General features: G+C 69.5%; 50 protein-coding genes (1 of these 50 running past the window's edge). 47 read left to right on the forward strand and 3 right to left on the reverse strand.

Annotated elements, in window-relative coordinates; genetic code table 11:
* Positions 1-395 precede the first annotated feature (395 nt).
* The 20 genes from fliD to fliP all read left to right on the forward strand — a co-directional run bounded on the left by fliD (position 396) and on the right by fliP (position 17,783).
* The gene (fliD, locus tag OK345_RS08870; RefSeq protein WP_265127607.1) at positions 396-1,745 is read left to right on the forward strand and encodes a flagellar filament capping protein FliD; all 1,350 of its coding nucleotides are present in this window, start codon (positions 396-398) and stop codon (positions 1,743-1,745) included.
* Positions 1,746-1,898: 153 nt separating this feature from the next.
* A complete protein-coding gene (fliS, locus tag OK345_RS08875; RefSeq protein WP_265127608.1) occupies positions 1,899-2,318 on the forward strand; it encodes a flagellar export chaperone FliS in 420 nt (139 codons plus the stop codon).
* A gap of 7 nt (positions 2,319-2,325) precedes the next feature.
* Positions 2,326-2,631: a hypothetical protein gene (locus tag OK345_RS08880; RefSeq protein ID WP_265127609.1), complete on the forward strand. Its 306-nt coding sequence runs from the start codon at positions 2,326-2,328 to the stop codon at positions 2,629-2,631.
* The gene (locus OK345_RS08885) at positions 2,628-3,212 is read left to right on the forward strand and encodes a PilZ domain-containing protein (RefSeq protein WP_265127610.1); all 585 of its coding nucleotides are present in this window, start codon (positions 2,628-2,630) and stop codon (positions 3,210-3,212) included. The genes OK345_RS08880 and OK345_RS08885 overlap by 4 nt, the downstream gene beginning before the upstream one ends.
* A gap of 91 nt (positions 3,213-3,303) precedes the next feature.
* A complete protein-coding gene (locus OK345_RS08890) occupies positions 3,304-3,936 on the forward strand; it encodes a response regulator (RefSeq protein ID WP_265127611.1) in 633 nt (210 codons plus the stop codon).
* 273 nt (positions 3,937-4,209) lie between these two features.
* On the forward strand, positions 4,210-5,616 hold the full coding sequence (rpoN, locus tag OK345_RS08895) for an RNA polymerase factor sigma-54 (RefSeq protein WP_265127612.1): 1,407 nt from the start codon (positions 4,210-4,212) through the stop codon (positions 5,614-5,616).
* 14 nt (positions 5,617-5,630) lie between these two features.
* Complete coding sequence (locus OK345_RS08900; RefSeq protein WP_265127613.1) at positions 5,631-6,014, forward strand: response regulator; 384 nt, start codon at positions 5,631-5,633, stop codon at positions 6,012-6,014.
* Positions 6,007-7,491 (forward strand): sigma-54 dependent transcriptional regulator, encoded by a 1,485-nt coding sequence (locus OK345_RS08905; protein WP_265127614.1) that lies wholly within the window; start codon positions 6,007-6,009, stop codon positions 7,489-7,491. The genes OK345_RS08900 and OK345_RS08905 overlap by 8 nt, the downstream gene beginning before the upstream one ends.
* A gap of 430 nt (positions 7,492-7,921) precedes the next feature.
* Positions 7,922-8,287 (forward strand): flagellar hook-basal body complex protein FliE, encoded by a 366-nt coding sequence (gene fliE, locus OK345_RS08910; protein ID WP_265127615.1) that lies wholly within the window; start codon positions 7,922-7,924, stop codon positions 8,285-8,287.
* 12 nt (positions 8,288-8,299) lie between these two features.
* Complete coding sequence (gene fliF, locus OK345_RS08915; protein WP_265127616.1) at positions 8,300-9,943, forward strand: flagellar basal-body MS-ring/collar protein FliF; 1,644 nt, start codon at positions 8,300-8,302, stop codon at positions 9,941-9,943.
* A 28-nt stretch (positions 9,944-9,971) separates the two neighbouring features.
* Positions 9,972-10,958 carry a flagellar motor switch protein FliG gene (gene fliG, locus OK345_RS08920; RefSeq protein WP_265127805.1) on the forward strand — a complete coding sequence of 329 codons (987 nt, stop codon included), beginning with the start codon at positions 9,972-9,974 and terminating at the stop codon, positions 10,956-10,958.
* The gene (locus OK345_RS08925; protein ID WP_265127617.1) at positions 10,955-11,590 is read left to right on the forward strand and encodes a FliH/SctL family protein; all 636 of its coding nucleotides are present in this window, start codon (positions 10,955-10,957) and stop codon (positions 11,588-11,590) included. The genes fliG and OK345_RS08925 overlap by 4 nt, the downstream gene beginning before the upstream one ends.
* Entirely contained in the window at positions 11,587-12,966 is a 1,380-nt protein-coding gene (locus tag OK345_RS08930; protein WP_265127618.1) for a FliI/YscN family ATPase, read from the forward strand. Before OK345_RS08925 ends, OK345_RS08930 begins: the two co-directional genes overlap by 4 nt.
* A 3-nt stretch (positions 12,967-12,969) precedes the next feature.
* Entirely contained in the window at positions 12,970-13,431 is a 462-nt protein-coding gene (fliJ, locus tag OK345_RS08935; protein WP_265127619.1) for a flagellar export protein FliJ, read from the forward strand.
* The gene (locus OK345_RS08940; protein ID WP_265127620.1) at positions 13,428-14,543 is read left to right on the forward strand and encodes a flagellar hook-length control protein FliK; all 1,116 of its coding nucleotides are present in this window, start codon (positions 13,428-13,430) and stop codon (positions 14,541-14,543) included. The genes fliJ and OK345_RS08940 overlap by 4 nt, the downstream gene beginning before the upstream one ends.
* A gap of 177 nt (positions 14,544-14,720) precedes the next feature.
* The gene (locus tag OK345_RS08945; RefSeq protein WP_265127621.1) at positions 14,721-15,242 is read left to right on the forward strand and encodes a flagellar basal body-associated FliL family protein; all 522 of its coding nucleotides are present in this window, start codon (positions 14,721-14,723) and stop codon (positions 15,240-15,242) included.
* Between the two features lie 9 nt (positions 15,243-15,251).
* Positions 15,252-16,265 (forward strand): flagellar motor switch protein FliM, encoded by a 1,014-nt coding sequence (fliM, locus tag OK345_RS08950; protein WP_265127622.1) that lies wholly within the window; start codon positions 15,252-15,254, stop codon positions 16,263-16,265.
* Positions 16,262-16,597, forward strand: a complete 336-nt coding sequence (gene fliN, locus OK345_RS08955; protein ID WP_265127623.1) for a flagellar motor switch protein FliN — start codon at positions 16,262-16,264, stop codon at positions 16,595-16,597. Before fliM ends, fliN begins: the two co-directional genes overlap by 4 nt.
* Positions 16,598-16,602: 5 nt before the next feature.
* Positions 16,603-16,998 (forward strand): flagellar biosynthetic protein FliO, encoded by a 396-nt coding sequence (gene fliO / locus OK345_RS08960; RefSeq protein ID WP_265127806.1) that lies wholly within the window; start codon positions 16,603-16,605, stop codon positions 16,996-16,998.
* A gap of 2 nt (positions 16,999-17,000) precedes the next feature.
* Positions 17,001-17,783, forward strand: coding sequence for a flagellar type III secretion system pore protein FliP (gene fliP, locus OK345_RS08965; RefSeq protein WP_265127624.1), 783 nt, complete (start codon positions 17,001-17,003; stop codon positions 17,781-17,783).
* A 414-nt stretch (positions 17,784-18,197) separates the two neighbouring features.
* Here the strand turns inward: fliP and OK345_RS08970 are convergent, their stop codons facing one another.
* Entirely contained in the window at positions 18,198-20,417 is a 2,220-nt protein-coding gene (locus OK345_RS08970) for a CocE/NonD family hydrolase (RefSeq protein WP_265127625.1), read from the reverse strand.
* 338 nt (positions 20,418-20,755) lie between these two features.
* Here OK345_RS08970 and OK345_RS08975 point away from each other — a divergent pair, with 338 nt between their 5' ends.
* The 14 genes from OK345_RS08975 to OK345_RS09040 all read left to right on the forward strand — a co-directional run bounded on the left by OK345_RS08975 (position 20,756) and on the right by OK345_RS09040 (position 35,323).
* Positions 20,756-21,025 (forward strand): flagellar biosynthetic protein FliQ, encoded by a 270-nt coding sequence (locus tag OK345_RS08975; RefSeq protein ID WP_265127626.1) that lies wholly within the window; start codon positions 20,756-20,758, stop codon positions 21,023-21,025.
* 7 nt (positions 21,026-21,032) lie between these two features.
* Positions 21,033-21,824: a flagellar biosynthetic protein FliR gene (gene fliR, locus OK345_RS08980; RefSeq protein WP_265127627.1), complete on the forward strand. Its 792-nt coding sequence runs from the start codon at positions 21,033-21,035 to the stop codon at positions 21,822-21,824.
* 265 nt (positions 21,825-22,089) lie between these two features.
* Positions 22,090-23,220, forward strand: coding sequence for a flagellar biosynthesis protein FlhB (flhB, locus tag OK345_RS08985; protein WP_265127628.1), 1,131 nt, complete (start codon positions 22,090-22,092; stop codon positions 23,218-23,220).
* A complete protein-coding gene (gene flhA / locus OK345_RS08990; RefSeq protein ID WP_265155019.1) occupies positions 23,217-25,319 on the forward strand; it encodes a flagellar biosynthesis protein FlhA in 2,103 nt (700 codons plus the stop codon). Before flhB ends, flhA begins: the two co-directional genes overlap by 4 nt.
* A gap of 157 nt (positions 25,320-25,476) precedes the next feature.
* Positions 25,477-27,231, forward strand: coding sequence for a flagellar biosynthesis GTPase FlhF (gene flhF, locus OK345_RS08995; RefSeq protein WP_265127629.1), 1,755 nt, complete (start codon positions 25,477-25,479; stop codon positions 27,229-27,231).
* Entirely contained in the window at positions 27,218-28,102 is an 885-nt protein-coding gene (locus OK345_RS09000) for a MinD/ParA family protein (RefSeq protein WP_265127630.1), read from the forward strand. The genes flhF and OK345_RS09000 overlap by 14 nt, the downstream gene beginning before the upstream one ends.
* The gene (locus tag OK345_RS09005) at positions 28,099-28,845 is read left to right on the forward strand and encodes an RNA polymerase sigma factor FliA (RefSeq protein ID WP_265127631.1); all 747 of its coding nucleotides are present in this window, start codon (positions 28,099-28,101) and stop codon (positions 28,843-28,845) included. The genes OK345_RS09000 and OK345_RS09005 overlap by 4 nt, the downstream gene beginning before the upstream one ends.
* A gap of 15 nt (positions 28,846-28,860) precedes the next feature.
* Positions 28,861-29,253 (forward strand): chemotaxis response regulator CheY, encoded by a 393-nt coding sequence (gene cheY / locus OK345_RS09010; protein ID WP_265127632.1) that lies wholly within the window; start codon positions 28,861-28,863, stop codon positions 29,251-29,253.
* Positions 29,253-29,876, forward strand: a complete 624-nt coding sequence (locus tag OK345_RS09015; RefSeq protein WP_265127633.1) for a protein phosphatase CheZ — start codon at positions 29,253-29,255, stop codon at positions 29,874-29,876. The genes cheY and OK345_RS09015 overlap by 1 nt, the downstream gene beginning before the upstream one ends.
* Before the next feature lie 4 nt (positions 29,877-29,880).
* A complete protein-coding gene (locus tag OK345_RS09020) occupies positions 29,881-31,758 on the forward strand; it encodes a chemotaxis protein CheA (RefSeq protein ID WP_265127634.1) in 1,878 nt (625 codons plus the stop codon).
* Between the two features lie 85 nt (positions 31,759-31,843).
* Positions 31,844-32,584 carry a flagellar motor protein gene (locus OK345_RS09025; protein ID WP_265127635.1) on the forward strand — a complete coding sequence of 247 codons (741 nt, stop codon included), beginning with the start codon at positions 31,844-31,846 and terminating at the stop codon, positions 32,582-32,584.
* An 8-nt stretch (positions 32,585-32,592) separates the two neighbouring features.
* The gene (gene motD / locus OK345_RS09030; protein ID WP_265127636.1) at positions 32,593-33,573 is read left to right on the forward strand and encodes a flagellar motor protein MotD; all 981 of its coding nucleotides are present in this window, start codon (positions 32,593-32,595) and stop codon (positions 33,571-33,573) included.
* Positions 33,573-34,355 (forward strand): ParA family protein, encoded by a 783-nt coding sequence (locus OK345_RS09035; protein ID WP_265127637.1) that lies wholly within the window; start codon positions 33,573-33,575, stop codon positions 34,353-34,355. The genes motD and OK345_RS09035 overlap by 1 nt, the downstream gene beginning before the upstream one ends.
* Entirely contained in the window at positions 34,352-35,323 is a 972-nt protein-coding gene (locus OK345_RS09040) for a chemotaxis protein CheW (RefSeq protein ID WP_265127638.1), read from the forward strand. Before OK345_RS09035 ends, OK345_RS09040 begins: the two co-directional genes overlap by 4 nt.
* Before the next feature lie 251 nt (positions 35,324-35,574).
* On the opposite strand, the gene OK345_RS09045 is transcribed toward OK345_RS09040, so the two are convergent.
* On the reverse strand, positions 35,575-36,135 hold the full coding sequence (locus OK345_RS09045; RefSeq protein ID WP_265127639.1) for a hypothetical protein: 561 nt from the start codon (positions 36,133-36,135) through the stop codon (positions 35,575-35,577).
* 60 nt (positions 36,136-36,195) lie between these two features.
* Positions 36,196-36,474, reverse strand: coding sequence for a hypothetical protein (locus OK345_RS09050; protein WP_265127640.1), 279 nt, complete (start codon positions 36,472-36,474; stop codon positions 36,196-36,198).
* Between the two features lie 359 nt (positions 36,475-36,833).
* On the opposite strand from OK345_RS09050, the gene OK345_RS09055 reads away from it, so the two are divergent.
* The 13 genes from OK345_RS09055 to OK345_RS09115 all read left to right on the forward strand — a co-directional run.
* The gene (locus OK345_RS09055) at positions 36,834-37,142 is read left to right on the forward strand and encodes an STAS domain-containing protein (protein ID WP_265127641.1); all 309 of its coding nucleotides are present in this window, start codon (positions 36,834-36,836) and stop codon (positions 37,140-37,142) included.
* Positions 37,139-37,504, forward strand: a complete 366-nt coding sequence (locus OK345_RS09060) for a response regulator (RefSeq protein WP_265127642.1) — start codon at positions 37,139-37,141, stop codon at positions 37,502-37,504. The genes OK345_RS09055 and OK345_RS09060 overlap by 4 nt, the downstream gene beginning before the upstream one ends.
* 39 nt (positions 37,505-37,543) lie before the next feature.
* Positions 37,544-39,520, forward strand: coding sequence for a chemotaxis protein CheA (locus OK345_RS09065; protein ID WP_265127643.1), 1,977 nt, complete (start codon positions 37,544-37,546; stop codon positions 39,518-39,520).
* Between the two features lie 90 nt (positions 39,521-39,610).
* On the forward strand, positions 39,611-40,783 hold the full coding sequence (locus OK345_RS09070) for an OprO/OprP family phosphate-selective porin (protein ID WP_265127644.1): 1,173 nt from the start codon (positions 39,611-39,613) through the stop codon (positions 40,781-40,783).
* A gap of 408 nt (positions 40,784-41,191) precedes the next feature.
* Entirely contained in the window at positions 41,192-43,432 is a 2,241-nt protein-coding gene (locus tag OK345_RS09075) for a methyl-accepting chemotaxis protein (protein ID WP_265127645.1), read from the forward strand.
* A gap of 170 nt (positions 43,433-43,602) precedes the next feature.
* Positions 43,603-46,242, forward strand: coding sequence for a methyl-accepting chemotaxis protein (locus tag OK345_RS09080; RefSeq protein WP_265127646.1), 2,640 nt, complete (start codon positions 43,603-43,605; stop codon positions 46,240-46,242).
* A 365-nt stretch (positions 46,243-46,607) separates the two neighbouring features.
* Positions 46,608-48,905, forward strand: a complete 2,298-nt coding sequence (locus OK345_RS09085; RefSeq protein ID WP_265127647.1) for a methyl-accepting chemotaxis protein — start codon at positions 46,608-46,610, stop codon at positions 48,903-48,905.
* Between the two features lie 320 nt (positions 48,906-49,225).
* A complete protein-coding gene (locus tag OK345_RS09090; RefSeq protein WP_265127648.1) occupies positions 49,226-51,883 on the forward strand; it encodes a Cache 3/Cache 2 fusion domain-containing protein in 2,658 nt (885 codons plus the stop codon).
* 175 nt (positions 51,884-52,058) lie between these two features.
* Complete coding sequence (locus OK345_RS09095; RefSeq protein WP_265127649.1) at positions 52,059-52,841, forward strand: flagellar brake protein; 783 nt, start codon at positions 52,059-52,061, stop codon at positions 52,839-52,841.
* A gap of 85 nt (positions 52,842-52,926) precedes the next feature.
* Positions 52,927-53,418, forward strand: coding sequence for a chemotaxis protein CheW (locus OK345_RS09100; protein ID WP_265127650.1), 492 nt, complete (start codon positions 52,927-52,929; stop codon positions 53,416-53,418).
* A 143-nt stretch (positions 53,419-53,561) separates the two neighbouring features.
* Complete coding sequence (locus OK345_RS09105) at positions 53,562-53,945, forward strand: hypothetical protein (RefSeq protein WP_265127651.1); 384 nt, start codon at positions 53,562-53,564, stop codon at positions 53,943-53,945.
* A gap of 88 nt (positions 53,946-54,033) precedes the next feature.
* Positions 54,034-56,412: a methyl-accepting chemotaxis protein gene (locus OK345_RS09110; RefSeq protein WP_265127652.1), complete on the forward strand. Its 2,379-nt coding sequence runs from the start codon at positions 54,034-54,036 to the stop codon at positions 56,410-56,412.
* Positions 56,413-56,741: 329 nt separating this feature from the next.
* Positions 56,742-57,671: the beginning of a methyl-accepting chemotaxis protein gene (locus tag OK345_RS09115; protein WP_306332092.1), read on the forward strand. The gene runs 1,221 nt beyond the window's last position; only the first 930 of its 2,151 coding nucleotides appear in the window; the start codon lies at positions 56,742-56,744; the stop codon falls past the right edge of the window.

The following is a 57,671-nucleotide window of genomic DNA, read 5'->3' on the forward strand; positions in this document are numbered from 1 at the left end:
CAGGCCAACAGCTCCACCCAGAACGTGCTGAGCCTGCTGGGCTGATCCCGGTAGCAACACCCCGTCAGGTGTGATCGAGGCCCCTCCGCAAGGAGGGGCCTTCTTCTTTTGGGGGCTTCATGCCGCCCTTGTCGCGACTGACGTCGCTCCTACAAGGTCCCTGCGGTTGTAGGAGCGACGCCGGGTGGCCTCGGGCCATCAGTCGCGCGCTTTGCCTGCGCAAGCCCCCCGGGCCGATCCTCCCTACCGGCTCCGGCATGGGACTTGCTTCCCATCCGGCGACACCCCGCCCGGCCGTGCACGCCGGCGGACTAAAGCGGACGCGTACCTGGCCGATAACGACGAGAGGCCAGCCACGGCCACACGACGGGCAACCGGCCCTGCAAGGAAAACCAATGGCATTGAACACAATCGGCTCCGGCCTCGATATTCCCAGCATCGTTTCGGATCTGGTCGCGGCGGAGCGCAAGCCCACCGAGAACCGGATCAACAGTGCCGGTTCGGCCGCTACCGCCAAATTGTCGGCGCTGGGCAACATCAAGAGCGCGCTGAGCAACCTGCAGACGGCGCTGGAAACGCTGGGAAAGAGCGCGACCACGCCGGCGTTCAAGGCAAGCGTGCCCGATGGTTCCGGATTTTCCGCGAGCACCGGCACCGGCGCGGTCGCCGGCCAGTACAACGTGGAAGTGGTGAGCCTGTCGCAGGCGCAGAAGCTGACCTCCGGCGCGTTCGCCAAGGACGCGGCGGTAGGCGACGGCACCCTGTCCATCGCCTGGGGCGATACCTCCCTGGACGTGGAGATCGCCGAGGGCAGCACCCTTGAAGACATCGCCAAGGCCATCAACCAGGCCGCCGGCGGCAAGGGCGTCAACGCCAGCGTGATCACCGCCGATGACGGCCAGCACCTGGTGCTCAATGCCGTCGACTCCGGAACCGAAGGCGCGCTGACCCTCTCCGCCAGCGGTGGCAACGGCGGCCTGTCCGCGCTGACCTGGGACGGTGCCGCCGGTGGCCTGGCCCAGACCGTGGCCGCCTCCGACGCCGTGGTGCGGGTCGACGGTTTCGAGCGCACCTCCAGCAGCAACACCATCGCCGACATCGTTCCCGGGGTGACGCTCACCCTGTCCAAGGCCGACCCGGGCACCACCCAGACCCTTACCGTCAGCCAGGACAACACCCCGCTGAAGACCAACCTGCAGGCGTTCGTGTCCGCCTACAACGCGGCCGTGAGCATGCTGAAGTCGTCCAGCAGCTACAACGCCACCACCAACACCGCCGCGGCCCTCACCGGCGACGCCATGGTGCGCGGCCTGCAGCAACAGCTGCGCAGCCAGCTCAGCGGCAACGTCAACGAACTCAAGGCCCTCGGCGTCACCATCAGCAAGGAAGGCACGCTGAGCCTCAGCGGTAGCGACTTCGACAAGGCCATGGCCAGCGACCCCGCGGCGGCCAATGCCCTGTTCGGCGAGAACGGCAAGCTGAGCAGCAGCCTGAAGTCGATGATGAAGAGCCATCTGGACAGCTCGACCGGCACCCTGAGCCTGCGCACCGATGGCCTGAACAAGCAGATCAAGAAGCTGGAAAAGGATCTGGACGACCTGGACGCCCGCATGGAGAAGGTGGCGGCCCGCTACACCGCCCAGTTCACCGCCATGGACCAGCTGGTGGCGCAGATGCAGACCACCAGCGACTACCTGACCCAGCAGATGGCCTCGCTCGCCTCGCTCACCTCGAAGAACAAGTGAGGACAACGTCCCCCTCAAGTTTCCGCGATCGCGGGCCGATAGAGACAGCAACGAACATCGCACCCTGGCCGGGCCGGACGCCGACATGCGCCGGCAAGCGCCAATCGACCGCCCGCAGCGCCTGATCGACGGGAACAGAGGAGACTTCGACACATGTATGGTTCCAGCCACCAGTATGCCGAGCAGTACCGCAAGGTCGGCGTCTCGACCAGCGTGACCGACGCCGATCCGCACAAGCTCGTGGCCCTGCTGCTGGCCGGCGCCTGCGAGCGCATCCGCCTGGCCGAAGCCTGCCTGGAGCGTGGCGACCAGGCCCGCAAGGGCAAGGCGATCGGCGAGGTCTGCGCCATCGTCGGCCACCTGAACGGCTCGCTGGACCACGAGGCCGGCGGCGAGATCGCCGGCAATCTTTCCGCGCTGTACGACTACGTGCTGCACCGGTTGACCGAGGCCAACCTGCACAACGACCCGGTCGCGCTGCGCGACGCCCTGGCATTGCTCGGCGAAATCGAGTCGGCGTGGAATGCCATCCCCAACCAGCAGCGACCGCAACCCGTCGCTGCCACCGTTTGAGGCAAGAATGGCTCACGATACCGAACTCGACGACCTCTACTCCGACCTGGAAGCGCTGCGCGGCGCGCTCGAGGACGAGGACCATGCGCTGGCCGAACAGCTGGTGGCCAGCCATGACCTGCATCTGCGCCGCTATGTCGAGACCCGCGGGTCGCAGGCGCCGCTGAGCGCCCTGCAGGGGTTGCTGAAGCTGCAGCAGACGCTGATGGCCGACATGCTGGCCCGTCGCGACCTGGCCGCTGCGCGCCTGCGTGCCGGCCGCCGCTCGGTGCGCGCCGCCAACGCCTATCACCAGGCAGAATCGCTGGCATGACCGACGCCCGCGCCGCCGCCATCCACCACCCCGCCGAGAGCGAGCTGTTCGACGACGCCCTCAGCTGCGATCTCGCCCTGCCGGCGGAATTCCGGCTGGGCAGCGCCGCCATCCGTCCCGGTGCGGCGGAAACGCTGCTGCGCGGCGTGGCGCTGGTCGAGGATGCACGCGGCGGCGGCGACGACGGCGACGAACGCGGCGAGTCCTCGCAGCAGTTGCTGCGGCTGGAAGCCAAGCTGGACCTGACCCTGGTGCTGCTGGGGCGGCTGGTGCGCCAGTCCAGCGACGCCCTGCCGCTGCGTCCGGTGCGCTGGTCGCGCCGCGGCCTGCGGCTGGAGCTGGGCATGCGCAGCGGCGCTTCCGCCGGCAGCCAGGGCATCGTCCGCCTGCAACCCTCCGAATGGCTGCCCGACCACATCGAGCTGCCGGTGACGGTGCTGGCCGAAGTGGCCAATGGCGCCGGCGGTTTCTTCCTGTGGCTGCGCCTGCAGGGCGCCGGCGACGCGCTGGAAATGGCGCTGGAACGCCACCTGTTCCGCCTGCACCGCCGCCAGGTCGCGGAATCCCGGCGTTCGCGCTGAACCTGCCCGGCCTCCGCGGCCGATTAATCGGTTGGCGCCGCTGCCCACCTCGGCTATGGTGAACGCCTCCCACGCCGCGTTCACATTTCCAGTGCGAATCCTCATTGTCGACGACCATACCCTGGTCCGTGCCGGGCTCAGCCGGCTGCTGCAGGCATTCGACAATGTCGAGGTGGTGGCCGAAGCCAGCAATGCCGAGCAGGCGCTGGAAATGGCGGTGCGGCACACCCCCGACCTGATCCTGATGGACCTGTCGCTGCCCGGCCGCAACGGCCTGGACGCCCTCAGCGACGTGCGCCAGAAGGCGCCGCTGACCAAGGTGGTGATGATGTCCATGTACGACGACGCGGTGCACGTGCGCGATGCGCTCGACCGCGGCGCCGCCGGCTTCGTGGTCAAGGATGCCGCCCCGCAGGAACTGGAGCTGGCGCTGCGCGCGGCCCACGCCGGGCAGGTGTTCCTGAGCCCGCAGATCTCGGCCAAGATGCTGGCGCCCATGCTCGGTCGCGAACGCCCGGTCGGGATCGCCGCGCTTTCCCCGCGCCAGCGCCAGATCCTGCGCCAGATCGGCAGCGGCCTGAGCACCAAGGAAATCGCCGCCGATCTCGGCATCAGCGTCAAGACGGTGGAGACCCACCGCGCGCGGATGATGGAATCGCTGGGCTGCCGTCGCGCCAACGACCTGGTGCTGTTGGCCGCCCGCCACCAGCAGGAGCTGGGCTGAGCGCGTCGGAACCCTGGCGGATCGCCCCAACCCGAACGCCCGTCACAGAATGGAATTCTGGCGCACGCCGTGGCGCCCAGTCCCCGGAACCCGGAAATCCATGCCGCACAGGCACTTGCCGCGTCGAAACTCCGGCGTATGTAGGGGCCGCCCCGACGCGACGTCGGAAATCCGACTACCCCACTAGGGAAGCCCCCGATTCAAACCCCGACACCCCGAACGCAAGATACGTTCCACAACGCGCCGGGGACTTGGCGCAGCCGGGGAATACCGATGAAGACCTCCATTTCCGCCCAGCTCGGGCAACAGCTCCACCTCACGCCTGCCCTGCTGCAATCGATCCGCCTGCTGCAGCTCAACGGCATGCAGCTGGAACAGGAAATCCGCGCCGCGCTGGAAAACAACCCGCTGCTCGACCTGGAACAGGAAGCCGAAGCAACCCCCGTGCCGGAAGCCGCCGCCGACCCGGCACTGGATACCGCCGCGTTCGACGAACTGCCGGAAAGCTCGATGTGGGACATCCCCGGCGCCAGCTGGCGCGACGGCGACGACGACCGCATGGCCCAGGTCGCCGCCGGCGAGTCCAGCGATCCGCAGCTGCGCGTGCTGCAGCAGCTGGCGCTGGAACTGGACGACGGCGATCTGGCCATCGCCGCCTTCTGGCTGGAGCACTGCGACGAAGCCGGCTATCTGGACGCACCGCTGCCGCAGCTGATCCTGCTGGCCAGCGCCCACTTCGATCGCGATGCCGCCCATGTCGAAGCCCTGCGCCAACGCCTGCTGCACGGCGATCCGGCCGGCATGGCCGCCAGCGACCTGCGCGAATGCCTGCAGGCGCAGCTGCGGTCGCTGCCGGGCCTGGTCGCCGGCCGCCCGCTGGCCACGCGCATCCTCGCCGGCGATCTGGCGCTGCTGGCCGCGCACGACTACCCCGCTCTCGCCGACGCCCTCTCGGTGGAGGAAGCCGACGTGCACGAGGCGGTGCGGCTGATCCTGTCGCTGCAGCCGCGCCCCGGCGAACAGCTGCTGCCGCAGGCCAACGCCGTGGTGGTCCCCGACGTGCTGGCCTGGCATGCCGACGGCCAGTGGCGGGTGGCGCTGAACCCGTCCACCACCCACCGCGTCGCCATCAACCCCACCTACGAGCGCGCGCTCAGCGAAGCCGGCGAGAGCGCCCAGCCGCTGCGCGAGATGCTGCAGGAAGCCCGCTGGCTCACCCGTGGCCTGTCGATGCGCTACGAGACCCTGCTGCGCACCAGCCGGGTGATCGTCGAACGCCAGGCCGCGTTCCTGGTCAACGGCGACGAGGCGATGGCGCCGCTGACCCTGAAGGAAGTAGCCGATGCGATCGGCATGCACGAGTCCACCGTCTCGCGCATCACCAGCGGCAAGTACCTGCAGACCCCGCGCGGCACCTTCGAGCTGAAGCACTTCTTCGCCGTGCGCCTGGAAGGCGCCAGCATCTCCGGAGCCGCGGTCAAGGCCATGGTCCGGCGCCTGATCGAATCCGAACCGGCCGGCAAGCCGCTGGCCGACGAAGCCATCGCCGGGCTGCTTTCACGCCAGGGAGTGAACATCGCACGCCGGACCGTCGCAAAATACCGCGAACAGCTTGATATCGCCCCGGCCCGCGAACGTCGCCGCCGGGACGCCAAGCCCCAGCTGGCCCGGGTGGGCTGAGGAGAATGGAAACCATGAGCAAGCTCACCGTCCTGCTGGTCGACGACCACGAGGGCTTCATCAACGCCGCGATGCGCCACTTCCGCAAGATCGAGTGGCTGCAGATCGTCGGCAGCGCCGCCAACGGCCTGGAAGCGATCGAGCGTTCCGAGGCGCTGCGCCCGCAGGTGGTGCTGATGGACCTGGCCATGCCGGAAATGGGCGGCCTGCAGGCCACCCGCCTGATCAAGACCCAGGACGAAGCGCCCTACATCGTCATCGCCAGCCATTTCGACGACGCCGAGCACCGCGAACACGCGCTGCGCGCCGGCGCCGACAATTTCGTCAGCAAGTTGTCCTACATCCAGGAAGTCATGCCGATCCTGGAACGCATCTCGAAGGAAAACAGCCATGAGTGAGTCCCGCATCCTGGTCCTGGACAGCGATGGCGTCCGCGCCGAACGTACCGTCGCGCTGCTCGAATTCATGGACTTCACCCCACGCTGGGTGGCCGACGCCGGCGACATCGACACCGCACGCCACCGCCAGAACGACTGGATGGCGCTGGTGGTCGGCGCGCAGGAGGACGCGGCCAAGGCCGAAGCCTTCTTCGCCTGGCTGGCGCGCACCTCGCTGCCGCCGCCGGTGCTGCTGATGGAGGGCGACGCAGTCGAGTTCGCGCGCCGCCACGGCCTGCACGAGGCCAACGTCTGGCCGCTGGAAACCCCGCTGCGCCATGCGCAGATGGAGGCGCTGCTGCGCCGCGCCAGCCTCAAGCGGCTGGATACCGAACACCAGGCCGGCGCCGCCCAGGACAACGGCCCCACCGGCCACAGCCCGGCGGTGACCGACCTGCGCCGGCTGATCGACCAGGTCGCCGCGTTCGACACCACCGTGCTGGTGCTGGGCGAATCGGGCACCGGCAAGGAGGTGGTCTCGCGCGCCATCCACCAGCGCTCGCCGCGGCGCGACGGCCCGTTCGTGGCCATCAACTGCGGCGCGATCCCGCCGGACCTGCTGGAAAGCGAGCTGTTCGGCCACGAGAAAGGCGCCTTCACCGGTGCCCTGAGCGCGCGCAAGGGCCGCTTCGAGATGGCCGAGGGCGGCACCCTGCTGCTCGACGAGATCGGCGACATGAGCCTGCCGATGCAGGTCAAGCTGCTGCGCGTGCTGCAGGAGCGCAGCTTCGAGCGCGTCGGCGGCAACCAGACCATCCGCTGCAACGTGCGGGTGATCGCCGCCACCCACCGCGACCTGGAAGAGCGCATCGCCGACGGCAAGTTCCGCGAGGACCTGTTCTACCGCCTCAACGTGTTCCCGATCGAAGTGCCGGCGCTGCGCGACCGCACCGCCGACCTGCCGGCACTGGTGGAGACCATCGCCGGCCAGCTGGCCCGTACCGGCCGCGGCGAAGTGCGCTTCGCCGCCGAGGCGCTGCAGGCCCTGGCCTGCTACCCGTGGCCGGGCAACGTGCGCGAACTGACCAACCTGGTCGAGCGCCTGGCGGTGCTGCATCCGGCCGGCCTGGTGCGGGTGCAGGACCTGCCGGCGCGCTACCGCGGCGACTACCAGCCGGCGCCGCAGCCGGAGGCTTCGGAAACGGAAGAACGCTCGGCGTTGCTGGCGCAACCGGCGCCGGCGCCGGCCGTGGCCGGCGTGGCCGTGCCGGTCGCGGTGGCCGCGTCCGCCGCCGCCCAGCCGCACCTGCCCGACGACGGCATGGACCTGCGCGACCACATGGCCGGCATCGAGCTGTCGCTGATCAACGAGGCGCTCGAACGCACCCAGGGCGTGGTGGCGCATGCCGCCCAGCTGCTGGGCCTGCGCCGCACCACCCTGGTCGAGAAGCTGCGCAAGTACGGCATCGAACGCGAGCAGATGGAAATGGCCAGCTGATCCCGTCTTTCCGTTTCCCCGGCAACCGCGGGCGCGATCGCCCGTGGCGGCTTCGAAGGCCACCCGCTGCAGCGCCAGCCGGTGGCCTTCTTCGTTCACGGCGCCCGGTGGCCGATCCGCCGCCGGATCGCCGACGCCATGATTCCGGCGCGCCGGCGACAGGCACGACCGGGTTCCTGCCGCGACCGGGCCACGGCGCCGCCCTTGCAGGAGGGGTTGCCGCGATGACCGGGGAAGGCCGGGAATCCGGCGCGCGCGGCCCGGACCAGGCGTGCCGGCCCGGCGTCGCCATCGCCTGGATCCGCCCGCTGCGACAGGCGCGGCCGGCAACGACGGGGGATGGCCCGCCCCGCCGGAAACCCGCCACCGTTTCGGCACGCGGCTTGCAACTGAACAGGCAGTAGCCACCCCATTGCCCGGATGTATGCCGATGTCCCATTCCGTCAATTCGATCCTTTCCCAGATCCGCAGCTTCCAGACCCAGGTGGGCCAGCCCTCGATCCGGCCGCTGGCCGACGCGCCGCGCAGCAACGCGATCGAAGGGCTCGTCTCCGGACAGCCGCTACAGCAGGTTCCCAGCTTCACCGAAACCCTCCGCAGCGCCATCAACGGCGTCAACGATGCGCAACAGAAGTCCGGCGCGCTGGCCCGGGCGTTCGAGCTGGGCGAACCCGGCGCCGATCTGGCCAAGGTCATGGTCGCCGCGCAACAGTCCCAGGTGGCGTTCCGCGCCACCGTGGAAGTCCGCAACCGTCTCGTCCAGGCTTACCAGGACGTGATGAACATGCCGCTGTAAGGATAGGTCCGCATGGCACTCGCGCTTTCCAAGGAAACGTTCAACTCTGAAAAGGCCGGAGCGTGGTTCGACCGGCTGCAGAGCCTGCAGATCACCCGCCGGCTGGGGTTGATGGCGATGATTTCCGTCGCCGTCGCCGCCGGCCTCGGTGTGTTCTTCTGGTCGCAGAAGCCGCAGCAGGTACCGCTGTACACAGGGCTGGACCAGAAGGCCACCGCCGAGGCCACCGACCTGCTGCGCGCGGCGCAGATTCCGTTCAAGCTGGACCCGGCCACCGGCGCCATCACCGTGCCGGAAAAGCACCTGCACGATGCCCGCCTGAAGCTGGCCAGCTCCGGCCTGACCGACAGCGGCCGCCTCGGTTTCGAACTGATGGAGCGCGACCCCGGCTTCGGCGTCAGCCAGTTCGTCGAGAACGCGCGCTACCAGCACGCGCTGGAAACCGAACTGGTGCGCACCATCACCACCCTGCGCCCGGTCCGCGACGCCCGCGTGCACCTGGCCATCCCCAAGCCCAGCGCCTTCACCCGCCGGCGCGAGGTCGCCAGCGCCTCGGTGGTGCTGGAACTGCGCGGCGGCGCCACGCTGGAGCGCAACCAGGTCGACGCCATCGTGCACATGGTCGCCTCCAGCATTCCCGACCTGGCCCCCGAGCGCGTCACCGTGGTGGACCAGAGCGGACGCATGCTCACCATCTCCGACCCGAACAGCGAAGCGGCGATGAACGCCGCGCAGTTCGAGCAGGTGCGGCGCCAGGAAACCTCGTTCAACCAGCGCATCCGCGAGCTGCTCGAGCCGATGACCGGCGTCGGCCGGGTCAACCCGGAAGTCAGCGTGGACATGGATTTCTCGGTCACCGAGGAAGCGCGCGAGCTGTACAACGGCGAACCGCAGAAGGTCCGCAGCGAACAGATCAGCGAAAACAGCAGCGCCGTCGCCGGCCCGCAGGGCGTGCCCGGCGCGGCCAGCAACACCCCGCCCGGCCCCGCCGCCGAGCCGGTGACCGCGGCCACCCCGACCGAAATATCCAAGAACGCCACCCGCAACTACGAGCTGGACCGCACCCTGCAGCACACCCGGCAGCCGCCGGGCCGGATCAAGCGGGTCTCGGTGGCGGTCCTGGTCGACCACGTGCCGCGCGCCGGTACCGACGGCAAGGTCAGCGACCAGCCGTTGAGCGCGGCCGAGCTGACCCGGGTCGAGGCGCTGGTCAAGCAGGCCGTCGGCTTCAACGCCGAGCGTGGCGACACCGTGTCGGTCATGAACGCGCCGTTCGTGCGCGAGAACGTGGTGGTCGAAGGCCCCAAGTGGTGGGAAACCCCGCAGGCCCGCGACGGGCTGCGCCTGCTGCTCGGCGCATTGCTGGTGCTGGCGCTGGTGTTCGGCGTGCTGCGCCCGGCGCTGCGCCAGCTCACCGGCCAGGCCTCGCCCAAGGACGATGCCGAGATCGACCCGCTCGATGCCGACGTGCAGCTGCTCGACGACGGCGAACGCGTGCCGCAGCTGTCCAGCGAGAGCCTGCAGCTGGCCGGCGGGCAGCCGCTGGCGCTGCCGGTCGATGCCTACGAGGAACGCCTGCGCATGGCGCGCGAGGCCGTGAAAACCGACTCCAAGCGCGTGGCGCAGGTCGTGAAGGGATGGGTGGCAAATGATTGACAAGACGCAGGCTTCCGAACGACCGCCGATGAACGGCGTGCAGCGCGCCGCGGTGCTGCTGCTGTCGCTGGGCGAAGTGGATGCGGCCGAAGTGCTGCGCCACATGGAGCCCAAGGAGGTGCAGAAGATCGGCATCGCCATGGCCACCCTGAACGACGTCACCCGCGAGCAGGTGCAGCAGGTGATGGACGAGTTCAGCGCCGAGCTGGGCAACAAGACCTCGCTCAGCGTGGGTTCGGACGACTACATCCGCAACATGCTGGTGCAGGCGCTGGGCACCGAGAAGGCCGGCAACCTGATCGACCGCATCCTGCTCGGCCGCAACACCACCGGCCTGGACGCGCTGAAGTGGATGGACCCGCGCGCGGTGGCCGACCTGGTGCGCAACGAGCATCCGCAGATCATCGCCATCGTCATGGCCCACCTGGAGACCGACCAGGCCGCCGAAGCGCTGAAGCTGCTGCCCGAACGCACCCGGGTCGACGTGCTGCTGCGCATCGCCACCCTGGACGGCATCCCGCCCAACGCGCTCAACGAACTCAACGAGATCATGGAGCGCCAGTTCGCCGGCAACCAGAACCTGAAGTCGTCCAGCATCGGCGGCGTGCAGTGCGCGGCCAACATCCTCAACTTCATGGATGGCGGCCAGGACCAGCTGATCCTCGGCCAGATCTCGCAGATCGACGCCCCGCTGGGCACCCGCATCCAGGACCTGATGTTCGTGTTCGACGACCTGGTGGACCTGGACGACCGCGAGATGCAGCTGGTGCTGCGCGAGGTCAGCGGCGAGCGCCTGGGCCTGGCCCTGCGCGGCGCCGACATCAAGGTGCGCGACAAGATCACCCGCAACATGTCCCAGCGCGCCGCCGAGATCCTGCTCGAGGACATGGAAGCGCGCGGTCCGGTCAAGCTGTCCGACGTGGAGGCCGCCCAGCGCGAGATCCTGGCCATCGTCAAGCGCATGGCCGATGAGGGCACCGTCACCATCGGCGGCAACGCGGAGGCGATGCTGTGAGCAACGTCGTGCGCTGGCTGGCGCCGGACCTGATGGCGACGCCCCCACCCGAACCGGAGATCGTCGACGAGTCGCTGGCGGCCGAGCCGGAGCTGCCGGAGGAGCCGCCGCTGCAGCTGCCCACGCTGGAAGAGATCCAGGCCATCCAGGATGCCGCGCAGCAGGAAGGCTTCGAGCAGGGCCATGCCGAAGGCTATGCCCAGGGCCAGTCCGAGGTGCGCCGCCTGATCGCCCAGATCGAAGGCATCCTCGACAACTTCAGCCGGCCGCTGGTGCGGCTGGAGAACGAAGTGGTGACCGCGCTGGGCGAACTGTCGGTGCGCATCGCCGGCAACCTGGTCGGCCGCGCCTACGAGGCCGAGCCGGCCCTGCTGCAGGACCTGGTCGCCGAAGCCGTGGACGCGGTCGGCGGCGCCAGCCGCGAGGTCGAGGTGCGCCTGCACCCGGACGACATCGCCGCGCTGGCACCGCTGCTGACGCTGGCGCCGGGCCATCGCCTGAGCCCGGATACCGGCCTCAGCCGCGGCGACCTGCGCGTGCATGCCGAAAGCGTGCGCATCGACGGCACCCTCGACGCCCGCCTGCGCGCCGCGCTGGCCACGGTGATGCGCAAGTCCGGAGCGACCCAATGACACCCGAGATTCCCGTCCCCGCCCCCGCCGACTGGGCAGCCGCCCGCAACCTGCGGCTGGCCACGCGGCTGGACGGCATCCAGCTCGAGCCCGGCCACGGCCGCGGCCTGATCCGCGAAGGCGTGCTGCGCCGCGCGGTCGGCCTGACCCTGGAAGCGGTCGGCTGCGAGGCGCCGATGGGCGCCACCTGCAAGGTCGAGGTCGACGGCGGCTGGGTGGATGCCGAGGTGGTGGGCTTCGCCAGCGAACGCACCTACCTGATGCCCAGCGCCGAGCTGCACGGGCTGCTGCCCAACGCCCGGGTGGTGCCCTCCTACCGCCGCGGCGGCGTGGAAGTGGGCGAAGGCCTGCTCGGCCGCGTGATCGACAGCGACGGCGTGCCGCTGGACGGCAAGGGCCCGATCCGCGCCGAAGGCAACGCCAGCATGGCCGGCGTGGCGATCAACCCGCTGGCGCGCGAACCGATCACCCAGCCGCTGGACGTCGGCGTGCGCGCGATCAACGCGCTGCTGCCGATCGGCCGCGGCCAGCGCGTGGGCCTGTTCGCCGGTTCCGGCGTCGGCAAGTCGACGCTGCTGGGGATGATGACCCGCTACACCGCCGCCGACGTGATCGTGGTCGGCCTGATCGGCGAGCGCGGCCGCGAAGTGCGCGACTTCGTCGAGACCACCCTCGGCGAGGAAGGCCTGCGCCGCGCCGTGGTGGTGGCCAGCCCGGCCGACCGGCCGCCGCTGGCGCGCCTGCACGGCGCCTACCGCGCCACCGCCATCGCCGAGTGGTTCCGCGACCAGGGCCTGAACGTGCTGCTGTTGATGGACTCGCTGACCCGCTTCGCCCAGGCCCAGCGCGAGATCGGCCTGTCGGTGGGCGAACCGCCGACCACCCGCGGCTACCCGCCGTCGGTGTTCGCCAAGCTGCCGGCGCTGGTGGAGCGCGCCGGCAACGGCTCGGCCGGGCGTGGCTCGATCACCGCCTTCTACACCGTACTGACCGAAGGCGACGACCCGCAGGACCCGATCGCCGACGCCGCCCGCGCCATCCTCGACGGCCACATCCTGCTTTCGCGCCGGGTCGCCGACAGTGGCCTGTACCCGGCGATCGACGTCGAATCCTCGGTCAGCCGCGTGGTCCAGGACATCGCCGACGAGCCGTGGCGGCTGCGCATCCGCAAGCTCAAGCGGCTGGTGTCGGCGTATTCGGCCAACCGCGACCTGATCGCCATCGGCGCCTACCAGCGCGGCAACGACCCGGCGACCGACGAAGCGCTGGAACGCTGGCCGGAGATCCTGGAGTTCCTCGGCCAGGACGTCGCCAAGGCCGCCGACCTGCCGCACAGCCAGGCCGCGCTCAAGCGGCTCGTGGAACCCGAGAACTAAGCCATGAAGCAGTCCAAGCGCATCGACCCCCTGCTCAAGCGCGCCCAGGAACACGAGGACGCGGTGGCCCGCGACCTGGCCGAACGCCAGCGCGTGCTCGACACCCACATCTCGCGGCTGGACGAGTTGCGCCGCTACGCCGAGGAGTACGCCAACGCGCAGATGGCGGCCACCAGCCCGGCACAGCTGCTCAACCGGCGCGCGTTCCTCGACCGCCTCGACAGCGCGGTCGAACAGCAGAGCCAGACCGTGGACCGCAACCGCGAGCGGGTCGACGCCGAGCGCGCGCGGCTGCTGCTGGCCAGCCGCGACAAGCAGGTGCTGGAACAGCTGGCCGCCAGTTACCGCGCGCAGGAACGGCAGGTGGCCGAACGCCGCGACCAGCGCGAGATGGACGACCTGGGCGCGCGCCGCGTGCGCCTGGCCCAGGCCGCGGCCAGCGACGAATCCGGAGAAACGAAATGAACGCGCTTTCGATCCTGGCCGGCTCCGCCGGCAGCAGCGCCGCCAAGGCCGGTACCGGCGTCGGCACCGACGGCCAGGGCGGCCCGCGACAGGACTTCGGCGCCCTGCTCGAATCCGGCGGCAAACCCGCCCCCGCCTCCAGCGGCTCCACCACGCCCGCCCCGCCATCGCCGGCAAAGCCCGGCAGCGCCACCCAGGCCGATGCCGCAACCAGCAACGAAACGGCTTTGCCCGTCACCGACGACGCCCCCGCAGGCACCGCGGACCGCCGCGACACCGACAGCAGCGACAGCGACGACGACACCTGGCCGCCGCCGGGCCTGGTCGGCATCGGCGTGGCCGTGGTACCGGAACCGGCCCCCGCCGCACTGCCGGTCCTGCCTGCCGCCACCTCCGCCACCCCTGCCGCTACCGTGCCGGCCCCGGCCACAGGGGACATCCTGGCAGCCGCGGCCGATGCCTCTCCGGGCAACGCCGCGGCGCCGGCGCTGCCGGTGGCCAGCGACATGGAGGTGCTCCCCGATGGCGCGGCCGACGCACCGGAGCTGACGCTGGCCGCGTTCGCCGGCACCGGCAGCAGTGCGGCCGAGGGCGCCGAGCAGAGCCCGGCCAATGTCCTGCTGCAGGGGTTGAGCGCCGCCGCCGAGGTCCGCGGCACCGCGCCCGCCGCACCGTTCCTCGGCTCGCCCACCGCCACTCCGGACCTGAACAGCGAAGGCTTCGACGAAGCCATCGGCGCCCGCCTGTCGTGGCTGGCCGACCAGAAGATCGGCCATGCCCACATCCGCATCACGCCCCACGACCTCGGCCCGGTCGAAGTGCGGCTGCAGCTGGACGGCGACCGCGTCCATGCCAGTTTCACCAGCGCCCACGCCGACGTCCGCCAGGCGCTGGAAGGCAGCCTGTCGCGACTGCGGGAAATGCTCGGCGAACAGGGGCTGCAGCTGGCCCATGCCGACGTCGGGCAGCAGCAGAACCCGCAGGAGGGGGGCGAAGCCGACGCCGGCCGCGACCCGCTGGCCACGACCGGCGACCGCGACGCCGGCCACGACAGCGCCGGAATTACGGCGCGCACCCTGCACCAGCGCGGCCTGCTCGACACCTACGCCTGAACGGAAGGCAGGCCCCCGGCCAGGCCCACGCCAGGCCGGGGCGCCGTCTCGTCTCTCCGGCGGCACGGCGCCCGCGCGTGAGCGCCCTGGCGCATGTCAATTTCCCGCCATCGCCCACCCCCGCATTTCGGCACGGCCATTGCATCTGAGGAGACAGCAACCCTCAGGAGCAACTCCGTGGCCACAGCCGCAGACAAAACCAAGAAGAACGCCGTCCCCCAGGAAAAGTCCGGCAAGTCCGGCAAGTCCGGCAGTCCGGTACTGGTAACCGCGCTGGTGGCGCTGATCGCCGCGGCCGCCGCCGGCAGCGGCGTCTGGTTCTTTGCCGGCAAGCACGAACTGGCCAAGGAAAAGACCCCTCCCCGCACCACCCCGGCGCCGGCCCAGTATTTCGGGCTGGAACCGGCCTTCGTGGTCAACCTGAACGGCGCCTACGACGGCCCGCGCTACCTGCAGGTGGAAGTGCAGCTGATGACCCGCGACCCGCAGGCGCGGCAGCAGATGCAGACCCATGCCCCGGCCATCCGCGCGCGCCTGCTGATGCTGTTCTCGCAGGTGGAGCCGCAGCAGATCGGCGACCGCGCCGGCAAGGAAAAGCTGCAGGCCGCCGCGCTGGACGAGGTGCAGAAGCTGCTCAAGGCCGAAACCGGCGAGCCCTGCGCCGAAGAACTGCTGTTCACCAGCTTCGTCACCCAGTAAGGCGCCGCGATGAGCATCAACGACCTGCTCTCCCAGGACGAGATCGATGCGCTGCTGCATGGCGTCGACTCGGGATCGGTTGAGACGCAAGAAGACCTGCCGACGCCCGGCGAAGCGCGTGCCTACGACTTCGCCAGCCAGGACCGCATCATCCGCGGGCGCATGCCCACGCTGGAGATGGTCAACGAGCGTTTCGGCCGGCTCTGGCGCATCGGCCTGTTCAACCTGATCCGCCGTTCGGCCGAACTGTCGGTGCGCGGCATCGAACTGATCAAGTTCAACGACTACCTGCACTCGCTGTACGTGCCGACCAACCTGAACCTGATCAAGTTCAAGCCGCTGCGCGGCACCGGCCTGATCGTGTTCGAGCCGACCCTGGTATTCGCCGTGGTCGACAATTTCTTCGGCGGCGACGGCCGTTATCCCACCCGCATCGAAGGCCGCGAGTTCACCTCCACCGAGATGCGCGTGATCCAGCTGATGCTCAAGCAGACCTTCGCCGACCTGCGCGAGGCCTGGGCGCCGGTGATGGACGTGGACTTCGAGTACATCAACTCGGAGATCAACCCGCACTTCGCCAACATCGTCACCCCGCGCGAGTACGTGGTGGTCACCCGCTTCCACGTCGAACTGGACGGCGGCGGCGGCGACATCCACATCACCCTGCCGTACTCGATGCTGGAGCCGATCCGCGAACTGCTCGACGCCGGCATCCAGAGCGACCGCAACGACCGCGACGAGAGCTGGGCGATCATGCTGCGCGACCAGCTCAACAGCGCCGAGGTCGAACTGTCCAGCGTGCTGGCCCAGCGCCGCATGAGCCTGCGCGAACTCACCCGGCTGAAGATCGGCGACATCCTGCCCATCGAACTGGCCAAGCAGGTGCCGCTGTGCGTCGAAGGCATCCCGGTGTTCACCGGAGAGTTCGGCGTGGCCAACGAACGCAACGCCATCAAGATCGTCGCAACCCACCCGCCGGGCACCCGTCCGCGCAATCCCGTCATCCAGGAAGACCCGCAATGAACGATATCCCCTCGACCGAAGCCGCGCCGGCGCAGTTCGACACCCTGCAGGCCGACGAGAACCCCAACACCGACCTGGATCTGGACGTGATCCTGGACGTGCCGGTGACGCTGTCGCTGGAAGTCGGCCGCGCGCGCCTGCCGATCCGCAACCTGCTGCAGCTCAACCAGGGCTCGGTGGTGGAACTGGAGCGCGGCGCCGGCGAATCGCTGGACGTGTTCGTCAACGGCACCCTGATCGCCCACGGCGAGGTGGTCGTCATCAACGACCGCTTCGGCGTGCGCCTGACCGACGTGGTCAGCCCCAGCGAGCGCATCCGGAGACTGCGGTGAGCCCGTTGCTGGCACTCGTCGCCACGGCCGCGCCGGCGAAAGCCGTCGGCCAGCATGTGGCCACCGCGCCGGGCCTTGGCGGCGCGCTGCTGGCACTGCTGGCGGTGCTGGCGCTGATCGTCGGCCTGGGCTGGCTGCTCAAGCGCATGCCCGGCAGCGGCTTCCGCCAGGCCGAGGGCCTGCGCGTGGTGGCCAGCACCGTGGTCGGCGCCAAGGAGCGGATCGTGGTGGTCGAGGTCAACGGCACCCAGTTGCTGCTGGGCGTCACCGCCGGCGGCATCGGCGTCCTGCACCAGTTGCCGGAACCGCTGCCGGCGCCGCCCGCCCCCTCCCTGCCCGACTTCAAGCAACTCCCGAATTTCGCGCAACTGCTGTCGCAGAAACTGCGCAAGGAATCCTGACCATGCGTGCCCGCCGCACCCCCTGCAAGCGCAGCCTGCAACTGCTGCTGATGCTGTTCCTGATCGCCCTGCCCGCGCTGGCGCTGGCCGCCCCCGGCGTGCCGCAGCTGCCGTCGCTGCCGGAGGTGGACGTCGGCCGGATAGGCAACCAGCCGGTCAGCCTGCCGCTGCAGACGCTGCTGCTGATGACGGCGATCACCCTGCTGCCGTCGATGCTGCTGGTGCTCACCGCCTTCACCCGGATCATCATCGTGCTGGGCCTGCTGCGGCAGGCGCTGGGCACCGGCCAGAGCCCCTCCAACCAGATCCTGCTGGGCCTGGCGCTGTTCCTCACCGCGATGGTGATGATGCCGGTGTGGCAGCAGGCCTGGAGCGCGGGCATGGGCCCGTACCTGGACGGCCAGATCGACTTCCAGACCGCCTGGACGCTGACCACCGAGCCGTTGCGCGCGTTCATGCTGGCGCAGGTGCGCGAGACCGACCTGATGACCTTCGCCGGCATGGCCGGGCACGACACCTACGCCAGCCCCGACGCGATCCCGTTCCCGGTGCTGGTGGCCTCGTTCGTGACCAGCGAGCTGAAGACCGCGTTCGAGATCGGCTTCCTGATCTTCATCCCGTTCGTGATCATCGACCTGGTGGTGGCCAGCGTGCTGATGTCGATGGGCATGATGATGCTGTCGCCGATGCTGGTGTCGGCCCCGTTCAAGATCCTGCTGTTCGTGCTGGTGGACGGCTGGGTGCTGGTGGTGGGCACGCTGGCGGCGAGCTTCAACGCGGTGTGACCGGTGGCCGTGCCCCGCCCGCGGGGCGATGGCACGACGCACCCGGCATCGCTCCCGACAAGCCGCGGCCCCGCCGCGGCTTTTGTCTGCTTCTTCGCCCATCGGCGTGAGGAATCCATTCCAGGACCTGTTCGAAGAGCTCGCGACTGACGTCGCTCCTACGGTAGGAGCGACGTCAGTCGCGAGCTCTTCGAGCCGTAGCAAGAGCCCCCGGAAACCCGCCTCGCCCGCAGACGGACGAAGAACTTCCTGCCTGGGCAACCGGGAAGCGGTTGCTTCCACCGCGGTTGCCCGGGCCGTTGACTGGGGCACCATCGCCTGCCGTTGCCATCGCTTTGGCCATTGCCGGCGCGATGCGAGCGGCCGTCGACCCAATCAACCGGCAAGCGGCTTCGACCGGCGCGGATGGCCCGATCAGTCGGCCTCCCGATCCGCACCGGGAAACCGCAGCGGGACGCGGATGCTGCTGTCGGAATGCCAGTCGATGCGCAGCGGTTCGCCGGCATCGGCGACCGACTCGTCGCTGACGTCACGCCCGGTTCCGTGGTTGACCTGGTGCCAGGCGTCCTTGAGCACGTCCACGACCACCAGCAGGCGGCTGCCCGGCGCCATCCGGCGCCCGGTCATGCGCGTGCGCTCGAACGGCAGCAACGTCCATTCGCCCGGTTCGAGCAATGTCCGTGCGCTCATGTCGCGGACGTGGCTGGCACGCCCCAGGTAGTAGGACAACTGCATGCTGCGGCCGTCCTGCATCAGCTCGTACAGCGATACGGTGAAATCGACATCGCGCTTGTTGATGCGCACTTTCAGCTCGCCCGAAAACGTCCCGACCACATCGACGGGCTGTTCGAATGCGTCGCTGACGAAGGACAGGCCGCTTCCGGGCTCCGGCGCATCGCGGACGACGGGGTCGGGGTAATAGGAATGCCGTGAAATGCCGCGATCCGCGAAATCCACGCCCTGGCTCAGGTAACCGCCCTGCCGGGGTGCTTGCCGGCTCAATCGATGGTGCGGCCCCTCGCGTTCGGTGGATAGATACAGCGTGGCGTATCCGCCGGCCGCCGCGTCGAGCGAGGCCGCATGGCCCCAGCGGTCGGCGCCCATCAACTGGTAGTTGACCCGGCCGGCGAGCAACGGCGGACGTTCCGCTCCGCGCAGCACGTGATCCAGCCACTGGAAGGTGAGCGCCTGGGTATCGAACTGCGCGGAGGCATCCAGCGCATGGCCGCGCAACTGCATGGGCTTGAACGACGCCTGCGCCCCGAAATGGTCGTACGGGCCGATCAGCAGCGTGTGGTCGGCCTCCGGCAGGTGCCGGTAGTGCTCCTTGAAATAATGCAGCGCGGAGACCTGCCCATCATCGTAATAACCGGTGATCGACAGCACCGGGATGGTGATGCCCGCATATTCCGCGCCATACGGCACCATGGCTTGCCAATAGGCGTCGTAGCCCGGGTGCGACAGCCAGCGTTGCAGCCACGGGTTGGGCGTGCCGTCCACCTGGTCGATCTCGCGGTACGGGCGTCCGGATGCGTACCAGCTGTCGGCAAGGCCGGCCCAGCGTTCGCGCTGGGCATAGGTTTCGTCGTCGAGCAGCCGGTTGTTGGCGACGTAGAACGGCCACGCATAGTTGGCGGTCAGAAAGACGTTGTTCTCCATCGGCAGGCCGAGGCCGGGGATCGCCGCCACGTACGGCACGATGGTCTTCAATGCCGGGTGCCGGTGCTTTGCCGCCGCCCATGCGGCGAATCCCAGATAGCTGCCGCCGTACATCGCGACCCGGCCATCGTTCCATGGCTGGCGGCTGATCCAGTCGATCGCGGCATGCGCATCTTCGCCCTCGTGCTCGTAGGGAGCGCTCTCGCCGCTGCCCAGCCGCTTGCCGCGCGCGTCCACCACGACCCCGGCATAGCCTCTTGCCGCCGCCTGCACCGCCTGGCCCCGGTTCCGTGCCGGATCGGTGTAGATGGTGAACTGCATCGCCGCCGGCAGCGCCGCATCGTCGCCGCGGCGACGGGCCAGGTGCGCCGACAGGGTGATTCCTCCCGGAACGGGAATCATCACCTCGTCGTCGATCAGGAAGCGCCGCTCCTCGTCCTCCCGCACCAGCGCCGGCGCCAGGGCCCCGGCCGCCCGATAGGCCTGCACGAAAGCCGATTGGCGGACGAGTTCGAGCGCAGCCGTTCGTGGAATCGTCCGGTCGCCCGCATGCCCGGCAACGGCCTGCCGCAGCCGGCCGGACGCCGCTGCCACGTCGGCGACGAACCAGTAATGGGTCTGCACCGCGGCAAGATCGTCCAGTTGCGCGAACCTCGCCCTGAAGGCATCGGCATAGGCCTGCTCGAAACGGGCGCCTCCCGCGGCCCCGGCTTCGGCCAGCAACAGATAGGGCATCCAGCGTTGCGCCCGCTCGGCATCGCCGTCGGCCACGAACGCAGCGACCAGGGATTCGATGGAGGCCGCCGCGTCCCGGTGACGGCCGGCGACGATCTGGAGCTGGCTGCGTTGCGTGGGTGCGAGCTCCTCGGCACCGGGTCTGTCCCCGTCGAGCAGCGACTGCGATATCCGCGCCAGCGATGCCTCGACCCGTGCCGGGTCGGCATTGGCCGGCAGCGACCAGGCAAGAGCATCCACGTCCGTCCCCGCCGCTGCCGGTTGCGCCGCCAGCAGGAGCAGGACGCAGAAGCAGGAAAAAAGCCGCGAACGCCATGACCAGCGCCGTTCGCATACCGATGCGGAAACGATCTTGTCCAAAGTGTCTTCCTTGTGGCGCTGCGGCCCGGGTCGGCCGGGCCGCAGCGGAGCGCGGGCCGGGCACCGATTATGCTGGCCCGCGACCCGGCCGCCTATGGCCAGGGGCGCCGGGCACCGGAAGCCCGACGACCAGGCGGCAACAGCCGGGGCGACCGCCGCGGACCCGCGGCGGCGGAATGCCGGCGCCGTTCTGGCACCGGGCTTGCATCAGCCCCGGCATGACTCCCGAACTCGCCCTCACCGAACTGCGCGGCGGCCTGATGGCCGTGCTCTGGGTCGCCGGACCGCTGCTGCTCACCGTGCTGGTGGTCGGCGTCGTGGTCGGCATCATCCAGGCCGCCACCCAGCTCAACGAACCCACCATCGCCTTCGTCTCCAAGGCCGCGGCCCTCACCGTGGCGCTGTTCGCGCTGGGCAGCCTGCTGGTCGGCCACCTGGTCGAATTCACCACGCTGCTGTTCCAGCGCATCCCGCACCTGATCGGATAGCCCCGCGATGGATGCCGCCACCCGCATGGCCATCGACGGCCAGCAGGCCTTCGCCATCATCGGCACGGTGCTGTGGGTGGCGCTGCGCATCGGCGCCATGCTGATGGCGATGCCGCTGGTCGGTACCCGCGCGGTGCCGGCGCGGATCCGCGCGCTGGTGGCCATCGCCCTGGCGCTGGCGCTGGCGCCGATCCTGCCGCCGGTGCCGGCATGGGACGGTTTCGATGCGGCCACCGTGCTCACCATTGCCCGCGAGCTGGCCATCGGGGTGTCGATCGGCTTCATGCTGCGGCTGGTGTTCGAAGCCGGCGCGCTGGCCGGCGAACTGATCGCCCAGGGCACCGGCCTGGCCTTCGCGCAGATGACCGACCCGCTGCGCGGCGGCAGCTCCGGCGTGATCGGGCAATGGTTCTACCTGCTGTTCGGCCTGCTGTTCTTCACCGCCAACGGCCACCTGGCGTTGATCGCGCTGCTGGTGGACAGCTACAAGGCGTTGCCCATCGGCACCGCCCTGCCCGACCCGCATGCCCTGGCCGCGGCCGCACCGACCTTCGTGCTGCAGGTGTTCCGCGGCGCGCTGGCGCTGGCCATCCCGCTGACCGTGGCGATGCTGGCGGTGAACCTGGCCTTCGGTGCGCTGGCACGCGCGGCGCCGGCGTTGAACCCGATCCAGCTCGGCCTGCCGGTGTCGCTGCTGCTGGGCCTGACGCTGCTGGCGGTCATGGCCGGGGAAATGGGGCCACCGGTGCAGCGCCTGTTCGACCAGGCCTTCGACGCGGCGCGCCAGGTCGTCACCTGAACCTGCGGCGAGGGCAGCTTCGGCATCGGCGGTGATGCGCCGGCGCGCTTTCCCTCGCCAGATCCAGCACCGCCAGCGCGTCCCCGTGGCTCCGAGGCGCCACGCCTGCCGTTCCCTGCGGCGGCTGCCACGGCCTTGCCTGCTGCCGTTCCGGCTGGCCGCCGGGCGGAACCGGGCCGCACCGGCATGCCCGCCCGGGCCGGCCCCGCGCGCCGCCGGAACGGCGCTTGCATCGGCCACGGCAGCCCCCTGCCAGCACAGCCCGATGTCCGAGAACGAACAAGCCGGCGAAAAGACCGAACAACCTACCGAAAAACGCCTGCGCGACGCCCGCGAACAGGGCAACATCCCGCGTTCGCGCGAACTGGCCACCGCCGCCGTGTTCACCGCCGGCGTGCTGGCGCTGATGGTCTTCTCCGGTTCCATGGCCCGCGCGGCACTGGGCTGGATGCGGCTGGCGCTGTCGCCGGAACCGACCCTGCGGCATACGCCGATGGCGCTGTTCGGCCACGCCGGCGAGCTGCTGCTGCGGCTGATGCTGGCGATCGCGCCGCTGATGGTGGTGTGCGTGCTGGCCAGCTTCCTGGCACCGTCGCTGATGGGCGGGCTGCGCTGGTCCGCCAAATCGATGACGCCGGATTTCAAGCGGCTCAATCCCCTGGCCGGCCTCAAGCGCCTGTACGGCCCGGAGGCCATCGCCGAGTTCATCAAGTCGCTGCTGCGCGTGGCCTTCGTCGGCCTGGCCGCGGGGTTGTGCGTGTGGCACGGCATCGACTCCCTGCGCGGGCTGCTGCACCAGCCGCTGGAACGCGCCCTGGTCAATGGCCTGGGATTCACCCTGAAACTGGTGCTGTCCACCGCGCTGGCCATGGCGCTGCTGGCCGCCATCGATGCCCCGTACCAGAAGTGGAACTGGCGGCGGAAGCTGAAGATGACCCGCGAGGAGCTGCGCCGCGAGCTCAAGGAGAGCGAGGGCAGCCCCGAGGTGAAGGGCCGCATCCGCCAGTTGCAGCAGCAGATGTCGCAGCGGCGGATGATGGAAGCGGTGCCGGGCGCCGACGTGGTGGTGGTCAACCCGACCCACTACGCGGTGGCGCTGAAGTACGAGGGCGGGCGCATGAACGCCCCCACCGTGGTCGCCCTGGGCGTGGACGAAGTGGCGCTGCGCATCCGTGAAGTGGCCGACGGCAACCGGGTCGCCATCGTCTCGGCACCGCCTTTGGCACGCGCCTTGTATCGGGAAGGGCAACTCGGCAAGGAAATTCCCGTGAGACTGTATTCGGCCGTCGCCCAGGTCCTGTCCTACGTCTACCAGCTGCGCAGCTGGCGCAGCGGCCCGATGCCGCCGCAGCCGGCCTTCGAGGTCGACGAATTCGGCAATGGAGGCCGCGCATGAGCGCCCAGCCCGCCCCGATGAACGCCCGCAGGCTGCTGGGCATGGTGCGCAACGGCCTGGGCGCGCCGCTGATCGTGCTGGCGCTGCTGGCGATGGTGGTGGTGCCGCTGGCCCCGCCCGTGCTCGACGCGTTGTTCACCTTCAACATCGCCATCTCGCTGATGGTGCTGCTGGCGGTGGTGTACGTGAAGCGTCCGCTGGATTTCACCATCTTCCCGATCGTGCTGCTGGTCACCACGATGCTGCGGCTGGCGCTGAACGTGGCCTCCACCCGGGTGATCCTGCTCAACGGCCAGAACGGCCACGAGGCCGCCGGCAAGGTGATCGCCGCGTTCGGCGAGTTCGTGATCGGCGGCAACTACGCGGTCGGCATCGTGGTGTTCGCGATCCTGACCATCATCAACTTCGTGGTCATCACCAAGGGCGCCGGGCGCGTGTCGGAAGTGACCGCGCGCTTCACCCTGGACGCGATGCCCGGCAAGCAGATGGCGATCGACGCCGACCTCAACGCCGGCCTGCTGACCCGCGAGGAGGCCAAGGCCCGCCGCGAGGAAGTGCGCGAGGAAGCCGACTTCTACGGCGCGATGGACGGCTCCAGCAAGTTCATCCGCGGCGATGCCATCGCCGGCATCCTGATCCTTTTCATCAACCTGATCGGCGGCCTGGCGGTCGGCGTCCTGCAGCACGGCATGCCGTTCGGCGACGCCGCCGCCACCTACACCCTGCTGTCCATCGGCGATGGCCTGGTGGCGCAGCTGCCGGCGCTGCTGGTGTCCTCGGCGGTGGCGATGCTGGTCACCCGCGCCTCGCGCGCGCAGGACATGAGCCAGGCGATGATGGGCCAGGTGTTCGGCCAGCAGCGTGCGCTGGCCATCGCCGCCGCCATCCTCGGCCTGGTCGGGCTGGTGCCGGGCATGCCCAACGTCGCTTTCCTGACGCTGGCGGCAATCCTCGGCTTCCTCGCCTGGAAGCTGTGGAAACGCGAGCAGCGGCCGGCACCCGACGCGGCCGCGGCCGGGCCGACCGGCGCCAACGGCCTGCCGCTGCCGGTTCCGCAGCCCTCGCCCAGCGCCGAACTGACCTGGGACGAACTGCGTCCGGTGGATCCGCTGGGCCTGGAAGTGGGCTACCGGCTGATCCCGCTGGTGGACAAGACCCAGGGCGGCGAGCTGATGGCGCGCATCAAGGGCGTGCGCCGCAAGCTCACCCAGGACCTGGGCTTCCTGATCCCCTCGGTCCACATCCGCGACAACCTGGAACTGCCGGCCAGCGGCTACCGCCTGCTGATCCACGGCGTGCCGGTGGCCACCGCCGAGATCCACCCCGACCGCGAACTGGCGCTGGACCCGGGCAGCGCGCTGGGCACCCTGGAAGGCATCGCCGGCAAGGACCCCGCGTTCGGCCTGGACGCGACCTGGATCCAGCCGCACCAACGGCCCAATGCCGAATCGCTGGGCTACACCGTGGTCGATCCGGCCACCGTGGTCGCCACCCACCTGTCGCACCTGATCCGCGAGCACGCGCCCGAACTGCTCGGCCACGAGGAAGTGCAGCAGCTGCTGGCCAACCTGGCCAAGAGCGCGCCGAAGCTGGTCGAGGACCTCACCCCCAAGGCGCTGCCGCTGTCGGTGGTGGTGCGGGTGCTGCAGAACCTGCTGGTCGAGCGCATCCCGGTGCGCCAGCTGCGCAAGATCGTCGAGGCGCTGGTGGAGAACGCCGCGCAGACCCAGGACCCGGCCGCGCTGACCGCCGCGGTACGCAACGCGCTGGGCCGCTTCATCGTGCAGGAGATCGCCGGGATGTCGCCGGAACTGCCGGTGTTCACCCTCAACCCGCAACTGGAACGCGTCTTGCAGGAATCCACGCAGGGCAACGGCGCCGCGCTGGAACCCGGTCTCGCCGAGCGACTGCACCAGAGTCTGGCCGACTGCGTCGGCAAGCAGGAAGCGAAGAACGAGCCGGCCGTGGTGCTGGTACCCGGTCCGGTCCGCGCCGCGCTGGCGCGCCTGGTCCGACACAGCGTCCCCTCGCTGTCGGTCCTGGCCTACAGCGAGGTACCGGAGGACAAGCGCCTGAAACTGGTCGGAACGATCAGCTGACGGCGACCGGAATCCGGCGCCCGCGCCGGAAAACGGACACAAGCGACACCGCATCACCGAAACACCGAAGCAGGACCAGGAACGCCCGTAGACGCCGCCAGAACGTCGCCCCGCATTCCCGAACGCCAACCAGAATTCAACTTCCCGGTACCACAGCATGAAAATCAAACGTTTCGTCGCCTCCGATATGCGCACCGCCATGAACATGGTGCGCAAGGAACACGGTCCTGACGCTGTCATCCTGTCCAACCGGCGAATCGAGGAAGGCATCGAGATCGTCGCCGCCGCGCACTACGACGAGAGCGTGGTGCAACGCGCACTGGAAGCCGCGCGGCCGACGCCGCCGGCGGCGCCCAAGCCGCGCAGCGCGGCCGAGGCGATGATCGCCGCGGTCACCCGCCGCAAGGCGCCGGAGCCCGAACCCGTGGCCCCCACCACCTCGGCGGTGGCCGCGCTGGCGCGCGCCGCGGTGGGCGCCACCGGACGCACCATCGAAAGCGCGCACGAACTGGGCAACGGCATTGGCAGCCGCTTCGCTTCGCTGGTCAAGCCGCGCCCGGAAGCGCATCCGGCGCTGTCCACGCAGAGCTTCGCCACCCTGCCCTCGACCGACGAGGAACCGCCGGCGCTGCCGCCGGCACGTGCCGCCGCCGTCGCCGCGGCCGCGCCGATCAACCGCGCCCGCTTCGTCATCGACCCGCCGCTGGAGGAAATGCCGCTGATGCCGATGGCCTCCCGGGCCGCCGCAGCGGCCCCGGCCCGTCCGCAGCCGGCACCGGCGGCGATCCCCGCTCCTGCCGTGTTCGCCCCGCCGGCGGCGCAGGAACCGGCCCCGGCCATCGCCATGCCTTCGCCGGCACTGTCCGCACTGCACACCGAAGTCCCCGCCCGCGAGGTCCGCGTCCCGGCGGAAGCGGTCGAGGCAACTCCGGCCCCGGTCGCAGCCGCTGCTCCGGCTCCGCAGGCCGCAGCGCTGAGCGTGGTCCCGGTCGCCACCCAGCGTGACGACGAGCAGATCGCCCAGCTGCGCCAGGAAGTGGCCGGCATGCGGCAGATGATCGAGCGCGAGATGAACCGCTTCACCGACGAGCGCCTGCGCGGCTGCCCGGTGCGCGCCAACGCGCTGGACCTGATGGACGAGTACGGTTTCGATGCCGGCCTGTCCCGCGACGTGGCGATGGCGATGCCGGCCGACACCGAGGCCCATCGCGCCCGCGGCCTGATGCTGGGGCTGATCTCGAAGAAGCTGCCGATCGCCCCGGTCGACCCGATCGAATCCGGCGGCGTGATCGCCCTGGTCGGCCCCACCGGCGCCGGCAAGACCACCACCATCGCCAAGCTGGCCTCGCGTTTCGCCGAAGCCCACGCCGCCCGCGACGTCGCCCTGGTCACCACCGATACCCAGCGCATCGGCGCCCGCGAGCAGCTGTACGGCTTCGGCCGCCAGCTCGGCATCGCCGTGCACGAGGCCAACAGCGGCACCAACCTGAGCCAGCTGCTCGACCGCCTGGCCGACTACAAGCTGGTGCTGATCGACACCGCCGGCCTGGGCCAGCGCGACCGTGCCCTGGCCGCGCAGCTGCAGTGGCTGCGCGCCGCCGGCCAGATCCGCACCCTGCTGGTGCTGCCGGCCAACACCAGCTTCCAGGACATGGACGAGGTGGTGCGCCGCTTCGGCGCCGCCAACCCGCAGGGTGTGGTGCTGACCAAGCTGGACGAGACCGGCCGCTTCGGCAGCGCGCTGTCGGTGGCGGTCGACCACCGCCTGCCGATCACCTGGGTGACCGACGGCCAGGACGTGCCGGAGGACCTGCACCGCGCCAGCGCCGCCAATCTGGTGCTTCGCCTTGAAGATTTGCGCCGCGCGGCCGATATGCCCTGCAACCCGGAGTTGAACCATGCCGTCGCGTGAGTACGCCAAGCTGACCAAGACCTTCCCGTTGTCGGCCACCCGCCGCCAGCCGCTCAGCCCCGTGCGCACCATCGCGGTGACCGGTGGCAAGGGCGGCGTGGGCAAGAGCAACATCTCGGCCAACCTGGCCGTGGCCCTGGCGGACATGGGCAAGCGCACGCTGTTGCTGGACGCCGACCTGGGCCTGGCCAACATCGACGTGATCCTGGGCCTGCAGCCCCGGTTCACCCTGGCCGACCTGGTCGCCGGGCGCTGCACCCTGCCCGAGGTCATCGTCGAGGGCCCCGGCGGCGTGCTGGTGGTGCCGGCCGCGTCCGGGCGCCGGCACATGGCCGAACTGCAGCCGGCCGAGCACGTCGGCCTGGTCAACGCCTTCTCCGAACTGGAGCTGGAGCTGGACGTGCTGGTGATCGACACCGCCGCCGGCATCACCGACAGCGTGCTCACCTTCTGCCAGGCCGCGCAGGACACCGTGGTGGTGGTCTGCGACGAACCGGCCTCGATCACCGACGCCTATGCCCTGATCAAGGTGCTCTCGCGCGAACGCGGGGTGGACCGCATCCAGGTCGTGGCCAACATGGTGCGCGACCCCAACGAGGGCCGCGTGCTGTACGAGAAGCTGGTGCGGGTGTGCGAGAAATTCCTCGCCGACGTCTCGCTCAACTACCTGGGCTGCGTGCCGCAGGACGACTGGCTGCGGCTGTCGGTACAGCGCCAGCAGCCGGTGGTGAAGGCCTACCCGGCCGCACCGGCTTCGCAGGCGATCCAGGAGATCGCCCGCCGTACCGCCCGCTGGCAGGCGCCGACCGAGGCCCGCGGCGGCGTCGAGTTCTTCCTCGAACGCATCATCCAGCGCGGGGTGACGCCATGAAGGGGGCCGCACAGTACCGTGAAGTGCAGCGCAGCGCTGCCACCGACTGCATCACCCAGCACGCGGACCTGGTGCGCCGCATCGCCCACCACCTGGCCGCGCGGCTGCCGGCCAGCGTCGAGATCGACGACCTGATCCAGGCCGGCATGATGGGCCTGATCGAGGCCTCGCGCAGCTACGACTCCGAACAGGGCGCCTCGTTCGAGACCTACGCCTCGATCCGCATCCGCGGCTCGATGATCGACGAGATCCGCCGCGGCGACTGGGTGCCACGCTCGGTGCACCGCCGCGCCCGCGACGCCGCCGCCACCATCCGCCGGCTGGAGCAGGAAACCGGCCGCGCCGCCAGCGCCACCGAAGTGGCCGCGGCCATGGAGATGCCGCTGCCCGAGTACCTGCGGCTGATGGAGGACGCCGCGCGCGGCCAGGTGCTGAGCCTGGAGTCGCGGGTGGAGGACCAGGGCGAACTGGACACCGTGGCCCGCGGCGGCCCCAACCCGCAGCAGATGCTGGAACGCAGCCAGTTCGGCCATGCCCTGGGCGACGCCATCGGCCAGCTGCCCGAGCGCGAGCAGCTGGTGCTGTCGCTGTACTACGAGCAGGAACTGAACCTGAAGGAGATCGGCGCGGTACTCGGCGTGAGCGAGTCGCGCGTCTGCCAGATCCACGGCCAGGCGGTGTTGCGCCTGCGTGGCCGACTGAAGATTTTCGAGGCGGCCGACGCCGGCCTCGAGGACCATTGAACCGAGGAATGTGATTTGAACAAGAACATGCGGGTCCTGATCGTGGACGACTTCTCGACCATGCGGCGCATCGTCAAGAACCTGCTGGGCGACCTGGGCTTCAGCAACACCGCCGAAGCCGAGGACGGCAACAGCGCGCTGGCGCTGCTGCACAGCCAGCCGTTCGACTTCGTGGTCACCGACTGGAACATGCCGGGCATGACCGGCATCGAGCTGCTCAAGGCGATCCGTGCCGACGACAAGCTCAAGACCCTGCCGGTGCTGATGGTGACCGCCGAGGCCAAGCGCGAACAGATCATCGAGGCGGCGCAGAACGGCGTGAACGGCTACATCATCAAGCCGTTCACCGCGCAGACCCTGGAAGAGAAGCTCGGCAAGATCTTCGAACGGCTGGCGGCCAGCGCCTGATGGACACCGTCGCCGAGACCAACAGCGAACGCAGCGCCCTGATCGAACGCCTGCAGGGTGCCCTGGATGCCCTGGAAGGCGGCGACGAGGCCGGCTGGCGCCGGGAAATCGACGTCCTCGCCGCCTGGCGCACCCGCCCGATGATGCAGGGCCTGAGCCGGCTCGCGCGCGAGCTGGGCCAGGCGCTGGGCGAACTGCCGAGCGTGCCCGAGGAAGCCGGCGAACTGAACGACGCCTGCGCGCGCCTGGACCACGTGGTGCAGATGACCGAGCAGGCCACCCACCGCACCCTGGACCTGGCCGAGGAATGCCGCTCGCTGGCCGACCAGCTGCGTACCGGCGGGCTGGGTGCCGAGCAGGAAGCGGTGCTGGAGAAGATCCGCCACAACCTCACCGAGATGGCGCTGACCCAGAGCTACCAGGACCTGACCGGCCAGATCATCCGCCGCGTCGTGGGCATCGTGCGCCGCGTGCACGAAGGCTTCGGCGCCCTGGGCCTGCCGCCGCAGCAGGACGAAGCAAAACGCGACACCGGCCTGGCCGGCCCGGCCGTGGGCGGCCTGGACCGCCATGCGGTGTCGCAGAACGACGCCGACGACCTGTTGTCGGATCTGGGACTGTAATGCCATGAGCGCCGTACCCGACGACATTGCCGCCGATTTCATCGTCGAGGCCCAGGAGATCCTGGACCGCCTGGGCGAACAGCTGGTGTCGCTGGAGCAGGCGCCCCAGGACAGCGACCAGCTCAACGCCGTGTTCCGCGGCTTCCACACCCTCAAGGGCGGTGCCGGCTTCCTGGCCATCCACGCCATGGTCGGGCTGTGCCACGCCGCCGAGGAAACCCTGGGCATGGCCCGCTCCGGCAAGGCCGTGCTGCAGCCACACCACTTCGACGCCGCGCAGCAGTCGCTGGACTGGCTGCAGGCCATGCTCGACGCGGTCTCGGCCGGCACCGAGCCGGAACACGCCCCGCCGCAGCTGATCGCCCAGTTCGACGTCAACGCCGCGCCGGCCACGGCCGCACCGGTGGCCGCCGCGCCGGCCCCCGCCGCCGGCGACAGCGACCTGATCAGCGACGACGAGTTCGAGGCCCTGCTCGACCAGTTGCACGGCAGCGCCGCGCCCAGCGCCAAGCCGGCGCCGACGCCGACGCCGGCCGCCGCTGGCGACGACCTGATCAGCGACGACGAATTCGAAGCCCTGCTCGACCAGCTGCATGGCGGCGCCGCCCCCGGCAGCCAGCCGCTCGCCGCCGCGCCGGCAGCCCCTGCCGCCGCACCGCCGGCGCCCGCACCGGCCCCGCGCCCGGCGCCGACCGCCGTTCCCAGGCCGGTGGCCAAGCCCGCGGCCGAAGCCGAACACACCGTGCGCGTGGACACCAAGCGACTGGACGCCATCGTCAACCTGATCGGCGAACTGGTGCTCTCGCGCAACCGGCTCAAGACCCTGCGCGCGCGGCTGAAGGACGAAGAGCTGGACCGCGCCGTCTCCACCCTGGACATCGCCACCGCGCGCCTGCAGTCGGCGGTGATGCGCACCCGCATGCAGCCGGTGGGCAAGGTGTTCTCGCGCTTCCCCAAGGTCGCCCGCGACGTCGCCCGCAACCTCAAGAAGGAAGTGGAACTGGAGCTGATCGGCGCCGACACCGAGCTGGACCGCAACCTGGTCGAAGCGCTGGCCGACCCGCTGGTGCACCTGGTGCGCAACGCCATCGACCACGGCATCGAGATGCCCGACCTGCGCGAGGCGCAGGGCAAGTCGCGCAACGGCCACGTCCGGCTGTCGGCGCAGCAGGAAGGCGATTACGTCAGCATCGAAGTGCAGGACGACGGCGCCGGCATCGACCCCGAGCGGCTGCGCGCCAAGGCCCGCGAGAAGGGCCTGATCGACCCGGAAGCCGCCGCCCGCCTGAGCAGCGAGGAATGCCTGCACCTGGTGTTCCTGCCCGGCTTCTCGACCAAGCAGGAAGTCACCGACATCTCCGGCCGCGGCGTCGGCATGGACGTGGTGCAGTCGCGCATCCGCGAACTGAGCGGACAGATCCAGATCCAGTCCGAACTGGGCCGCGGCAGCCGCTTCCTGATCCGCGTGCCGCTGACCCTGGCGATCCTGCCGACCCTGCTGGTGCAGGCCGGCGAGGACGTCTACGCGCTGCCGCTGGCGCGCGTGATGGAAGTGCTGCACGCCCCGCATACCTCGCTGGGCTGGTTCGACGGCCGCGCGGTGCTGGACCGCAAGTCGCACACCCTGCCGCTGGTGGACCTGCGCCGCTGGCTGGACGTGGAACCGGCCGCCTCCTCGCTGCTGACCATCGTCGTGCTGCAGGCCGGCGAGGCCCGCTTCGGACTGGTGGTGGACCAGGTGCGCGGCCGCGAGGAAGTCGTCATCAAGCCGCTGCCCAAGGCGCTGCGCGGACTGCGCGGCTATGCCGGCGCCACCCTGATCGGCGACGGCCGCATGGCGCTGATCCTGGACGTGGACGGACTGCGCGCCGGCCATGACTGACCTGCCGCCCTTCCCCCGACCCCGATGGCGGACGCCGGCCCGGCCGGCGTCTCAAGTCCCCTTCACCTAAGCCGATACCGGATAAATGGACAGACTCAGTCTCATCGGACTTTTCCTGGCGCTGGCCTCGCTGGTGGGCGGCAGCATCCTCAAGGGTGCCGGCCTGGCGTCGCTGTGGTCGCCTGCCGCCTTCGTGATCGTCATCGTCGGCACCATCGCCGCGATCCTGCTGCACACCTCGCCGGCGATCTTCCGCCAGGCGTTCCGCATCGTCGGCTGGGTGGTGCGGCCGCCGGCCAGCGACCGCCGCCAGCTGATCCAGCAGATCGTGGACTGGAGCAACATCGCCCGCCGCCAGGGCCTGCTGGGCCTGGAAGCGCAGGTGGAACTGCAGGACGACCCGTTCCTGCGCAAGGGCCTGCAGCTGCTGGTCGACGGCGTGGAGCCGGAGACCATCCGCCACATGCTGGAGATCGAGATCAGCAGCGAGGAGCAGCACAACCTGGCCGCCACCCGCGTGTTCGAAGGCATGGGCATCTACGCCCCCACGCTGGGCATCATCGGCGCGGTGCTGGGCCTGATCGCGGTGATGAAGAACCTGGCCGACCCGAGCAAGCTCGGCCACGGCATCGCCGCCGCGTTCACCGCCACCATCTACGGCATCGCCTCGGCCAACCTGCTGTTCCTGCCGGTGGCGGCCAAGCTCAAGAGCGTGATCCACGGCACCTCGCGCGAGCGCGAGATGATCGTCGAAGGGCTGATCTCCATCGCCCAGGGCGAGAACCCGCGCAACATCGAAACCAACCTGTCCGGCTTCCTGCACTGAACTGAACCATGGCCCGTCGCAAGCACCACGAAGAACACGTCAGCCACGAGGCCTGGGCGATCCCCTATGCCGACCTGATGACGCTGCTGCTCGCCTTCTTCGTGGTGATGTACGCCATTTCCTCGGTCAACGAGGGCAAGTACCGGGTCATGGCCGATGCCCTGACCACCGCCTTCGGCGGCGCCCCGCGCACCATCAGCCAGGTGCAGGTGGGCAACAAGCAGCTGCAGGGCGGCGGCTTCGACAGCCCGTCGGTGATCCGCGCGCCGAGCATGACCGGCGGCGCCGTGGCCGACCCCACCCAGCTGCCGTCGATGGCCTCGCAGATGCGCATGCCGGTATCGATCCACAACCACGAGCAGCTGCAGCGCGCCGAGCGCCAGCTGGACAGCATCGCCAACCGGCTGAGCGTGGCGCTGGCGCCGCTGATCGACCGCGGCATGATCACCGTGCGCCGCACCGAGCTGTGGATCGAGGTCGAGATCAACAGCGACATCCTGTTCGGCACCGGCTCGGCCACGCTCGACGTGCACGCGCGCGACACCCTGTCGCGGCTGGCGCAGGTGCTCGACGACGTGCCCAACGGCGTGCGCGTGGAAGGCCACACCGACAACCTGCCGATCGCCACCGCGCAGTTCCCCTCCAACTGGGAACTGTCGGCGGCACGCGCGGCCAGCGTGGTGCACCTGTTCGCCGACCAGGGGCTGCAGCCGGAGCGGCTGGCGATGGTCGGCTACGGCGAATTCCGGCCGCGCGACGACAACGACACCCAGGAGGGCCGCAACCGCAACCGGCGGGTGATGGTGATCATCCTGGCCGACTCGGTCGGCTCGGCCGAGCAACTCGGGCAAGGCGTGATGAGCGCCGAGGCGATCGACCCGGCCCCGCCCGTCCAGCCGCTGTACGCACCGGATACCCCGGCCCAGGCACGGCCGGCGGTCGCCGGCGGCGGCACCGCCGCATCCGGCGTGATCGAAGGAGTGCACTGATGCGCATTTGGGCCATTGCCAACCAGAAGGGCGGCGTCGGCAAGACCACCACCACGCTGTCGCTCGGCCGCGGCCTGGCCGCGCAGGGCAAGCGCGTGCTGCTGATCGACCTCGACCCGCACGCATCGCTGACCCGTGCCTTCGGCGTGCCGCTGGAACCGGCGCCGCATGGCGTGCTGGACCTGTTCGCCGCGCCGCCGGCGGAACTGTCGGCGCTGGCCAACGCCAGCGACATTCCCGGCCTGGACTACATCTGCGCGCAGGCCGCATTGGCCACGCTGGAGCGCCGCAGCGCCAACCAGCCCGGCCTCGGCCTGGCGCTGCAGAACGCGCTGGTCCGCCACGCCGGGCGCCACGACTACATCCTGCTCGACTGCGCGCCCACGCTGGGGTTGCTGATGATCAACGCCCTGGCCGCAGCCGACCGCCTGGTCATCCCGACCCAGGCCGAGCCGCTGGCGCTGCATGGCCTGGACGGCATGGTGCGCACCGCCGACATGGTCGAGCGCTCGCGCCGGCGGCCGCTGCCGGTATCGATCCTGCCCACCCTGTTCGACCGCCGCACCCGCGCCGGCAACGAGACCCTGAAGCAGATGCAGGACCGCCACGGCCCGCGCGTCTGGGAAGACGCGATCCCGGTCGATACCCGCATCTGCAACCCGGCCACGCTCACCGTCCCCGCGGTCGCCGGCGAGTACCCCGGCCGCGGCCTGTCCGCCTATCGCCGCGCGCTGGAATGGATCATGGCCGACGACGCGCAGTGCATGGAGCAGGCCGCATGAACCAGAACGACGTGCTCGACGATTATCTGGAAGAACTGCTGCTGGACGCCGTACCGGTCGCGGCGCCGGCCGCGCCGGCCGGGGCTGCGCCGGCAAGCGAGGAAGCGGCGATCGGCACCGGCGAGGCAGCTGCCGGTTCCAGCGTCGCCGACGACACCCTCGTCATGCCGGCAGGCTCCCCGGCAACAGCGGCCGTCGCCATCGAGGCGCCGGCGCCCTCCGCGGCAGCCGCCGACAGTGCCGACGCCGTTCCGGCGCCGGCCGAACCCGGGCAGCCGGCGGCAGCGGAAAAAACCGCGACCGGACCGGCCCCGGCGGCAACTCCACCCGCTCCGCAGCCTGTCGCCAAGGCGCCGGCGCCCTCCTCGCCCACCAGGCCATCTCCGGTGCCCCAAGCTGCCCCTGCTCCCGCTGTCAGCGCCACGCCGCTGGCCGCCGCCTCGCTGCGCGCGGTGGCGACACCGTCGGCCAACAGCGCCTGGAACGAACTGCAGGCCCAGGCCCGCCTCCACGCCAACTCGCCGCGCCACGAGCGCCGCGCCAACGAACGCACCACGCGCTGGCTGCGCCTGCGCTGCGGCAACCAGGCCTACGCACTGGAACTGCTGAAGGTGCAGGAAGTGGTACTGCCGGTGCCGTTGCTGCCGCTGCGCGGCACCGCCGCGGCGATGCTGGGCATCATGAACCTGCGCGGCCAGGTGGTGCCGGTGATCGACCTGGGCATGCGCCTGGGCGGGCGCCCCGTCGAGGAAGACAGCCAGACCCGCATCGTCGTGCTCGAAGAGGACGGCGAGACCCTGGGCCTGCGCGTGTCGGCCGTGGAAGACGTGGCCAACCTCACCGACTCGCAGATCGAACCGCCGGACACCGCGCGCATCTGCCAGATCTCCAACGACCTGTTCCGCGGCGTCGCCCGCCTGGGCCAGCAGCCGATGATCCTGCTGGACGCCACCCGCCTGCTGCACTGAGCAGCAGCCGGACATATCCGGTACGGCTGGCCTCCGAGCGGGACCGGAGTCCGGGCGCACGCTGCCATGCGCCGCCGCGAACCCCGGCCTTGGCGGGCGTCGCCGCCATGCCTGGCGTGGATGGGTTCCAGCCCGGGCGCGGGAACAACAAGCAACCGTCGCCGTTGCCTCGAACCCGCCCCCATCCATCGGCCGGGGCCGGAATCGCCGGAAACGAGGAATCCCGTGCCTGCCGGGCGGACTTGTGCGGATCAGCCGATCCACTCCGCCGGCGGAACGAAATCCAGGTATTCGATCCCCTGTTCCTCCAGGCCCTGCTTGACGCGCTGGTGAATGACGATCCCGTTCACCGCCTCGGCCAGGCGGAACATGCCTGCGCCCCGGGTCCTGCTTTCGTCGATGGCCAGGGAGTCGAAATCCGTGTCGATCGAGGCGACGCCATCGTGGGCCTCGTAAACCGACCCGTCCAGATCCGCCGCGGAAACGATGCCGACGATATTTATGACTTTGTAGTTCCCGTACTCGATATTGTTGGCCGCGTCTTTCACGACCGCATCAAAGCACTGGAAGTTGCGGACCCCACAGCGATGCAGCGCGTCGATCATTTCATCGCTGAAAAGCAGCACGCCCGAGTCGAACATGGGCATCATGCGCCCCGGGAACTGCGGATCCAGCTCGACGATCACGGGGACCCGTATGGGCGCGGTGATGGCGCGCCCCAGGTTCCAGTTGACTCCGTCAAAGTGCGGCCAATCGCCGATCGCCGCCACGTCCTCTTCATCGGGCCCATGGCACTCGAGCATGTAGTACATCCCGCTCATCCGCCGGCCGACGCACCCGGGACAGCGCCGGCAGCCGATGCCGCACCCGCATCAGGCACGGCCATGGTCCCGCTCCCTGAGCATGGCCGAATACTTGACTATGTCCTCGATGTAATCCGCGTACTTTTTCCGCAACCCGTCCTGCATGCCCCCGGTGGTGTCGGCCAGCAGTTCCTCGAACAGGGCCATCTTCCGCTCCCCGGCCGCAAGCAGGCCGCCTACCTCCCCGGCCGGGATATCCCCTTCCGTCGCGGCGTAGAGATCATCGCAAAGCCGGTTGATTCCCTTGCCGATCGCGATCGAACGATCGCTGAATTCCTCGATATCCAACCCCATCTTCCGTGTCATCGTCCTGCCCCGGCGGATTCGACTTCCGAGTGTATCAGCGCGAACGGAGTCGCCTCCCGGCGGCAATGGGTCCGGATCCGGACGCCGATGTCGAACCGCCGGCGCGGCCTACCGGCCCCGCCGCGAATGCCGCGCCGGCCGGGCCGCTGCCCGGGTCTGCGGATGCACCGGCTCGTCGGCCGGGCCCGGCCGCGGGCGTCGATGGGCGGGGAACGCCGGCCTTCCCGGCAATCAGCCCCCAGCCATGCCGGCCCCGCTCCCGAAGCCCGGCGTTCACATCGCCCTAAAGCTTCCCCCGGTGCGGCCGTTATGACTGTCGGAACCGTTCGTCCGGAGCAATGATGAGCACTGTGGCACTGGGTCAGGATCTCGGCATCGAGACCAGCACCGAGCTGAAGCAACAACTGGCGCCCTACCTGGAACACGCCGGCGCGCTGCGCGTCGACGCCAGCCAGGTCGGCCGCATCCACACCGCTGCGGTACAGGTGCTCTGCGCCTTCGTCGACGCCCGCCGCAAGGCCGGGCACGACACCGGCTTCGATGGCTGCACCGATACCTTCCGCGACGCCGCGCGCCTGCTCGGCGTCACCCAGGCCCTGGGCCTGGAAGCAACCCCCGACAACCTGAAATCTGTGGAGAACGCTGCATGAGCGCACGTATCTTGGTGGTGGACGATTCGGCGTCGATGCGCCAGATGGTCTCTTTCGCCCTCACCTCGGCCGGTTTTGCCGTCGAAGAAGCCGAAGACGGCGCCGTCGCGCTCGGCCGCGCCAAGGGCGCGAAGTTCAATGCCGTGGTGACCGACGTCAACATGCCGAACATGGACGGCATCTCGCTGATCCGCGAGCTGCGCCAGCTGCCGGACTACAAGTTCACGCCGATGCTGATGCTGACCACCGAGTCGGCCGCCGACAAGAAGTCCGAAGGCAAGGCCGCCGGTGCCACCGGCTGGCTGGTCAAGCCGTTCAATCCCGAACAGCTGGTCGCCACCGTCCAGAAAGTCCTGGGCTGATCCCCTCCCCGCCGCAACCACAGACCGGATACCGCGCCCATGAGCATGGACCTTCAACGTTTCCACGCCACCTTCTTCGAGGAAAGCCGCGAAGGGCTGGACGCGATGGAGGCCGGCCTGCTGGCGATGGAGGACGGCCAGCACGATGCGGAGACCATCAACTCGGTGTTCCGCGCCGCGCACTCGATCAAGGGCGGCGCCGGCACCTTCGGCTTCGATGCCATCGCCAGCCTGACCCACGTGCTGGAAACGCTGCTCGACGAACTGCGTGCCGGCAAGCGGGCGCTGGAAAGCGCTGCGGTGGACGCGATGCTGGCCTCGGTGGACGTGCTGCGGGCGCTGCTGCGCGAAGCCGAACACGGCCAGCCGGCCGATCCGGAAGCGGTCCGCGCGGTCACCGTGCGGCTGCAGGCCGTGCTCTCCGGCGAGGCCGCCCAGGCGGCCGGCGCTGCCGAGGCCAAGGGCGACGAAACCCCGGACGGCTGGCAGATCGGCTTCGTGCCGGCGCCGTCGCTGTTCATGAGCGGCAACGACCCGCTGCGCATCATCCGCGAGCTGGAGAGCCTGGGCTCGCTGCAGGTCGCCGCCCGCCTGGAGCGGCTGCCCGGCTTCGCCCACCTGGATCCGCTCGAAGCCTACATGGCGTGGGACCTGGGCCTGATCGGCAAGGTGCCGCGCAGCAAGATCGAGGACACCTTCGCCTGGGTGGTGGACGATTGCGAGCTGGACATCCGTCCGGCCGCGCCGCCCAGCCTGGCGACCGTCGCGCCGGCCCCCGTGGCCGAAGCGCCGCGCGCGGCCGCAGCCGCCGCGAACGCACCGGCTGCCGGCGGCGGCCAGGAAGCCGAGAGCTCGATCCGCGTCAGCGTCGACAAGGTGGATGCGCTGATCAACCTGGTCGGCGAGCTGGTCATCACCCAGGCCATGCTCAAGCAGGTGTCCGGCGCGCTGGACCCGGTCCACGCCGAACGCCTGTTCGCCGGACTGGACCTGCTCGAGCGCAACACCCGCGACCTGCAGGAAGCGGTGATCGGCGTGCGCATGCTGCCGGTGGATGCGGTGTTCCGCCGCTTCCCGCGGCTGGTGCGCGACCTCTCCACCCGACTGGGCAAGCAGGTACGCCTGCGCACCATCGGCGAAGGCACCGAGCTGGACAAGGGCCTGATCGAGAAGATCGCCGACCCGCTGGTGCACCTGGTCCGCAACTCCATCGACCACGGCCTGGAAATGCCCGACGTGCGGCGCCAGGCCGGCAAGGACGAGGCCGGCACCATCACCCTGGCGGCCTCGCACCAGGGCGGACACATCGTCATCGAGGTCAGCGACGACGGCCGCGGCCTGAACCGCGACAAGATCCTGGCCAAGGCGCAAGAACGCGGCCTGGCCGTGCCGGACAACCCGACCGACGCGCAGGTCTGGGACCTGATCTTCCAGCCGGGCTTCTCCACCGCCGATGCGGTCACCGACCTGTCCGGCCGTGGCGTGGGCATGGACGTGGTCCGTCGCAACATCCAGGCGCTGGGCGGCGAAGTGCAGCTGGAAAGCGAGACCGGCCGCGGTACCCGCGTGCTGATCCGGCTGCCGCTGACGCTGGCCATCCTCGACGGCATGACCGTCGCGGTCGGCGGCGAAACCCTGATCCTGCCGCTGGCCTACGTGCTCGAAGCGCTGCAGCCCAAGGACGAGGACGTGCGCACCATGGCCGGCGAAGGCCGCGTGCTGCGGGTGCGCGGCGAATACCTGCCGATCCTGTCGCTGCGCGAGTGCTACGGCTACGACGACGGCGGCGGCAATGCCGAGCCGCTGGTGGTGGTGGTCGAGGGCGACGGCCAGAAGATCGCGCTGGAAGTGGACGAACTGCTCGGCCAGCAGCAGGTGGTGGTCAAGAACATCGAGAACAACTACCGCCGCATCAGCGGCGTCTCCGGCGCCACCATCCTGGGCGACGGCCGCGTCGCGCTGATCGTGGACATCGGCGGCCTGGTGCGCTCGCTGCGCGTTCCCCAGGCCGCCTGACCCCCCATCCCCGCCGGGAGCCGTTCCGCCACGTTGTCCCGCGACGGTGCGGGCGGCCAGGCTTCGCCCGGCCCGCCCGCAGGAATCCGCATGAAACCCGCCTCATTGCTCGCCCTGGCCACCCTGGCCCTTCCTGCCGCCGCTGGCGCGCAAGGCGTTCAGGGCAACCCTTGGCCGCCGCGGCTGACCTTCGCCGACGGCAGCGAACTGTCGCTCGGCGGCAACCTGGCCTGGGACGTCAACCGCTTCGACGACGATGGCACCGCCCTGGAAGACGACCAGGACTGGCGTCGCCGGGAATTCGGCATCGTGCTCAAGCGCAAGGGCGTATACGACCTCACGGTCGCCTACGACTTCCATGGCAAGACCTGGATGGATGCGGCGCTGCGACTGGAAAGCAAGGCGCTGACCGGGCGCGACCTGGGCAAGCTGCGCATCGGCCAGATGAAGCTGCCGCTGGGCTTCGAGGGCAACACCGCCACCCGCAACGGCGCCTTCATGGAGAACGCCCTGCCGACCCAGGCGTTCTACCAGGGCCGTCGCATCGGCCTGGACTGGGCGCTGGAACGCCCCGCATGGCTGCTCAACGCCGGCTACTATTTCGACGACCTGCAGGGCAACAACCCCGGCAACAGCATGGCCGCGCGCGCGGCATGGACGCCGTGGAAGGCCGCCGACCGGGTCCTGCACCTGGGCATGTCCGCCACCCGCGAACGGCCCGATCCGGAGACCAACGGCCTGGGCGTAGAGGTGCCGCCGAGCGTGCGCTGGCGGGCCAAGCCGGAGGCCTCGCTGACCGCGGTGCGGCTGGTCGACTCGGGCACGCTGACGGACATCGACCTCATCGATCGCCAGGGCCTGGAGGCGCTGTGGATCCAGGGCCCGTGGTCGCTGCAGGGCGAGTACCTGCGCCAGAACACCCGCCGCGGCCACGGTCTCCCGGACTACGGCAGCGACGGCTGGTACCTGTTCGCCAGCTGGCTGCCCACCGGCGAATCGCGCAGCTATTCCGGCGGCAATGTCGCCAACCCCAAGCCTTCCGGCAGGTACGGTGCGGTGGAGCTGCTGGCCCGCTACAGCGATCTCGACCTGGACAGCGACGGCATCGCCGGCGGCCGCGAGCGCAACTGGACCCTCGGCGCCAACTGGTACCTCGGCCCGCACCTCAAGTTCCAGGCCAACTACATCAAGGCCGATGCCCGTCGCGGCACCGTGCACGTGCGTCCCGAAACGGTGCAGCTGCGCGCGCAACTGCATTTCTGAAGGCGGCCGGAAGGCCCACCGTCCGCGCGGGCCGGGAACCGGTGCCGCGCCCTCCTCCGGACGAAAGTCGCGGAGTGACCCGCGCTTTGCGCTGTTGTGAAGCTTCTCCGGCCTGTGCGGGGCGGGGACCGCGCCGCTGCCGGCAAGCGGCCTCCCAGGCCAACGGATCCCTGTGTGTGGACGACGGCGAAGGTCCTGCCGTCAACCCGAAGCCTGCGCCGCTCCCGCCCGAGCACATCGCTCGCACAGCTGTCAAGAACCGCCCTGCGGTGCCGCTATTGCATATGTGCCCCGGTTGTCCATCTGCCGGCAGCTCCCCACGCAACCCGTTCCTCCCCTGCCCCGCGGCCCGGCTCCGGCGCGGCCGGCCGGTGTGTTGCCCAACATATGCCTACGGAGATCCATCCGATGAAGTGGTTCCAGAACCTGTCCATCTCCCGCAAGCTGCTGCTGGCGTTCGCCATCACCAGCCTGCTGACGCTGTTGCTGGGCTTCTTCTCGTTGTGGCGCATGGCCCTGTCCGACACGCAGATGGACCAGGTCAACGAGAACTGGATGCCCGCGGTCCAGCACCTGGGCGAGATGCGCGTGCAGCTGGGCGAGTTCCGCGCCTATGAGCAGGCGCAGCTGAACTTCCAGGGGAATGCCGAGGAACTGGCCGACTACGACAAGCGGCTGGCTTCCACCCGCGCGCTGGTGGAGGCTTCCGAGAAGGCCTACGACGACATCGAAAGCGACTACACCCCCGAAGAACAGGCGCTGTACGACAAGGTCAAGGACCTGCGCACGGCGTACTTCGAGGCGCACGACCGCATCGCCGGGTCCATCGCCGTCGACGACTTCGAGACCGCCCGCACCATTTCCAGCACCGATTCCCGCCAGCTGCGCCGCGAACTGTTCGAGCAGCTCAAGCAGCTGTCGCAGTACAACGCCGACCAGCTGGCCAAGGACGTCGCCGATTCCAAGCGTGTCTACCGGCGCTCGGTCGCCACGGTGGTCGGAGGATTGCTGCTGTCGCTGGCGCTGGCCGGCCTGCTGGGCTGGACCATCACCCGCTCGATCATGCGTCCGCTGGGCGAGGCGGTACGCGTGGCCGACGACGTCTCCGCCGGCAAGCTCGACCGCCGCATCGATGCCTCCCGCCAGGACGAAACCGGCAAGCTGCTGTCGTCGATGCAGCGCATGCAGGCGCAGCTGCAGTCGGTGATCGCCGCCCAGCGCGAGATGGGACGCCAGCACGACGCCGGCATCATCAGCTACCGCATGGACGATGCCGCGTTCCCCGGCGACTACGGCGTGATGGTCGCCGAGACCAACCGCCTGGTGGCCAACCATATCGAAGTGAAGATGCAGGTCATCGACCTGGCCCAGCGCTATGCCATCGGCGACCTGAGCCGCGACATGGAGCAGCTGCCCGGCGAGAAGGCCGAGATCACCGAGACCATGGCGGCGATCAAGCGCAACCTGGGTGCGATCAACCAGGAAATCCGGCGCCTCAGCAGCGCCGCCGCGGCCGGCGACTTCAGCCAGCGCGGCGACGAGGCCCGCTTCGAGTACGACTTCCGCGACATGGTCGCCGGCCTCAACCGGTTGATGGAGACCACCGACGGCAACCTGGCCGAAGTCTCCGCCCTGCTGCAGGCCATCGCCCGCGGCGACCTCACCGTGCGCATGGACGGCGACTTCCACGGCGTGTTCGCACGCATGCGCGACGACGCCAATGCCACCGTCGCCCAGCTCACCTCCATCGTCGGCCGCATCCAGGCCGCCGCCTCCAGCATCAACCTGGCCGCCTCCGAGATCGCCACCGGCAATACCGACCTGTCGCGCCGCACCGAGCAGCAGGCCGCCAACCTGGAAGAGACCGCCGCCTCGATGGAGGAACTGACCTCCACCGTGCGCCAGAACGCCGAGCACGCCCGCCAGGCCAACCAGCTGGCCATCGGTGCGCATGGCGTCGCCTCGCAGGGCGGCGAAGTCGTCGGCCAGGTGGTCACCACCATGAGCGCCATCGAGGCCTCGTCGAAGAAGATCGCCGACATCATCAGCGTCATCGACGGCATCGCCTTCCAGACCAACATCCTGGCGCTCAACGCCGCGGTGGAAGCCGCCCGTGCCGGCGAGCAGGGCCGCGGCTTCGCCGTGGTCGCCTCGGAAGTGCGCACCCTGGCCCAGCGCTCGGCCGGCGCCGCCAAGGAGATCAAGGGCCTGATCGACGACTCGGTCGAGAAGGTCAGCGAAGGCTCGCAGCTGGTGCACCAGGCCGGCACCACCATGGGCGAGATCGTCGGCAGCGTGCAGCGGGTCACCGACATCATGGCCGAAATCAGCGCGGCGTCGCAGGAACAGAGCGCCGGCATCGAGCAGGTCAACCAGACCGTCACCCAGATGGACGAAGCCACCCAGCAGAACGCCGCGCTGGTCGAAGAAGCCACCGCCGCTGCCCGTTCGATGGAGGAACAGGCCAGCCAGCTGGCCGAGGCCGTGGCGATCTTCCGGCTCGCCGGGCAGGCGCCATCCATGTCGAAGCCGGTGGCCAAGCCCGTTGCCGCCAGGCCGGCAGCGGTGGTGGCAGCGCCGCCCAAGGCAGCCGCCATCGTCCGCCCGGCCCTTGTGGCGGTGGGCGATTCGGACTGGCAGGAGTTCTGATGCATGCCGGCGCCCCCGTACTTGCAGGGGCGTCGTTTCCCCGGAGCCGCGCCCGGCCCCATCCCGCCACCGTTCGTCGCAACGCACTAAAGCAATCCCGCCCGTCGCCGATGCCGTAATCGAGTGCCGCGCCATTGCATGGATGCCCCACCCCCAGCCAGGTAGTTCCCATGACTGCTTTCCATCGCCGCCTGTTCTCGAACAGCATCGCCAGCCGCTTGATGCTCGGTACGGCACTGGTCGCCGTGCTCTCCTTCGGCCTGACCGCATTCATCAGCTATTTGCGCAGCAGCGACGCACTGCTGTCCACCTCGCGCACCAGCCTGGAAAACCTGGCGAACCTGGAAGCCCAGCGCATCGCCGCCGAACTGGCGCGCGGCTTCGAATCCAACGACGCCCTCGCCAGCAGCTTCCTGAGCCAGCGCCGGCAGGGTGCGCTGAGCCGCCAGGCCGCAAGCGGCGTCGTTCGGCAGCAGCTGGAAAGTCACCCCGAATGGGTCGGCATGGGCACGCTGTGGGAACCGCAGGCGTTCGACGGCAATGACCACGCCCACATCGACGCCGAGGGCCACGACGAGACCGGTCGCTTCATGAGCTACTGGGCGTGGCAGGGCGAATCCACGATCCAGGAGCCGCTGCGCGGCTATGAAGTTCCCGGCGACGGCGACTGGTACCTGCTGCCGCGGCAGCTGAAGAAGCCGATCGTGGTCGAGCCCTATACCTACCAGATCGGCGACCGCGACGTGCTGATGACCACGCTGGCCACGCCGATCCTGGAAAACGGCGAATACCTGGGCGTGCTGACCGTCGATTTCGCACTGGAGTCGCTGCAGCAGCGGCTCGGCCAGCTGAAACCGATGCAGCGCGGCTATGTGCGCCTGCTCTCGCCCGGCGGCATGATCATCGCCGACCGCGACCCGGCCAGGGTCGGCAGCCAGCTGGACGATGCGGCCACCCGCTCGATGCTGGCGGACGTGGCCCAGGGCAAGCTCGTGCTCTCCGAATCGCACAGCGACGAACTGGGCGAGGACGTGATCGCAACCTATGCCCCGCTGAAGATCGGCAACGCCGAACAGGCATTCGCACTGGGAGTGGTCGTTCCCCGCGAACTGCTCATGCAGCAGGCCCATGCGTTGCTGTGGACGATCATCCTGGTCGGCCTGGTGGCGGCGTCGGTGCTGTGCCTGGCGCTGTTCCTGCTGCTGCGCAAGCTGGTGTTCAAGCCGCTCACCGAAGCGGTGAAGGTTTCCGACGCCATCGCCGCCGGGCGCCTGGACAACACCATCCGGCACGAGCGCGACGACGAACTGGGCACCCTGCTCAGCGCCATGCAGCGCATGCAGGCGCAGCTGCGCTCGGTGATCGCCGCCCAGGGCGAGATGGCCCGCCAGCACGACGCCGGTGCCATCAGCTACCGCATGGACGATGCCGCGTTCCCCGGCGACTACGGTCGCATGGTGCGCGACACCAATGCCCTGGTCGCCTCGCACCTGGCGGCCATCGGCAGCGCCCAGCACATCATGCAGCGCTACTCCATCGGCGACCTCAGCCCGGACATGGAACGCCTGCCCGGCGAGAAGGCCAGCCTCACCGAAACCATGGACGCCACCAAGGCCAACCTCTCGGCCATCAATGCCGAGATCAAGCGCCTGGCCGGCGCCGCCGCCGCCGGCGACTTCAGCCAGCGTGGCGATCTGGACCGCTACCAGTACGATTTCCGCGACATGGTCGCCGGCCTCAACCGGCTGATGGAGACCACCGACGGCAACCTGGCCGAAGTCTCCGCCCTGCTGCAGGCCATCGCCCGCGGCGACCTCACCGTACGCATGGACGGCGACTTCCACGGCGTGTTCGCACGCATGCGCGACGACGCCAATGCCACCGTCGCCCAGCTCACCTCCATCGTCGGCCGCATCCAGGCCGCCGCTTCCAGCATCAACCTGGCCGCCTCCGAGATCGCCACCGGCAATACCGACCTGTCGCGCCGCACCGAGCAGCAGGCCGCCAACCTGGAAGAGACCGCCGCCTCGATGGAGGAACTGACCTCCACCGTGCGCCAGAACGCCGAGCACGCCCGCCAGGCCAACCAGCTGGCCATCGGCGCCCATGGCGTCGCCTCGCAGGGCGGCGAAGTCGTCGGCCAGGTGGTCACCACCATGAGCGCCATCGAGGCCTCGTCGAAGAAGATCGCCGACATCATCAGCGTCATCGACGGCATCGCCTTCCAGACCAACATCCTGGCGCTCAACGCCGCGGTGGAAGCGGCGCGGGCCGGCGAGCAGGGCCGCGGCTTCGCCGTGGTCGCCAGCGAGGTGCGCACCCTGGCCCAGCGCTCGGCCGGCGCCGCCAAGGAGATCAAGGGCCTGATCGACGACTCGGTCGAGAAGGTCAGCGAAGGCTCGCAGCTGGTGCACCAGGCCGGCACCACCATGGGCGAGATCGTCGGCAGCGTGCAGCGGGTCACCGACATCATGGCCGAAATCAGCGCGGCGTCGCAGGAACAGAGCGCCGGCATCGAGCAGGTCAACCAGACCGTCACCCAGATGGACGAAGCCACCCAGCAGAACGCCGCACTGGTCGAGGAAGCCACCGCCGCTGCCCGTTCGATGGAGGAACAGGCCAGCCAGCTGGCCGAGGCCGTGGCCGTGTTCCGGATCGAAGCCGGCCCGCAGCCGACCGGCAAGCCGGCGCCCGTGGTAGCCGCAACGGTGGCGACGCCGGTTGCGGCACATGCCCCGCGGCCGCCGGTCGCGGTCCGCCGCCGTGCCGAGCCGGCGTTGAGCGGGGATGGCGACTGGCAGGAATTCTGATCCCGCCAATCGCCACTGCGCGCCCTGCCCCGGAAACCCCCGCCTCGCGCGGGGGTCGTGCTTCAGGCCATGCCCAATCGCGCGGACGTGGCCTCGACCGCGCATCCGGCGCATCCGGCGCATCCGCGGCCACGTTCGTATTCACGGAAATGATTGCATGACGCGAATCACTTTTCCGCATCGCCATCGGCCACGGCACTGGAGACTCCGCTGGATCTGCCGATAAAGCGTTGCAGCAAGACATTTCGTGACCCGTGCGGCACGAACACGGCTGCGGTCCCGCACCCGCCTGAACCGGAAACAGCCAGATGAACGCCACTTCGCCATTCCGCGTCTTCAGTGACCTGCCATTGCAACGGAAATTCATGCTGATGCTCGCCATCCTGGCCATCGGCATCGTGACCCTGTGCGTGGTCACCGCCAAGCGCAACCACAGCGAACTGATCCAGAACGAACGCAAGGCCCTGCAGACCCGGGTGGAGGCGGCCCTGGCGATGGCCGACCGCTATGCCGACCTCGCCGAAGCCGGCGAACTGCCCGAAGAGGAAGCGCGGCAGCAGGCGCTGGCCGCCATCGAATCGCTGCGCAGCGCCAATGGCACCGACTACCTGTGGGTCAACGACGAACATCCCACCATGCTGATGCACCCGCACCAGACCGCGCTGAACGGCCAGGACCTCAGCGATGCCACCAGCGCCGACGGCAAGAAGATCTTCATCGAGATGGTCGCGCTCGGCCGTGCCCACGGCGGCGGCTTCCTCGACTACACCTGGCCCAAGCCCGGAGTCGAAGGCGCGGTGCAGAAGATCTCCTACGTCGGCCTGCACAAGCGCTGGGGCTGGATCGTCGGCAGCGGCGAGTACACCGACGACATCGCCGCGCGTGCCTGGAGCTTCGGCCGCGTGCTGATCATCGCCGGCGTGCTGGTGCTGCTGTCGGCGCTGCTGCCGTGCTGGCTCATCGCACGCTCCATCCTGCGCCCGCTGTCCGGCGCGCTGCGCGCCATCCAGGCCGTTTCGCATGGCGACCTGTCGGTGCGCGTGGACCACAGCTCGCGCGACGAGATCGGCCAGATGTACGCCGCCATCGGCGACATGATCGTCCATCTCAGGGAACGCACCGAACGCGACCAGGCGCTGGCCGCCGAGAACCTGCGCATCCGCACCGCGCTGGACGACGTCACCACCAACGTCATGATCGCCGACGCCGACCGCAACATCGTCTACGCCAACCGTCCGCTGCTGAAGATGCTGGCCGAGGTCGAGTCCGACATCCGCCGCGACCTGCCGGCCTTCGACGTGAGCCGCGTGGTCGGCAGCAACATCGACATCTTCCACCGCTGTCCCGAGCACCAGTCGCGGATGCTGGCCGAGCTGCGCGGCACCCACAGCACCCAGATCCACGTCGGCGGCCATACCATGCAGCTGATCATCAACCCGGTGGTCGATGGCGACGGCAACCACCGCGGGTTCGTGGTGGAATGGGCCGATCGCACGATCGAGGTGCAGGTCGAGCAGGAGTTCACCCGCATCGTCCGGGCCGCCGCCGCCGGCGACCTGAGCGGCCGCATCGCCACCGCCGGCAAGCAGGGCTTCCTGCTGGGGCTTTCCGAGCAGCTCAACGGACTGCTGGCCACCATCGCCGGCAGCATCGGCCAGGTGTCGTCGTTGCTGACCTCGCTGTCGCGCGGCGACCTGACCGTGCGCATGGACGGCGACTTCCAGGGGGTGTTCGCGCAGATGCGCGACGACGCCAACGCCACCGTCGCCCAGCTCACCGACATCGTCTCGCGCATCCAGAATGCCTCCGGCGCCATCAACGCCGCCGCCGGAGAAATCGCCGCGGGCAACGCCGACCTGTCGCGCCGCACCGAGCAGCAGGCCGCCAACCTGGAAGAGACCGCCGCCTCGATGGAGGAACTGACCTCCACCGTGCGCCAGAACGCCGAACACGCCCGCCAGGCCAACCAGCTGGCCATCGGCGCCCATGGCGTCGCCTCGCAGGGCGGCGAAGTCGTCGGCCAGGTGGTCACCACCATGAGCGCCATCGAGGCCTCGTCGAAGAAGATCGCCGACATCATCAGCGTCATCGACGGCATCGCCTTCCAGACCAACATCCTGGCCTTGAATGCCGCGGTGGAAGCCGCGCGTGCCGGCGAGCAGGGCCGCGGCTTCGCCGTGGTCGCCAGCGAGGTGCGCACCCTGGCCCAGCGCTCGGCCGGCGCCGCCAAGGAGATCAAGGGCCTGATCGACGACTCGGTCGAGAAGGTCAGCGAAGGCTCGCAGCTGGTGCACCAGGCCGGCACCACCATGGGCGAGATCGTGTCCTCGGTGCAGCGGGTCACCGACATCATGGCCGAAATCAGCGCGGCGTCGCAGGAGCAGAGCGCCGGCATCGAGCAGGTCAACCAGACCATCACCCAGATGGACGAGACCACCCAGCAGAACGCCGCGCTGGTCGAGGAAGCCACCGCCGCCGCCCGTTCGATGGAGGAACAGGCCAGCCAGCTGGCCGAGACCGTGGCCACCTTCCGCATCGACCCGTCGATTCCCGCCAGGGTCCAGGCCGCGATCGCCGCATCCCGGCCCGCCCGCGCCAAGCCCGCGGCCCCCAGGCCTGCCGTCCAGACGGTGGCCGAAAGCGCCGACTGGCAGGAGTTCTGACGGCCCGCTCCCCGTTCCTCGCCCCGCAAAGGCCCCGGCATCGCTGCCGGGGCCTTTTGCTTTCCGCCGTTCCGACAGCCGCAATGGCGGCTAAACCGGACGGGTGTCCGGATGGGCGGGCGCTAAACATTTTCGCAACTTCGCCGATACCAGCCACAAGTCACTGGTTTCCGCATTGATCCGGATCAATTCATGGGCCGCCCGCAGGTACCGCCGGGCGCCGGAATGGATCGGGCGATGCGGGCACCTGTCCGCCGGCATGACGCCGGCCATGCAACGCGAGGCACGGCAACCCGCGGAAAACGAGCTTCAGGAGCCCCATGAAAAATCTTTCGAATCTTTCCATCGGGGCGCGTCTTGCCCTGCTGGTGACCGTCGCGGTCGCCTTCGTGCTGCTGCTGTTGACCTGGCTGGTATACCGCCAGTCGGCCAGCGCCTACGAGACCAAGAGCCGCCAGGGCCTGGCCACCGCCACCCACGTCATGCAGGACACGATCGCGCTCTACGACCGTGCCCTGACCGAGGACACCGAGCGCCTGGCCGGCGGGCTCGCGGCGATGCTGCCGCCCGGCCCGGCGACCCAGGACCCGCACCACCTCCTGCAGCGCGGCGACTACTCGGTTCCCGACCTGAGCTTCGGCGGCAAGCGGCTGCCCAGCGACCATGCCGTCGTCGACCGTTTCACCGAAGGCACTTCCGCCGTGGCCACGGTGTTCTCGCGCACCGGCGACGACTTCGTGCGCATCTCCACCTCGCTGACCAACGACGCCGGCGAGCGGGTCATCGGCACCGCGCTGGACCATGCCCACCCCGCCTATCCGCTGGTCAGCAGCGGCCAGGCCTATACCGGCCGCGCCCGGCTGTTCGGCCGCGACTACATGACCCATTACCGGCCGCTGCTGGACAGCGACGGCAACGCCATCGGCATCCTGTTCGTCGGCGTGAACTACGGCGACGGACTGGCCGCGCTCAAGGAGCGCATGCGGCAGCTGGAGATCGGTGCCGGCGGCTACTTCTTCGTGGTCGACGACAGCGATGGCGACGGCAAGGGCGACCTGGTCGTGCACCCGTCCAGCGAGGGCGGGAAGGCCGATGCGCTGGTGGCCGAGCGCGACCGGGCGGCGTTCCGGGCCCTGGTCGACGGCGGCAACGGCGTGGCGGTGCTCGCGCTCGCCGGCAAGAGCGGCGAAGCGGCCGTTCCCGCCACCGTGACCGTGGAACGGTTCGCTCCCTGGAAGTGGACGCTGGTGGGCGTGGAACCGCGCACCCAGCTGACCGCCACGCTGAGGGGAATGATGGGCGTGATGCTGATGCTGTCGGCAGCCGCCATCGCGCTGCTGGCGACGCTGGTCTTCGTCGCCTCGCGCCGCATGGTCGGCAGGCCGCTGGCGCGCGCCGCCGCGGTCGCACGCCACATCGCCGCCGGCAAGCTGGACAACGCCATCGCCGTGCATGGCCGCGACGAGGCCGGCCAGCTGCTGGAAAGCATGGACACGATGCAGCGCCAGCTGCAGTCGGTGATCGCCGCCCAGGGCGAGATGGCCCGCCAGCACGATGCCGGCACCATCAGCTATCGCATGGACGAGACCCTCTTCCCCGGCGACTACGGCCGCATGGTGCGCGACACCAACGCCCTGGTCGCCTCGCACATCGCCGTCAAGCTGCGCCTGTGCCAGATCATGCAGCGCTATGCCATCGGCGACCTTTCCGAGGACATGGACCGCCTGCCCGGCGAGAAGGCGGTACTGACCGAGGCCATGGACACCACCAAGGCCAACCTCTCGGCCATCAACGCCGAGATCAAGCGCCTGGCCGGCGCCGCCGCCGCCGGCGACTTCAGCCAGCGTGGCGATCTGGACCGCTACCAGTACGATTTCCGCGACATGGTCGCCGGCCTCAACCGGCTGATGGAGACCACCGACGGCAACCTGGCCGAAGTCTCCGCCCTGCTGCAGGCCATCGCCCGCGGCGACCTCACCGTACGCATGGACGGCGACTTCCACGGCGTGTTCGCACGCATGCGCGACGACGCCAATGCCACCGTCGCCCAGCTCACCTCCATCGTCGGCCGCATCCAGGCCGCCGCTTCCAGCATCAACCTGGCCGCCTCCGAGATCGCCACCGGCAATACCGACCTGTCGCGCCGCACCGAGCAACAGGCCGCCAACCTGGAAGAAACCGCCGCCTCGATGGAGGAACTGACCTCCACCGTGCGCCAGAACGCCGAACACGCCCGCCAGGCCAACCAGCTGGCCATCGGCGCCCATGGCGTCGCCTCGCAGGGCGGCGAAGTCGTCGGCCAGGTGGTCACCACCATGAGCGCCATCGAGGCCTCGTCGAAGAAGATCGCCGACATCATCAGCGTCATCGACGGCATCGCCTTCCAGACCAACATCCTGGCGCTCAACGCCGCGGTGGAAGCCGCGCGGGCCGGCGAACAGGGCCGCGGCTTCGCGGTGGTCGCCAGCGAGGTGCGCACCCTGGCCCAGCGCTCGGCTGGCGCCGCCAAGGAGATCAAGGGCCTGATCGACGACTCGGTCGAGAAGGTCAGCGAAGGCTCGCAGCTGGTGCACCAGGCCGGCACCACCATGGGCGAGATCGTCGGCAGCGTGCAGCGGGTCACCGACATCATGGCCGAAATCAGCGCGGCGTCGCAGGAACAGAGCGCCGGCATCGAGCAGGTCAACCAGACCGTCACCCAGATGGACGAAGCCACCCAGCAGAACGCCGCACTGGTCGAGGAAGCCACCGCCGCTGCCCGTTCGATGGAGGAACAGGCCAGCCAGCTGGCCGAGGCCGTGGCCGTGTTCCGGGTCGAAGCCGGCCCGCAGCGGGCGGCCATCGTACCGACTGCGCCGCCGAAGCCCGGCACCGGCACCCGGTCGACGGCAAGGGCCGCTGCAGCGTCGCCCGGAACCGCCAGCACCACCCGCCCGCTGCCCATGGCGGTGGGCGAGGCCGACTGGCGGGAATTCTGACGTCCATTGGTCGTCGCGGGCCGCCGCTTCCCCGGTGGCGGCCCGTCCGCGTCCGACGGCGCGGATGACCACGCATGAACCGTAACTAAAGACCCCGGCCGGACGGCCGATACCGTTCCTGTCCACCCGCCTGCCAGATCCGCGGATGGCGTCCGGCCCACTTTTCCAAGACTCCATGTCCGAAGGCTCCGCGAACGCACCGCAAAGCTCCTCCGATCCCGCAACCGCGGAAACGGACGAGCGCTACCTGGTGCGCAACCCGCGCCAGATACGGCAGCTGCTGCAGGCCCTGATCGACAACCGGTCGCTGATCAACGCCCACCTCGGCGGCCGCGACCGCTCGTTCCCGACCGCGGTGCTGGAACTGGATCCCGATGGCGACTGGCTGCTGCTCGACGGCAGCCCGCAGGAGTCGGCCAACGCCGCGGCCGAACAGGCCAGCCACCTGCTGTGCTTCGCCCAGCTCGACCGGGTGATGGTGCGCTTCCGCCTGGAGAAGCTGAGCCGGGCTTCCAGCGGCGGCCATGCCGCGTTCCGCGCGCCCTTCCCCGAGGAGCTGTGCCACCTGCAGCGCCGCGAGCTGTACCGGCTGGAAACCCCGATCACCGACTCGCCGATCTGCACGGTACCGGTCAGCGACGATGGCACCCGAACGACCGAATTCCGGGTACTGGACATCAGCGGCGGCGGCATCGCGCTCGCCCTGCCGCCCGAGCAGCGGCTGTTCTCGCTGCAGAAACGCTACCCGGGCTGCCTGCTGAAGCTGCCCGATGCCGCCCCGATCCAAGTGGCGCTGGTGGTATGCAACATGTTCCGGCAGACCCTGCCCAACGGCACCGAGCAGCAGCGGGTGGGGCTGCGCTTCGACGAACTGCCGCGCGGCGCCGACGCCGCCATCCAGCGCTACATCTTCCGCATCGAGCGCCAGCGCAGCGCCCGCAAGAACGGCGACCTGTAGGCCCGCCGCTAAAGTCGCGCCGCGCGCCGCCGATATCCGTGCTGTACCCCGCCCCACAGGGCCCACGCCAGGATCAGGAACCGCGATGAACGACAAGCACACCAGCACCGCTGCCAGCGCCGGCGGCGAGTACCTCAGCTTCACGCTCGGCAACGAGCACTACGGCGTGGACATCCTGAAAGTGCAGGAAATCCGCGGCTACGACTCGGTCACCAAGGTTCCCGACGCCCCGGACTACATCAAGGGCGTGATCAACCTGCGCGGCACCATCGTCCCGGTCATCGACCTGCGCCTGAAGCTGCGCCTGGACGAGGCGCGCTACGACGCCTTCACCGTGATGATCGTGCTCAACGTCGAGGACCGCGTGGTCGGCATCGTCGTGGACAGCGTGTCCGACGTGATCCCGCTGGCCGCCGAGCAGATCCGCCCCACCCCCGAGTTCGGCGCCGCCGTCGATACCCGCTTCATCTCCGGTATCGGCACCCAGGACGACCGCATGCTGATCCTGCTGGACATCGAGACCCTGCTCGACAGCGCCGACCTGGGCCAGGCCAAGGTGGTCGAGGAAGCCGCCTGAGCCCCAACGGCGGCCCGGGGGGCGCGGATGAATACGACCTTGGTCGAAATTCCCCCTTCAGTTGTGCACCCGGCGGCCGATAGCTGATCCATGACCCTGTCCGCGAAGGTCAGGTCGCCTCTATCCAACCGGAGATCCTCCCGATGAAAACCCTGCTCCCCCTGCTCACGGCTGCCGTCCTGGCAGCATCCGCCTCCGCCAACGTGGCCCAGGCCGCCGAAATGATTCCGCCGGAACTGGCACCGCGCAACGCGGGCAAGGACGGCATGGTCTGCGGCAAGGTCGAGAAGGCCCGCTACGCCGAAGGCTCCGAAGGCCAGCCGACCTTCCTGCACATGGGCGGCGCCTTCCCGCGCCACACCTTCTCCGCGCGCATCGCCGGCAGCAACCGCGGCAAGTTCGGCTTCCCGCTGGAATCGCTGGAAGGCAAGGACGTGTGCGTGATCGGCAAGATCCAGCGCGACGCCTCGCGCGCCGAGATCGAGGTCAGCTCGCCGGCCGGCCTGAAGCTGGCCAACATCAAGTAAGACCCGTTTTGCGTGGCGCCGGCTCCGGCCGGCGCGTTTGCCGGCCCGGGCAGCATTGCCCGGGAGAGTCATTGGAGATTGCGACCCCATGCAGTGGATCAACAACCTCAAACTGATGCCGAAGCTGATGCTCACCTTCGGTGTTGTCCTGTTCGTGATGCTGGTCCAGGGCATCGTCGCCTACCGTGGCCTGGGTTCGCTCAACGCCGTGACCACCGACCTGTCCCAGGTCCGGATGGAGAGCATGCTCACCGCCGGCGAACTGCGTGGCCTGGTCGGCGAGTACCGCAACGTGGCCTACCAGGGCCTGATCCGCGCCAGTGACGACGTCAAGGCCGACGCCAAGAAACAGTCGGTGGAACTGCGCGAGAAGATCGACACCGCGATCGCGGAATACCCCAAGCTGATCGACGACGCCCAGCAGCGCAAGCTGTTCGACGCCTTCGTCGCCGACTGGAAGGAGGCCCTGGTCTCCTACGACAGCGTGGTCGAACTGCAGGAACTGGACCTGCCCGACGACGCCATCGACACCTTCGTCGGCGAGACCCGTACCCTGCACCGCGAGGCCGCCAATTCGCTGGCCACCCTGATCGCCGACGACAACCGCCGCGCCCACGAGGCCGGCGATACCGCCGCCGCCACCTATTCCTCCTCCTCGCTGCTGATGCTCGTCGCGCTGCTGGTCGGCGCCGCCTCCGGGCTGGTGCTGGTGTGGCTGTTCGCCCGCTCGCTGGTCGGCAGCATGCGTGGCGCCGTGGCCACCGCCAACGAAGTGGCAAGCGGCAAGCTCGATGGCCACATCGACGTCTCCCGTGCCGACGAAGTGGGCGAGCTGCTGCGCGCCATGCAGCACATGCAGCACGACCTGCGCGAACGGATCGAACGCGACGAGAAGATCGCGCAGGAAAACCTGCGCATCCGCACCGCGCTGGACTACTCCTCCACCGGCGTCTACATCACCGACCCCAAGCTGGACATCGTCTACGCCAACCGGGCCCTGCAGAACCTGCTGGGCGGCTACGCCGACGAAGTGGCCAAGAGCCTGCCGGAGTTCGACCCGGCGACCCCGCTGGTCGGCAAGCCGGTGACCTATCTCGAGATCGGCGGCCAGGTGGACAATGCGCTGGTCGCCACCCTGGAGCGCGACGGCAACGTCCGCCGCGAACTGCAGCTGGGCGACGTCCAGGTGGCACAGAGCATCTCGATCATCCGCGACGCCGAAGGCGCCCCGGTCGGCAACGTCGTCGAATGGCGCGACCGCACCGCCGAAGCGCAGGTCGAGCAGGAAGTCGCCCGCGTGATCCGCTCCGCCGCCGCCGGCGACCTGTCCGAGCGCATCGATGCCGAGGGCAAGGAAGGCTTCTTCCTGCAGCTCGCGCAGCAGCTCAACAGCCTGCTGGATGCCAACGCCAGCAGCATCGAGCAGATCTCGGCCCTGCTGTCGGCGCTGTCGCACGGCGACCTGACCGTACGCATGCACGGCGATTTCCAGGGCGTGTTCGCGCAGATGCGCGACGACGCCAACGCCACCGCCGAGCAGCTCACCGGCATCGTCAGCCGCATCAAGCAGTCCTCGGTATCGATCAACTCGGCCGCCGGCGAGATCGCTTCGGGCAACGCCGACCTGTCGCGCCGCACCGAGCAGCAGGCCGCCAACCTGGAAGAGACCGCCGCCTCGATGGAGGAACTGACCTCCACCGTGCGCCAGAACGCCGAGTCCGCGCGCCAGGCCAACCAGCTGGCCATCGGCGCCGCTTCCGTCGCCTCGCAGGGCGGCGAAGTGGTCAGCCAGGTGGTCACCACCATGAGCACCATTGAGGCCTCGTCGAAGAAGATCGCCGACATCATCAGCGTCATCGACGGCATCGCCTTCCAGACCAACATCCTGGCGCTCAACGCGGCGGTGGAAGCCGCCCGTGCCGGTGAGCAGGGCCGCGGCTTCGCCGTGGTCGCCTCGGAAGTACGCACCCTGGCCCAGCGCTCGGCCGGCGCCGCCAAGGAGATCAAGGGCCTGATCGACGACTCGGTCGGCAAGGTCTCCGACGGTTCGGCACTGGTCCGCAAGGCCGGCACCACGATGAGCGAGATCGTCAGCAGCGTGCAGCGGGTCACCGACATCATGGCCGAGATCTCGGCCGCCTCGCAGGAGCAGAGCGCCGGCATCGAGCAGGTCAACCAGACCATCACCCAGATGGACGAGACCACCCAGCAGAACGCCGCGCTGGTGGAGGAAGCCACCGCCGCCGCGCGCGCGATGGAGGAACAGGCGGTGAACCTGGCCAACGAGGTCGCCGTGTTCCGCCTGGACGAAGACGCCGTCTCCGCCGACGCCGTGGCGCCACCGTCGCTGCAGGCCGCCCCACGGCCGATCGCGGTGGCCGCTGCCTCCCCGGCCGCCGCGCCGCGGGCCAAGGCGCCCCGCGCAGCCGCGGTGGAAGCGGCCGATTCGGACTGGCAGGAATTCTGAGCCCGTCCCTTCGCCGTCCGTGACGATCGGGCCCCGGTGCGCTGCACCGGGGCTTTTTCGTATCCCGGCATCGCCACGGACGTCGCTCCCGCAAGGGTTTCCCGGCGCGGGCGGCCGCGACGTCGGTCGCGGGCTTCCCGAACCCCTCCCGCGGATCGGCAAAGCCCTTTTCCTGCGGCCCGCCAGCAGGGATGCCCGGCTGCCAGGTTTTGCAACCGGCCCTCAACCTGGCGCCGATACCGCCGATAACGAAGGAGACCCCCCTCTGGGCGGGCAGCCCCCGGCCGTCTGGCAGCCGCGCTGCGCCGTCCTTCTCCTAGAGCTATCCGATGAAAATATCCCAGGCCTGGTCCCGCTACATCTCCAACATATCGGTCAGGCGCAAGCTGAACCTGCTTACCGGATTGATCGCCGCCGGCGTGATCCTGCTGTCCATCTGCGCCGCGCGCATGCAGTACCTGGACCTGAGGGACACCCGCGAGGCAGCGCTGAAGATCCAGGTGGAGCTCACCTACGGCATCCTCGACCACTACAGGCGCCTGATCGACTCGGGCGAACTTGGCGAAGAGGCCGCCAAGGAAGCCGCACTGATGGCGCTGGAAACCATGCGCGCCGACAACGACATCCACTACTACACCGTGTACGACACCGGCCACGTTCTGCTGATGCATCCGTTCCGCAAGGACCTGGTCGGCAAGAACGTCAAGGACTACCGTACCGACGACGGCGTGCAGGTCTACTTCGAACAGGTCAACGCCGCGCGCAACGGCGGTGGCTTCGTCTCTTTCCGCTGGGCCAAGCCCGGCGAGGACGGCACCGTGGAGAAGGCCACCTATGCCGGCCTGTACCAGCCGTGGAACTGGGTCGTCACCACCGGCGTGTACATGGACGAAGTGCAGCAGCAGGCGCTGGTGTTCACCGGGGTGATGACGGCCACCGGCGGTGTGCTGGTCCTGATCGTGTTCGTGCTGAGCTGGACCATCGGCAACCGCATCGCGGTACCGCTGCGCCGCGCCACCGCCGTGGCCGATGCCATCGCCAATGGCCGCCTCGACAACGAGATCGGCGCCCAGCCGCAGGATGAACCCGGACGCCTGCTGGAGAGCATGCGCGGCATGCAGACGCGGCTGCAGTCGGTGATCGCCGCCCAGGGCGGAATGGCCCGCCAGCACGACGCCGGCGCGTTGAGCTACCGCATCGACGACAGCGCCTTCCCCGGCGACTACGGCCGCATGGTGCGCGAGACCAACGATCTGGTC

Origin of the sequence: Xanthomonas chitinilytica (assembly GCF_026107455.2) — a bacterium.
In the GTDB taxonomy this organism is placed as follows: Bacteria; Pseudomonadota; Gammaproteobacteria; order Xanthomonadales; family Xanthomonadaceae; genus Stenotrophomonas; species Stenotrophomonas chitinilytica.

Bases quoted from the DNA above. Each gene is read 5' to 3' on its own strand.
- OK345_RS09100 (WP_265127650.1), top strand. From the start codon at position 52,927: ATGAACGACAAGCACACCAGCACCGCTGCCAGCGCCGGCGGCGAGTAC.
- OK345_RS08880 (WP_265127609.1), top strand. From the start codon at position 2,326: ATGGCTCACGATACCGAACTCGACGACCTCTACTCCGACCTGGAAGCG.
- OK345_RS09020 (WP_265127634.1), top strand. From the start codon at position 29,881: ATGAGCGCCGTACCCGACGACATTGCCGCCGATTTCATCGTCGAGGCC.
- OK345_RS09095 (WP_265127649.1), top strand. From the start codon at position 52,059: ATGTCCGAAGGCTCCGCGAACGCACCGCAAAGCTCCTCCGATCCCGCA.
- OK345_RS09080 (WP_265127646.1), top strand. From the start codon at position 43,603: ATGACTGCTTTCCATCGCCGCCTGTTCTCGAACAGCATCGCCAGCCGC.
- fliE (WP_265127615.1), top strand. From the start codon at position 7,922: ATGTCCCATTCCGTCAATTCGATCCTTTCCCAGATCCGCAGCTTCCAG.
- OK345_RS08905 (WP_265127614.1), top strand. From the start codon at position 6,007: ATGAGTGAGTCCCGCATCCTGGTCCTGGACAGCGATGGCGTCCGCGCC.
- OK345_RS09055 (WP_265127641.1), top strand. From the start codon at position 36,834: ATGAGCACTGTGGCACTGGGTCAGGATCTCGGCATCGAGACCAGCACC.
- fliS (WP_265127608.1), top strand. From the start codon at position 1,899: ATGTATGGTTCCAGCCACCAGTATGCCGAGCAGTACCGCAAGGTCGGC.
- OK345_RS08900 (WP_265127613.1), top strand. From the start codon at position 5,631: ATGAGCAAGCTCACCGTCCTGCTGGTCGACGACCACGAGGGCTTCATC.
- OK345_RS09085 (WP_265127647.1), top strand. From the start codon at position 46,608: ATGCTGATGCTCGCCATCCTGGCCATCGGCATCGTGACCCTGTGCGTG.
- flhA (WP_265155019.1), top strand. From the start codon at position 23,217: ATGAGCGCCCAGCCCGCCCCGATGAACGCCCGCAGGCTGCTGGGCATG.
- OK345_RS09090 (WP_265127648.1), top strand. From the start codon at position 49,226: ATGAAAAATCTTTCGAATCTTTCCATCGGGGCGCGTCTTGCCCTGCTG.
- OK345_RS09035 (WP_265127637.1), top strand. From the start codon at position 33,573: ATGCGCATTTGGGCCATTGCCAACCAGAAGGGCGGCGTCGGCAAGACC.
- motD (WP_265127636.1), top strand. From the start codon at position 32,593: ATGGCCCGTCGCAAGCACCACGAAGAACACGTCAGCCACGAGGCCTGG.
- fliG (WP_265127805.1), top strand. From the start codon at position 9,972: ATGAACGGCGTGCAGCGCGCCGCGGTGCTGCTGCTGTCGCTGGGCGAA.
- OK345_RS08885 (WP_265127610.1), top strand. From the start codon at position 2,628: ATGACCGACGCCCGCGCCGCCGCCATCCACCACCCCGCCGAGAGCGAG.
- OK345_RS09075 (WP_265127645.1), top strand. From the start codon at position 41,192: ATGAAGTGGTTCCAGAACCTGTCCATCTCCCGCAAGCTGCTGCTGGCG.
- OK345_RS09070 (WP_265127644.1), top strand. From the start codon at position 39,611: ATGAAACCCGCCTCATTGCTCGCCCTGGCCACCCTGGCCCTTCCTGCC.
- fliP (WP_265127624.1), top strand. From the start codon at position 17,001: ATGCGTGCCCGCCGCACCCCCTGCAAGCGCAGCCTGCAACTGCTGCTG.
- OK345_RS08975 (WP_265127626.1), top strand. From the start codon at position 20,756: ATGACTCCCGAACTCGCCCTCACCGAACTGCGCGGCGGCCTGATGGCC.
- OK345_RS09000 (WP_265127630.1), top strand. From the start codon at position 27,218: ATGCCGTCGCGTGAGTACGCCAAGCTGACCAAGACCTTCCCGTTGTCG.
- OK345_RS09025 (WP_265127635.1), top strand. From the start codon at position 31,844: ATGGACAGACTCAGTCTCATCGGACTTTTCCTGGCGCTGGCCTCGCTG.
- fliJ (WP_265127619.1), top strand. From the start codon at position 12,970: ATGAAGCAGTCCAAGCGCATCGACCCCCTGCTCAAGCGCGCCCAGGAA.
- fliF (WP_265127616.1), top strand. From the start codon at position 8,300: ATGGCACTCGCGCTTTCCAAGGAAACGTTCAACTCTGAAAAGGCCGGA.
- OK345_RS09065 (WP_265127643.1), top strand. From the start codon at position 37,544: ATGAGCATGGACCTTCAACGTTTCCACGCCACCTTCTTCGAGGAAAGC.
- flhB (WP_265127628.1), top strand. From the start codon at position 22,090: ATGTCCGAGAACGAACAAGCCGGCGAAAAGACCGAACAACCTACCGAA.
- OK345_RS09110 (WP_265127652.1), top strand. From the start codon at position 54,034: ATGCAGTGGATCAACAACCTCAAACTGATGCCGAAGCTGATGCTCACC.
- fliN (WP_265127623.1), top strand. From the start codon at position 16,262: ATGAACGATATCCCCTCGACCGAAGCCGCGCCGGCGCAGTTCGACACC.
- fliD (WP_265127607.1), top strand. From the start codon at position 396: ATGGCATTGAACACAATCGGCTCCGGCCTCGATATTCCCAGCATCGTT.
- fliR (WP_265127627.1), top strand. From the start codon at position 21,033: ATGGATGCCGCCACCCGCATGGCCATCGACGGCCAGCAGGCCTTCGCC.
- rpoN (WP_265127612.1), top strand. From the start codon at position 4,210: ATGAAGACCTCCATTTCCGCCCAGCTCGGGCAACAGCTCCACCTCACG.
- fliM (WP_265127622.1), top strand. From the start codon at position 15,252: ATGAGCATCAACGACCTGCTCTCCCAGGACGAGATCGATGCGCTGCTG.
- OK345_RS09015 (WP_265127633.1), top strand. From the start codon at position 29,253: ATGGACACCGTCGCCGAGACCAACAGCGAACGCAGCGCCCTGATCGAA.
- OK345_RS09005 (WP_265127631.1), top strand. From the start codon at position 28,099: ATGAAGGGGGCCGCACAGTACCGTGAAGTGCAGCGCAGCGCTGCCACC.
- OK345_RS08940 (WP_265127620.1), top strand. From the start codon at position 13,428: ATGAACGCGCTTTCGATCCTGGCCGGCTCCGCCGGCAGCAGCGCCGCC.
- OK345_RS09040 (WP_265127638.1), top strand. From the start codon at position 34,352: ATGAACCAGAACGACGTGCTCGACGATTATCTGGAAGAACTGCTGCTG.
- OK345_RS09105 (WP_265127651.1), top strand. From the start codon at position 53,562: ATGAAAACCCTGCTCCCCCTGCTCACGGCTGCCGTCCTGGCAGCATCC.
- OK345_RS09060 (WP_265127642.1), top strand. From the start codon at position 37,139: ATGAGCGCACGTATCTTGGTGGTGGACGATTCGGCGTCGATGCGCCAG.
- OK345_RS09045 (WP_265127639.1), bottom strand. From the start codon at position 36,135: ATGTACTACATGCTCGAGTGCCATGGGCCCGATGAAGAGGACGTGGCG.
- flhF (WP_265127629.1), top strand. From the start codon at position 25,477: ATGAAAATCAAACGTTTCGTCGCCTCCGATATGCGCACCGCCATGAAC.
- OK345_RS08930 (WP_265127618.1), top strand. From the start codon at position 11,587: ATGACACCCGAGATTCCCGTCCCCGCCCCCGCCGACTGGGCAGCCGCC.